Source organism: Pantoea sp. IMH (assembly GCF_000599885.1).
Classification (GTDB): domain Bacteria; phylum Pseudomonadota; class Gammaproteobacteria; order Enterobacterales; family Enterobacteriaceae; genus Erwinia.
The window spans coordinates 114446-172116 of the sequence record NZ_JFGT01000005.1; the positions used below are offsets into that span (position 1 = coordinate 114446).

General features: G+C 55.9%; 50 protein-coding genes (2 of these 50 running past the window's edge). 31 read left to right on the top strand and 19 right to left on the bottom strand.

Features of this window, described 5'->3' with window-relative positions:
* On the top strand, positions 1-1167 hold the 3' portion of the coding sequence (locus tag EA20_RS0108705) for an NAD(P)/FAD-dependent oxidoreductase (RefSeq protein WP_024966456.1). 18 nt of this gene lie to the left of the window's left edge; the window shows 1167 of its 1185 coding nt (coding positions 19-1185); its start codon lies beyond the left edge, outside the window; it ends in the stop codon at positions 1165-1167.
* Between the two features lie 125 nt (positions 1168-1292).
* On the opposite strand, the gene EA20_RS0108710 is transcribed toward EA20_RS0108705, so the two are convergent.
* From EA20_RS0108710 to uxuA, 5 genes are all read right to left on the bottom strand, one after another.
* Positions 1293-1898 (bottom strand): TetR/AcrR family transcriptional regulator, encoded by a 606-nt coding sequence (locus EA20_RS0108710; RefSeq protein WP_024966457.1) that lies wholly within the window; start codon positions 1896-1898, stop codon positions 1293-1295.
* A 256-nt stretch (positions 1899-2154) separates the two neighbouring features.
* The gene (locus EA20_RS0108715; RefSeq protein ID WP_024966458.1) at positions 2155-2835 is read right to left on the bottom strand and encodes a type 1 glutamine amidotransferase domain-containing protein; all 681 of its coding nucleotides are present in this window, start codon (positions 2833-2835) and stop codon (positions 2155-2157) included.
* Positions 2836-3218: 383 nt separating this feature from the next.
* Complete coding sequence (gene proP / locus EA20_RS0108720) at positions 3219-4724, bottom strand: glycine betaine/L-proline transporter ProP (protein WP_024966459.1); 1506 nt, start codon at positions 4722-4724, stop codon at positions 3219-3221.
* Positions 4725-5451: 727 nt separating this feature from the next.
* Positions 5452-7026, bottom strand: coding sequence for an EAL domain-containing protein (locus EA20_RS0108725; protein ID WP_024966460.1), 1575 nt, complete (start codon positions 7024-7026; stop codon positions 5452-5454).
* A 212-nt stretch (positions 7027-7238) separates the two neighbouring features.
* Positions 7239-8423 carry a mannonate dehydratase gene (uxuA, locus tag EA20_RS0108730; protein WP_024966461.1) on the bottom strand — a complete coding sequence of 395 codons (1185 nt, stop codon included), beginning with the start codon at positions 8421-8423 and terminating at the stop codon, positions 7239-7241.
* 182 nt (positions 8424-8605) lie between these two features.
* On the opposite strand from uxuA, the gene EA20_RS0108735 reads away from it, so the two are divergent.
* Positions 8606-9292 (top strand): FadR/GntR family transcriptional regulator, encoded by a 687-nt coding sequence (locus EA20_RS0108735; RefSeq protein WP_024966462.1) that lies wholly within the window; start codon positions 8606-8608, stop codon positions 9290-9292.
* Here the strand turns inward: EA20_RS0108735 and EA20_RS0108740 are convergent.
* The 4 genes from EA20_RS0108740 to EA20_RS0108755 form a co-directional block, all read right to left on the bottom strand.
* On the bottom strand, positions 9282-10358 hold the full coding sequence (locus tag EA20_RS0108740) for an AI-2E family transporter (RefSeq protein WP_024966463.1): 1077 nt from the start codon (positions 10356-10358) through the stop codon (positions 9282-9284). The genes EA20_RS0108735 and EA20_RS0108740 overlap by 11 nt on opposite strands.
* Positions 10359-10421: 63 nt before the next feature.
* Positions 10422-12089 carry an iron ABC transporter permease gene (locus EA20_RS0108745; RefSeq protein ID WP_024966464.1) on the bottom strand — a complete coding sequence of 556 codons (1668 nt, stop codon included), beginning with the start codon at positions 12087-12089 and terminating at the stop codon, positions 10422-10424.
* A gap of 39 nt (positions 12090-12128) precedes the next feature.
* Positions 12129-13103, bottom strand: a complete 975-nt coding sequence (locus EA20_RS0108750) for an ABC transporter substrate-binding protein (RefSeq protein ID WP_024966465.1) — start codon at positions 13101-13103, stop codon at positions 12129-12131.
* Entirely contained in the window at positions 13100-13801 is a 702-nt protein-coding gene (locus tag EA20_RS0108755; RefSeq protein ID WP_038381564.1) for an ABC transporter ATP-binding protein, read from the bottom strand. Before EA20_RS0108755 ends, EA20_RS0108750 begins: the two co-directional genes overlap by 4 nt.
* A 251-nt stretch (positions 13802-14052) precedes the next feature.
* Between EA20_RS0108755 and EA20_RS19620 the strand changes: the two genes are divergently transcribed.
* Entirely contained in the window at positions 14053-15243 is a 1191-nt protein-coding gene (locus EA20_RS19620) for an MFS transporter (protein WP_038381618.1), read from the top strand.
* 83 nt (positions 15244-15326) lie between these two features.
* Here the strand turns inward: EA20_RS19620 and EA20_RS0108765 are convergent, their stop codons facing one another.
* Positions 15327-15884: a DcrB family lipoprotein gene (locus tag EA20_RS0108765; protein WP_024966467.1), complete on the bottom strand. Its 558-nt coding sequence runs from the start codon at positions 15882-15884 to the stop codon at positions 15327-15329.
* A 97-nt stretch (positions 15885-15981) separates the two neighbouring features.
* The gene (locus tag EA20_RS0108770; protein ID WP_024966468.1) at positions 15982-16647 is read right to left on the bottom strand and encodes a 7-cyano-7-deazaguanine/7-aminomethyl-7-deazaguanine transporter; all 666 of its coding nucleotides are present in this window, start codon (positions 16645-16647) and stop codon (positions 15982-15984) included.
* Between the two features lie 199 nt (positions 16648-16846).
* Between EA20_RS0108770 and tusA the strand changes: the two genes are divergently transcribed.
* Entirely contained in the window at positions 16847-17092 is a 246-nt protein-coding gene (gene tusA / locus EA20_RS0108775; RefSeq protein WP_024966469.1) for a sulfurtransferase TusA, read from the top strand.
* Between the two features lie 243 nt (positions 17093-17335).
* Here the strand turns inward: tusA and EA20_RS0108780 are convergent, their stop codons facing one another.
* Both EA20_RS0108780 and EA20_RS0108785 read right to left on the bottom strand, forming a co-directional pair.
* Entirely contained in the window at positions 17336-19624 is a 2289-nt protein-coding gene (locus tag EA20_RS0108780; protein ID WP_024966470.1) for a zinc/cadmium/mercury/lead-transporting ATPase, read from the bottom strand.
* Between the two features lie 91 nt (positions 19625-19715).
* The gene (locus tag EA20_RS0108785) at positions 19716-20342 is read right to left on the bottom strand and encodes a lysoplasmalogenase (protein WP_024966471.1); all 627 of its coding nucleotides are present in this window, start codon (positions 20340-20342) and stop codon (positions 19716-19718) included.
* 153 nt (positions 20343-20495) lie between these two features.
* On the opposite strand from EA20_RS0108785, the gene EA20_RS0108790 reads away from it, so the two are divergent.
* Positions 20496-20861, top strand: a complete 366-nt coding sequence (locus EA20_RS0108790) for a DUF2500 domain-containing protein (RefSeq protein WP_024966472.1) — start codon at positions 20496-20498, stop codon at positions 20859-20861.
* Between the two features lie 39 nt (positions 20862-20900).
* Here EA20_RS0108790 and EA20_RS0108795 read toward each other — a convergent pair whose 3' ends face one another.
* Together EA20_RS0108795 and rsmD are read right to left on the bottom strand one after the other, a co-directional pair.
* The gene (locus EA20_RS0108795) at positions 20901-21170 is read right to left on the bottom strand and encodes a DUF1145 family protein (protein WP_024966473.1); all 270 of its coding nucleotides are present in this window, start codon (positions 21168-21170) and stop codon (positions 20901-20903) included.
* A complete protein-coding gene (gene rsmD, locus EA20_RS0108800) occupies positions 21160-21765 on the bottom strand; it encodes a 16S rRNA (guanine(966)-N(2))-methyltransferase (protein WP_024966474.1) in 606 nt (201 codons plus the stop codon). Before rsmD ends, EA20_RS0108795 begins: the two co-directional genes overlap by 11 nt.
* A gap of 165 nt (positions 21766-21930) precedes the next feature.
* Here rsmD and ftsY point away from each other — a divergent pair, with 165 nt between their 5' ends.
* From ftsY to rpoH, 4 genes are all read left to right on the top strand, one after another.
* Positions 21931-23568: a signal recognition particle-docking protein FtsY gene (ftsY, locus tag EA20_RS0108805; RefSeq protein WP_024966475.1), complete on the top strand. Its 1638-nt coding sequence runs from the start codon at positions 21931-21933 to the stop codon at positions 23566-23568.
* A gap of 5 nt (positions 23569-23573) precedes the next feature.
* The gene (gene ftsE, locus EA20_RS0108810; RefSeq protein WP_024966476.1) at positions 23574-24242 is read left to right on the top strand and encodes a cell division ATP-binding protein FtsE; all 669 of its coding nucleotides are present in this window, start codon (positions 23574-23576) and stop codon (positions 24240-24242) included.
* Complete coding sequence (ftsX, locus tag EA20_RS0108815) at positions 24232-25224, top strand: permease-like cell division protein FtsX (protein WP_024966477.1); 993 nt, start codon at positions 24232-24234, stop codon at positions 25222-25224. The genes ftsE and ftsX overlap by 11 nt, the downstream gene beginning before the upstream one ends.
* A gap of 261 nt (positions 25225-25485) precedes the next feature.
* The gene (rpoH, locus tag EA20_RS0108820; RefSeq protein ID WP_024966478.1) at positions 25486-26340 is read left to right on the top strand and encodes an RNA polymerase sigma factor RpoH; all 855 of its coding nucleotides are present in this window, start codon (positions 25486-25488) and stop codon (positions 26338-26340) included.
* A gap of 336 nt (positions 26341-26676) precedes the next feature.
* Here the strand turns inward: rpoH and panM are convergent, their stop codons facing one another.
* Complete coding sequence (gene panM, locus EA20_RS0108825) at positions 26677-27072, bottom strand: aspartate 1-decarboxylase autocleavage activator PanM (RefSeq protein ID WP_024966479.1); 396 nt, start codon at positions 27070-27072, stop codon at positions 26677-26679.
* A 386-nt stretch (positions 27073-27458) separates the two neighbouring features.
* On the opposite strand from panM, the gene EA20_RS0108830 reads away from it, so the two are divergent.
* The 10 genes from EA20_RS0108830 (at position 27459) to ugpQ (ending at position 37863) form a co-directional block, all read left to right on the top strand.
* The gene (locus EA20_RS0108830) at positions 27459-28574 is read left to right on the top strand and encodes a branched-chain amino acid ABC transporter substrate-binding protein (RefSeq protein ID WP_024966480.1); all 1116 of its coding nucleotides are present in this window, start codon (positions 27459-27461) and stop codon (positions 28572-28574) included.
* A 138-nt stretch (positions 28575-28712) separates the two neighbouring features.
* Positions 28713-29639 (top strand): high-affinity branched-chain amino acid ABC transporter permease LivH, encoded by a 927-nt coding sequence (gene livH, locus EA20_RS0108835; protein ID WP_024966481.1) that lies wholly within the window; start codon positions 28713-28715, stop codon positions 29637-29639.
* A complete protein-coding gene (locus EA20_RS0108840; RefSeq protein WP_024966482.1) occupies positions 29636-30907 on the top strand; it encodes a high-affinity branched-chain amino acid ABC transporter permease LivM in 1272 nt (423 codons plus the stop codon). The genes livH and EA20_RS0108840 overlap by 4 nt, the downstream gene beginning before the upstream one ends.
* Positions 30901-31668: a high-affinity branched-chain amino acid ABC transporter ATP-binding protein LivG gene (gene livG / locus EA20_RS0108845; RefSeq protein WP_024966483.1), complete on the top strand. Its 768-nt coding sequence runs from the start codon at positions 30901-30903 to the stop codon at positions 31666-31668. The genes EA20_RS0108840 and livG overlap by 7 nt, the downstream gene beginning before the upstream one ends.
* A gap of 1 nt (position 31669) precedes the next feature.
* Positions 31670-32380, top strand: coding sequence for a high-affinity branched-chain amino acid ABC transporter ATP-binding protein LivF (gene livF, locus EA20_RS0108850; protein ID WP_024966484.1), 711 nt, complete (start codon positions 31670-31672; stop codon positions 32378-32380).
* A gap of 436 nt (positions 32381-32816) precedes the next feature.
* Entirely contained in the window at positions 32817-34139 is a 1323-nt protein-coding gene (gene ugpB / locus EA20_RS0108855) for a sn-glycerol-3-phosphate ABC transporter substrate-binding protein UgpB (RefSeq protein ID WP_024966485.1), read from the top strand.
* A gap of 179 nt (positions 34140-34318) precedes the next feature.
* On the top strand, positions 34319-35206 hold the full coding sequence (gene ugpA / locus EA20_RS0108860) for a sn-glycerol-3-phosphate ABC transporter permease UgpA (RefSeq protein WP_024966486.1): 888 nt from the start codon (positions 34319-34321) through the stop codon (positions 35204-35206).
* The gene (ugpE, locus tag EA20_RS0108865) at positions 35203-36048 is read left to right on the top strand and encodes a sn-glycerol-3-phosphate ABC transporter permease UgpE (protein ID WP_024966487.1); all 846 of its coding nucleotides are present in this window, start codon (positions 35203-35205) and stop codon (positions 36046-36048) included. The genes ugpA and ugpE overlap by 4 nt, the downstream gene beginning before the upstream one ends.
* Before the next feature lies 1 nt (position 36049).
* Positions 36050-37123: a sn-glycerol-3-phosphate import ATP-binding protein UgpC gene (locus EA20_RS0108870; protein ID WP_024966488.1), complete on the top strand. Its 1074-nt coding sequence runs from the start codon at positions 36050-36052 to the stop codon at positions 37121-37123.
* Complete coding sequence (ugpQ, locus tag EA20_RS0108875; protein WP_024966489.1) at positions 37120-37863, top strand: glycerophosphodiester phosphodiesterase; 744 nt, start codon at positions 37120-37122, stop codon at positions 37861-37863. The genes EA20_RS0108870 and ugpQ overlap by 4 nt, the downstream gene beginning before the upstream one ends.
* 95 nt (positions 37864-37958) lie before the next feature.
* On the opposite strand, the gene EA20_RS0108880 is transcribed toward ugpQ, so the two are convergent.
* Positions 37959-38264, bottom strand: coding sequence for a DUF2756 domain-containing protein (locus EA20_RS0108880; protein WP_024966490.1), 306 nt, complete (start codon positions 38262-38264; stop codon positions 37959-37961).
* Between the two features lie 156 nt (positions 38265-38420).
* On the opposite strand from EA20_RS0108880, the gene ggt reads away from it, so the two are divergent.
* The 4 genes from ggt (at position 38421) to gntK (ending at position 43090) form a co-directional block, all read left to right on the top strand.
* On the top strand, positions 38421-40166 hold the full coding sequence (gene ggt / locus EA20_RS0108885; RefSeq protein WP_024966491.1) for a gamma-glutamyltransferase: 1746 nt from the start codon (positions 38421-38423) through the stop codon (positions 40164-40166).
* Between the two features lie 411 nt (positions 40167-40577).
* On the top strand, positions 40578-41273 hold the full coding sequence (locus EA20_RS0108890; RefSeq protein ID WP_024966492.1) for a pirin family protein: 696 nt from the start codon (positions 40578-40580) through the stop codon (positions 41271-41273).
* A gap of 95 nt (positions 41274-41368) precedes the next feature.
* Entirely contained in the window at positions 41369-42364 is a 996-nt protein-coding gene (gntR, locus tag EA20_RS0108895; protein ID WP_024966493.1) for a gluconate operon transcriptional repressor GntR, read from the top strand.
* A gap of 195 nt (positions 42365-42559) precedes the next feature.
* The gene (gene gntK, locus EA20_RS0108900) at positions 42560-43090 is read left to right on the top strand and encodes a gluconokinase (protein WP_024966494.1); all 531 of its coding nucleotides are present in this window, start codon (positions 42560-42562) and stop codon (positions 43088-43090) included.
* 77 nt (positions 43091-43167) lie between these two features.
* On the opposite strand, the gene EA20_RS0108905 is transcribed toward gntK, so the two are convergent.
* On the bottom strand, positions 43168-43761 hold the full coding sequence (locus EA20_RS0108905) for a YhgN family NAAT transporter (RefSeq protein ID WP_024966495.1): 594 nt from the start codon (positions 43759-43761) through the stop codon (positions 43168-43170).
* Between the two features lie 281 nt (positions 43762-44042).
* Between EA20_RS0108905 and asd the strand changes: the two genes are divergently transcribed.
* From asd to glgP, 6 genes are all read left to right on the top strand, one after another.
* Positions 44043-45152 (top strand): aspartate-semialdehyde dehydrogenase, encoded by a 1110-nt coding sequence (gene asd / locus EA20_RS0108910; RefSeq protein WP_024966496.1) that lies wholly within the window; start codon positions 44043-44045, stop codon positions 45150-45152.
* Between the two features lie 674 nt (positions 45153-45826).
* Positions 45827-48013, top strand: a complete 2187-nt coding sequence (gene glgB / locus EA20_RS0108915; protein WP_024966497.1) for a 1,4-alpha-glucan branching enzyme — start codon at positions 45827-45829, stop codon at positions 48011-48013.
* Positions 48010-49998 carry a glycogen debranching protein GlgX gene (gene glgX, locus EA20_RS0108920; protein ID WP_024966498.1) on the top strand — a complete coding sequence of 663 codons (1989 nt, stop codon included), beginning with the start codon at positions 48010-48012 and terminating at the stop codon, positions 49996-49998. The genes glgB and glgX overlap by 4 nt, the downstream gene beginning before the upstream one ends.
* A 12-nt stretch (positions 49999-50010) precedes the next feature.
* Positions 50011-51300 (top strand): glucose-1-phosphate adenylyltransferase, encoded by a 1290-nt coding sequence (gene glgC / locus EA20_RS0108925; RefSeq protein ID WP_024966499.1) that lies wholly within the window; start codon positions 50011-50013, stop codon positions 51298-51300.
* 87 nt (positions 51301-51387) lie between these two features.
* Positions 51388-52821, top strand: coding sequence for a glycogen synthase GlgA (glgA, locus tag EA20_RS0108930; RefSeq protein WP_024966500.1), 1434 nt, complete (start codon positions 51388-51390; stop codon positions 52819-52821).
* Between the two features lie 21 nt (positions 52822-52842).
* On the top strand, positions 52843-55290 hold the full coding sequence (glgP, locus tag EA20_RS0108935; protein WP_024966501.1) for a glycogen phosphorylase: 2448 nt from the start codon (positions 52843-52845) through the stop codon (positions 55288-55290).
* A 55-nt stretch (positions 55291-55345) separates the two neighbouring features.
* On the opposite strand, the gene glpD is transcribed toward glgP, so the two are convergent.
* Complete coding sequence (gene glpD, locus EA20_RS0108940) at positions 55346-56854, bottom strand: glycerol-3-phosphate dehydrogenase (protein ID WP_024966502.1); 1509 nt, start codon at positions 56852-56854, stop codon at positions 55346-55348.
* A 220-nt stretch (positions 56855-57074) separates the two neighbouring features.
* On the opposite strand from glpD, the gene glpE reads away from it, so the two are divergent.
* Complete coding sequence (gene glpE / locus EA20_RS0108945; RefSeq protein ID WP_024966503.1) at positions 57075-57401, top strand: thiosulfate sulfurtransferase GlpE; 327 nt, start codon at positions 57075-57077, stop codon at positions 57399-57401.
* A gap of 67 nt (positions 57402-57468) precedes the next feature.
* A protein-coding gene (glpG, locus tag EA20_RS0108950; RefSeq protein ID WP_024966504.1) for a rhomboid family intramembrane serine protease GlpG crosses the window boundary here: on the top strand, positions 57469-57671 show its start. Its footprint extends 619 nt past the window's final position; 203 of the gene's 822 nt are visible here — the first part of the coding sequence; its start codon is at positions 57469-57471; its stop codon lies beyond the right edge, outside the window.

Below are 57671 nucleotides of genomic sequence, written 5' to 3' on the forward strand. Positions count from 1 at the left end.
ATCATCATCGGTGCCGGTGCGGCTGGCCTGTTCTGTGCCGCCCAGGCGGGTCAGCGGGGCAAGCGTGTTCTGCTGCTGGATAATGGCAAAAAGGCGGGACGTAAAATTCTGATGTCCGGCGGCGGACGCTGCAATTTTACCAATCTTTATACCGAACCCGGCGCCTACCTCTCCCATAACCCGCATTTTTGTAAATCCGCGCTGGCGCGCTATACCCAGTGGGATTTTATCGATCTGGTCAATCGCCACGGCATTGCGTGGCATGAGAAAACGTTAGGACAGCTTTTCTGTGATGATTCGGCCCAGCAAATCGTGGATATGCTGCTGAAAGAGTGCGAGGCGGGGCGTGTTACGCTGCGGTTGCGCAGTGAAGTGCTGAGCGTGACGCATGATGAGAGCGGCTATACCCTGGCGCTGAACGGCAGCACCGTGCAGGCAGAAAAGCTGGTTATCGCCTCCGGCGGTCTGTCGATGCCGGGCCTGGGCGCCTCGCCCTTTGGCTATAAGCTCGCGGAGCAGTTTGGCCTGAACGTTTTTCCGACCCGTGCCGGACTGGTGCCGTTCACCCTGCATAAGCCGCTGCTTGAGCAACTCAGCTCGCTGTCAGGCGTGTCGGTGCCTTCGGTGCTGGCCGCAGAAACGGGTACCACGTTTAAAGAAGCGTTGCTGTTTACCCATCGCGGCCTTTCCGGTCCGGCGGTGCTGCAGCTCTCCAGCTACTGGCAGCCGGGTGAATTTGTCACCATCGACCTTTCGCCGGAGCAGGAGCTGGGGGCTTTTCTCAATGCTGAGCGTGACGCGCACCCGAACCAGAGCCTGAAAAACACGCTGGCGAAAGTGCTGCCCCGCCGCCTGGTGGAATGCCTTCAGCAGCTTGGCAACGTGCCGGAGTGCACGCTGAAACAGCTCAACGCGCGCCAGCAGAGTGATGTGGTGGCCTCGCTGCACCACTGGCGGGTTCAGCCGAACGGTACGGAAGGCTATCGTACCGCCGAGGTCACGCTGGGCGGTGTGGATACCAGCGTGCTGTCATCCAAAACGATGGAGGCCAGTGCGATGCCCGGCCTCTATTTTATCGGGGAAGTGGTGGACGTCACCGGCTGGCTTGGCGGCTATAACTTCCAGTGGGCCTGGTCTTCCGCCTGGGCTTGCGCTCAGGCGCTGTGAGCCTGAGAGATCCCGACGCTGTAAACCTTCTGAGCGGGCTGTCAGTCAGATGAGGCTGGTAAACCTTTCTCGTTCATGGCCTTAACAGCCCTGATCGCTCGGTTTATCAGCATCTGCGCTATCCGTTAAGCGGGAAGATGAATAATCTGCTTGGTCGTCTTCATGGCGGCATCAAAAGGCTCAGTATTGCGGACGATTTTGACCATCACGCTCGCGCCCAGCCAGAGCTGATAGAGGCTTTCCGCCGTTTTGCCCGGCGTGTCATCAATGCGCAGCGAACCTTCAGCCATGCCGGTAGCTAGCGCCTGCGCGAGACGCGAGATAATTCCTGCAGTGCCTGATTTCAGCGTCAGGCGCATACCGTCGGAGAGATCGGCGACTTCCGCACCCAGCTTCACGGCCAGGCACTTGCCCTGACAGTCGGAAAACGACTGCGAATCCTGCCATTGCTGCCAGTAGTTCATCAGCCGCTGTGCCATCGCAATCCCCGGCTGGCTCAGCGTATGGTCAAGTTCCACCAGATAATCATCGAAATAGCGTTGCAGCATCGCCACGCCAAACGCCTCTTTGGAAGCGAAATAGTGATAGAAAGATCCCTTAGGCACGCCAGCGGCGGTCAGGATCTCATTCAGACCGACAGCGGAGAATCCTTTGCCCGCCATAATACGCTGGCCGGTTGAAAGGATATGTTCACGCACATCATTGCTGTGGAGTTGGGATGAAGTTGTCATCGCGCGAAAATAGCACAAACCAGACCACTCCTCTATATCCGAAAGGAAGAAAGCCGTTCCCCATCTATACCTTCTGATCCCGGTTATTAAACCGGTGAATCTGGTGCGCTGGCGCTAATTTCAGGGGGCCGGCATTAGCTACAGAGCCTCTACGGGAACGCATGATAGAACGTCCCGGGATTCTGCAAATCGGCCTGACGTATAAAGCGGTGGGACAGGGGAGAAGAGTAATAAAATCCTCTCCCCGTAATCACTCTTACTCAGCCAGCTGCTTCAGTAGCTGTACCGCTGTCGCGGCTGAGGAGGTGGGGTTTTGTCCGGTGATCAGCAGGCCGTCGCTGACCACATAGGAACTCCAGTCCGCCCCTTTAGAGTAAATTCCGCCTCTGGCAATCAGTTCATCTTCCACCAGGAAAGGAACAACCTGCGTCAGGCCGACCGCGTCTTCCTCGGTATTGGTAAAGCCGGTCACTTTTCTGCCTTCAACCAGCGGCTTGCCTGCGGGAGTTTTGACGTGGCGCAGTACGCCTGGGGCATGGCAGACCAGCGCAACGTGCTTATTTGCCGCCAGGAAGGCCTCAATCAGCGCCACCGAATGTTTATCTTCCGCCAGATCCCACAGCGGACCGTGGCCGCCCGGATAGAAAACAGCATCGTAATCCGCCGGAGAAACGCTCTCCAGGCGTACCGTTGACGCAAGCTGAGCCAGGGCACCAGCATCGGCTTCAAAGCGGTGCGTCTGATCGGTCTGGAAATCGGGTTCGTTACTTTTTGGATCTAACGGCGGGTTGCCACCTTTCGGCGAGGCCAGGGTGATCTCCGCACCCGCATCCTTAAAGGCATAGTAGGGTGCTGCCAGCTCTTCCAGCCAGAAGCCGGTTTTGCGGCCCGTGTTGCCCAGTTGATCATGTGAGGTCAGTACCATCAAAATTTTCATCATCTCTCTCCCGCAACAGGGCTAACGTAAGTTAATTAGACCGGTCGTATAGTTATCTGGCGAATAAAAAGTTCAGAGGCACCTAACGTGCACAGCCTGAACTTTATTGAGTAAAACAATCACATCTGTCCGCAAAACCAGCCTGACTGAACTCTGCGGCTAAGCGTGTGGCGATACCGTTCTGAATGCTCAGCGCCTTAAGGCTTACCCGTGGCGATAGCATAAAACTAGCATCGAATAGACCAGTCGTCTAATGATTTTTTCAGGATCTTTCGGTTGGTTTTTCTGAAGATGACCTCGCTGAAGATCAGCAGTCAGCGCGCGACAGGCTTTTACGCATAAAAAAGCCCGCGACAGGGCGCGGGCTTCTGGCATCAAATTACCTATTCATTAATGCGCGGATGCTGATTGATCAGGTGCTTACGCTTCTCTTCCAGCTCGGCGATCTGTTCACTGATATCGTCGATTTTGCTCTCGATATTATCGTGATGCTCCTGTAACAGCTCTTTTGCTTCAGCCATATCAGATGCGGCGGGCGTTGCGCCACGCAGCGGCATATTCGCCGTTTCTTTCATCATGATACCGGTTATCAGACCGACGACGGCAACAATCATCAGATAATAGGCCGGCATATAGAGGTTTGAGGTAGTTTCAACCAGCCATGCGGCCAGCGTCGGCGTCAGACCGGCAACCAGGATAGAGATATTAAAGGCGCTGGCCAGCGCGCTGTAGCGGATATGCGTCGGGAACATCGCCGGCAGCGAAGAGGCCATCACGCCGGTAAAGCAGTTAAGAATAACCGCCAGCATCAACAGGCCGCCAAAGATCAGCCCGGTCACGTCACTGTTGATCAGCATAAAGCATGGGATCGCCAGCAGCAGCAGGGCAATGCTACCGATAATAACGAAGGGGCGACGGCCAAATTTGTCGCTCATCAGGCCCATAACCGGCTGAACGAAAAGCATCCCGATCATGATAGCGATGATGATCAGAACACCGTGGTTTTCTGCATAGCCCAGGTTATGCGACAGGTAGCTCGGCATATAGGTCAGCAGCATGTAATAGGTAACGTTTGTCGACAGCACCAGGCCGATACAGGCCATCAGGCTTCGCCAGTGTTTAGTGGCGATTTCCTTGAAGGAAACCTTAGGCCCTTCCGCCAGGCCCTCCCGATCGCCCTGTTCCAGTTTATCCACATGCTGCTGGAACGCCGGGGTTTCTTCCAGCGCGTTACGCAGATAGATGCCGATCAGGCCGAGCGGCAGCGCAACAAAGAACGGAATACGCCAGCCCCATTCAAGGAATTTCGCTTCGCCAATCACGGCGGAAATGAGCACGACCAGACCCGCACCCGTTACGAAGCCAATAATCGAGCCGAAGTCGAGCCAGCTGCCCATAAACCCGCGCTTGCGGTCAGGCGAATACTCGGCGACAAAAATTGAGGCGCCGGTGTATTCTCCGCCGACGGAGAATCCCTGAGCCATTTTACATAGCAGCAGCAGGATCGGTGCCCAGATACCAATAGAGGCATAGGACGGTATCAGGCCAATACAAAAGGTACTGACCGACATGATAATAATAGTAATAGAGAGGATTTTCTGGCGGCCATACTTATCGCCAAGACGACCAAAAAATAAACCGCCCAGGGGACGAATAAGGAAGGGCACCGAGAAAGTACCAAGTGCAGCAATCATCTGTACACCAGGATCGGCGCCCGGGAAAAATACCTGACCCAATGCATAGGCCACAAATCCATAAACCCCAAAGTCAAACCATTCCATGGCGTTGCCGAGCGACGCAGCGGTAATGGCTTTACGTAACCGGGCATCATCAATGATCGTTACGTCTTTTAAGCCAATCGGCTTAACACGCTTCCTACGTAGCTTCATATAAACACCCTGTAATTATCTGTTTACCCAATAAAATTTTGTGCCTGCACCGGTTATACAGAATTCTGCGAGCCGGCTGGTGGAACAAATTGTGTATGGCCTGTCGTCCATAAGACAGTGAGTTGTCGCGGGTATTCGCTCCCGTCAATGCACATCTGTCGTCTCTCAGTATATCGTTTCTTCGGCATGTAACATAATTTCTGCCGCTCGCGAAAACGGGCCAGCGTTTTTTTTAGTAAGCGGTGCGGAGATTAACTGATAAAATTTTGCACAAAAAAAACCCTGAAAAAAGATGGGGGATTTTGGGCGTGCGATTAAGTGATGACGTTGTTCATTGATTTCAGCTTCCCTTTTTTATTGTGACAATAGTCCTTGCCTGATCTGTTATGTCACATTTTTGAGACCGCTAAATTAATAAATAACGCTTTTTCACTGTTTAATTGATGAGGGTGAATAAGGGGAACAGGCGAAATCGTTTATTTGCTGATTTCTGCAATAAAAGGACACAGAAATTCACTTCTGCAAATAAAATCTGCGACTGGCCGTAATGCATTCTTCTTCATTGATTATAAGGTTTGACCTGTCTCTCGCGTTATAACCGCCGTAGTGAGGAGGTGGTTAAGCGCGACTGACGTTTTAACATCAGATCATTTCGTGACGCTGTTAAGCAACAGCCAGGACAGCAGGTGTCCAGCGCCGGAAAAGGAGATGCTCAGCGATCGTGCTGCTACCTCAGCCGGGTTCTGCCGCGCTCCTGTAGCCAGGTCTGCAGCGCTGCGCTGCTCATGGGGCGGGCATACAGATAGCCCTGGATAAAGACCACGTCGCGGGCCTGAAGCCACGCCATCTGCTCAGGCGTTTCAACGCCCTCCGCAACGACCGAGAGTTTAAGCTTATGGCTCAGACTGATAATGGCGTCGAGCACGGGGGCCTCTCGCGCAAATGACTCAATGGCGTTCACAAATCCACGATCGATCTTCAGGTAATCAAGCGGAAAGGTCTGCAGTAAGGAGAGGGCGCAATGACCGGTGCCAAAATCATCTATTGCCACAAACATGCCTTCACTTCGCAGGCGTGACAGCTTCTGGCTCACGGCCTCGCCATCTTTAATCAGACTCCGCTCCGTCAGCTCCAGAGTGATCCTTGGCTGGGGAAGGGTGATTTGTGCCGCAAAATCGCGCATGTCCTGCTCAAATTCAGGGTGCTGTAAATGCTCTGCGGCCAGATTAATGGCCAGATGAAAGCCCGGCGGCACCTTCCAGCTTTTGGTATCTTCAACAATTAATTGCAGAAGGTGCCGGGTAAGCGGCACGATCTTACCTTCATTCTCGGCGGCAGTGATAAAGGCGTCGGGTTTTACCCAGGTGCCGTCCGGCAACTGCCAGCGCAGCAGTGATTCCACGCCGCTACAGACGCCGGTTACAAGGTTATAAACCGGCTGATAGTGAACGGAGAATTCCCTTTTGCGGATGGCGCGGACGAGCCGGTCGCCCAGCGAGAGTTTTCGCTTCAGCCAGCTATGCGTCAGCGCCATCAGCAGCAGTGAGAGAATGATCGCCATAGGGACAAAAGTTAACAGCACCTGACGCCAGACCGTAATCGCCTCGCGGGATGAGGTAGTGATCCTGATCCCGACAGGATAGCGTTTCGACGCGATTTTCAGGGTGGAGGCGGCATCGGGCAGCGTCTGGCCTGGCTGCACAAGAGGACCCTTTACAATTTCATAGCCATCGCCATATTTCAGCCCGATGCTGTAGCCGTGGCTCTCGCTCAGTGCTTCCATAAAATCAAGCAGATACTGACCGTCGACGAGGGCATAACTGCTGAAGCTGGGCGAGGGAGATCGCATAAAAAGGATGGCTGGCCTGTCCCTTACGCCATACGTGGCCGCAAGGGAGATCGCCCATGATGTTGCCTCATGGCTGGGAACAGGACGCTGGATCATGGTCGCCAGATCGCCGGTTTTACCACCGTAAGCTGAGGAGCAGCTCACCCGATCATTATGCATCAGGCCAACAGAACGAAAGTAGGGGTAAAGCGAAGCATACTCCTGAAGTTCACCGCTGATATCAGCACAAGGCCGGTTGGCATATTGCTGAAGGTGGTCTGCCATTTTCCAGGCCTGATCGCTGATCGTTTCCGCCTGCTTTAGCAGCATCGTGGCCGCCGCCGTTTGCTGGCGCCTGACCTCTTTTCTGGCCTCAATAAAAGTAAATAACAGACAAAGCAGCAGCGGCAGCATGCCGGCCAGCACCAGCAGTAAACCCCGACGCTTCTGCTCTTTTTTAAAATAAGTATCCATGCGTGGTCCCGCATTACCTGCACGTTGCAACGGCTTGTGCTGATAAAATAGCATGAGCTTAGCGGCGGTTTAACATTAATTCTATCGGTGCCAGAAAGTGTTGTGCTGGCGAAAGTTTATTGCCGCTGTGGGAGAAAAAACAGGGGAAAACCGCACCATGTAAAGGTGCGGTAAAAGGCGGTAAAGGCAGTACTTTGTGCCGGAAAGCGGCGTTACTCCTGGAAGAAAATTTGCGTCAGCGCCCGCTCAACGCCGCGTAATTCCGCCAGCCCTTTGAGGCGTCCGATGGCGGAATAGCCGGGGTTGGTTTTTTTATGCAGATCGTCCAGTATCTGATGACCGTGATCGGGGCGTAGCGGGATAGCCCGGCGGCTGCCCGCTTTGCGGCGGCGCTGCTCTTCCGTCAGTAAGGCTTTTATTACGCCGACCATATCAACATCGCCCTCCAAGTGAGCCGCCTCATGAAAACTTTTGGGTTCCGCTTCCCGCCGCGTTGAGCGCAGATGGGCAAAGTGAATACGGTCCGCGAAAGCGGTCGCCATGCTAACCAGATCGTTCTCCGGGCGTACGCCATAGGAGCCGGTGCAGAAGGTAAAACCGTTATGGCGGCTGTCGACCGTTTCCTTCAGCCACTGCATATCTTCCTGGGTTGATACAATACGCGGCAGGCCGAGGATAGGGCGCGGCGGATCGTCCGGGTGAACCGCCAGTACCACGCCCGAGGCTTCGGCAACCGGAACAATCGCCTGAAGGAACTCAGCCATATGGGTGCGCAGGCGGGCTTTATCGATGCCCTCGTACTGGGAAAGCTGTGCCTGAAACTGCGCCAGCGTATAGCCTTCTTCAGCACCCGGCAGACCGGCAATGATATTACGCGTCAGGGTTTCAATGGCTTCCGGCGTCATGCTGGCAAAGTAGCGGGCGGCTTCCTGCTGCTCTTTGTCGTCATAGGTCTCTTCTGCGCCGGGGCGCTTCAGGATATGTAACTCAAAGGCGGCGAAGGCGATATGGTCAAAGCGCAGCGCTTTCCCGCCATCCGGCAGCGGCCAGGCCAGATCGGTGCGCGTCCAGTCCAGCACGGGCATAAAGTTATAGCAGACGGTATCCACGCCACAGGCGCCCAGATTGCGTAGAGACTGCTGATAGTTGGCGATGCGTGATCGGTAATCCCCACGCTGGGTTTTGATCGATTCATGCACCGGAATACTTTCCACTACCGACCACACCAGCCCTTTTTCCGCCAGCAGCGCCTGCCGGGCTTTAATCTCTTCCACCGGCCAGACTTCACCATTAGGGATATGGTGTAGTGCAGTAACAATGCCCGTGGCGCCTGCCTGGCGGGCATCATCAAGCGAAACCGGATCGTTTGGGCCATACCAGCGCCACGTATGCTCCATAGCAGACTCCTTCAGATAAACGCGTTTATTTGGCCCAGTGGTCAGGCCACTGGACCAAGCATAATTCACAATGGGGCGGAAGTATCGTGACTGGGATCGCAGGTTGCGCGCTGGCACCCAGGCAAAATTCTGGCGGTGCTGTGCTAAGCTGCCGGACAGAATTGATGGCAGGAGCAGTGAAGATGGCGTTACCCACGCTTAAACCCGAACGGCTTTACCGCCAGATTTCCGCGCTGCTGATCGACTGCATCCGTAAAAAGCAGTTCCTGCCGGGCGAAATGCTACCGCCAGAGCGCGAGCTGGCAAAGCAGCTGGGCGTCAGCCGCTCATCCGTGCGTGAGGCGCTGATCGCGCTCGAAATTACCGGCTGGGTGGAAATCCGCACCGGCAACGGCGTGAGTGTGATGGATCCGCTGCCCGGCACGGATGCGCCGGTCACGGAAGAGGCGTTCAGCCTGAAAGCGTTGATTAACGCCAGGCTGCACTATGAAGGGATGACCGCCGAACTGGCTGCGCGCAACGGCACAGACGATCAGCGCGCCGAACTCCAGGAAATCGCCGACGATCTGGTACAGCTTCAGCTCAATGACGAGAAATTTTTACAGGAAGATAAGCGCTTTCATCTGCTGATCGCCGTAATGACGGGCAATGAAGTGCTGGCTGAAATGATGGAATATCTCTGGAATAAGCGGAAAAATCCGCGATTTTTACGTCTGGAGCAACATTTTGCGGACAAGGATTTTGCCCGGGAGATGAACCAGGATCACGCCGACATTGCTCAGGCGATTATCGGACGCGATCCGGTGCAGGCGAGGCGGCATATGGAAACCCACATCCGCCATGTTTATGACCGGTTATTTACCGAGTAACGCCTTTATCCACCCGCTTCTCAATGCGCTTGATCTTCGGCCTGCCGGTGCCGAGCAGGATGGCCAGCTTGCTGCCGCCTGGTGTGGTTTCCATCAGGATCTTACAGACGCTGGTCAGCGGTACTGACAGCAGCATCCCTACCGGCCCCAGCAGCCACCCCCAGAAGATCAGTGAGAGGAAGACCACCAGCGTGGAAAGCCCCAGACCCCGGCCCATCACTCTGGGCTCCAGCATATTGCCGAATACCATATGGATAGCCGCAAAAAGGGCGCCCACCAGCGCGGCGTCATAAACGCTGTTAAGCAGCAGCGCCTGGATCAGCGGCGGAATGCCCGCGATGACCGGACCGATGTTGGGAATAAAATTCATCACAAACGCCACCACGCCCCACAATAGCGCGAACTTCACATCCAGCAGCAGCAGCGTCAGCCAGACGGAAACCCCGGTGATCAGGCTAATCAGCGTTTTCAGCGCCAGATAGTGCGTCACGCCTTTTAACGCTTTATGCAGACCGGCAATGCGGATTTTAGGGTTCACCAGCGCGAAACGCATTTTGTAAGGCAGATGATGAACTTCAAACAGCATAAAAATAACCGTCATCAGCAGCAGCAGCACGTTAGCCATTGCGCCGGAAAACTGACTGAGCACGATGCCCGCCATATTCATGAGCGCGTTAGGATCGAAATGTTCCGCCATGCTTTCCGTAGAGAGATTCAGGTTAAATGTTGCGGCGAAGTGCTGCACTACTGCCAGCTTTTGCTCCATCTGGTCGCGTATTTGCGGATAAAGGCTGGTAAATTCATTGACCGATCCGGCGATCATCGCGACCAGCAGCCCGATGAAGACCAGTACCGCAAGCATCACCAACGTTATTGCCAGGCCGCGTTTGATTTTGCGGCGCATCAGTATTGTGACCAGCGGGTTGAGGACTATTGCCAGAAAAATGGCCAGTAAAAACGGCACCAGAATATCTGATGCCGCCTTAATCCCTGCCAGAATCACCACCAGCATGGCCATTTTTAACAACATATTCTGACCAATCTTTTCCTGCTGAGGTTCGCTCATTCTCTCTCCAGTTTGAATGTTTGCCCTGCAAGTTTAGCGCTTCTGGAGAGGGTGTGGCGTTATTTAGGATTGGTCGGACCCTTTTGCCTGTTTTTGCAGCAGCGCCATCGCGGCAAGCATCAGCGTAAGGCTGAGCGTCAGCGCAATACTGGCCATTGCCATTCCCTGTCCGACGGAGCCCTGTTCAAACTGACGCCAGATAAAAACCGCCACGGTCTGCGTACCTGCAGGCGCCAGCAGCAGCGAAGTGACCAGTTCCCGCGAGGCGATGGCAAAGACCATCAGCATGGCCGCCAGCAGGCTGGGCGAGACCAGCGGGAAAATGATATAGCGCAGCGCCTGTAGCGAGCCTGCGCCATGCACCCGCGCCGCTGCCTCAAGATTGCTGCCGATCTGCTTCAGGGCGCTGCTTACGTAACGCACCGGCCAGGGCAGCAGCAGACAGCAATAGGAGAGCAGCAGGATCGCCCAGGTGTTATAGGGTGAAACGGGCCAGAAAGGCCGGTTCCAGAGTAAAATCAGCCCTACGCCAACCACCACGCCGGGTAGCGCGACAGGCAGCAGCGACAGCGCATCGATGAGTTTTGCCCCCCGGATTTTACCCTCGACCACCAGCCAGGCCGCCAGAAAACCGAGCACGCCGGTAATCAATGCTGTGGCCAGCGCGAGGCCGACGCTGGTTGAGAGTGCGGAAAGCGCCTCACCCTGCTGCGCAAACAGCGCAGAAAAATGGCTGAGCGACAGGTTGTTCAGCTGCAATCCCCCCGAGAGCGTTGAGAGAAATGCCGTCAGAAACAGTGACGTTACAGGCAGCGCCACCACGATCAAAGCGGTCAGGCTGAACAGCAGAAGAATAGGGACCCGCCAGCGGCCAGGCGGCATCAATGTTCGCCGTGCGGGCTTGCCGGTAATGCTGGTCACTTCACGGTTGCCGGTAAGCTTACGTTGAAGGAAAAAGGCGGCGAGCGCGATCAGCACCAGGATCATCGACAGCAGCGCCGATCCGGGCAGATCGATAGGCCAGTCGGCCAGCCGCTCTTCAATACCTACCGTCAGCATGACCACTCCGGCACGGGATCCCAATGCGGCTGGCACGCCATACTCCTCAATTGCCAGGGTAAAGGCCAGCAGTACGCCCGCGGCCAGGGCAGGCAGCGCCATGGGCAGTGAAATATGCCAGAACGCCCGCCACGGGGAAGCGCCATGTACCCGTGCCACCGTCGGCAGCACATCGCCACTGGCGAGCATGCTGCGTGAAACCGCAAAGTAGATCACCGGGAAGATATTCAGCGTCATCACCAGGATAATGCCGGTCTGACTGAAAAGCAGTTCGTTCAGGTTCCAGCCGGTGAGCTGCTGGAGATAGCCATTTTGCTGCAGCGCGAGCATCCAGCTCAGCGCGGCGATGTAGGGTGGCGTAAGGAAGGGAATAAGAAACATCAGATCCCAGAAACGCGCCTGCGGCACGTTAAATAATCCGCGCAGCGCGCCCAACGGCACGCCGATAAGCGAACTGCAGAGCGCCACGCCGAGGCCGGTTTTCAGCGTGCCTGCCAGCAGCGCACCAAGCGCCGGGTCCTGAAACAATTTCGCCACGGGCGTAAAGGCGCCGCTGAACGATCCTTCGCTCAGTGCGGGAAAAATAGCCTGAAGCAGAATAAAAAGAAGCGGTAGCGCCACCAGCACAATCAGTAAGGTGATTGTCATCAGCGGCATAAATCGCAGTTTCACAGGCAGAATTCCTGAAAGGGTGGGCGACCACCGGATGAGTTAGCGCTGTGAGAACAGCTTGCCGTAACGCTGTAGCACCTGGCCACGCTCGCTGCTGCCGTCGCTGCTGGTTGGCAACAGTTTCAGATCCTTGAGTTGTGGGCGTCTGGCGTCGATATCACTGCGTGCAGGCATCAGCCAGGCTTCTGCCACGAATTGCTGACCTTCTTCTGAGAGCACATAGTCGATAAACGCTTTTGCATCGGCGGCATGCTGCGTTGATTTCAGGATCATCATCGGACGCGGCGCGACAACGGTGCCGCTGGCGGGGAAAATCACCTTGATGGTTTCGCCCTTCTCTATCTGGCCATAAGAGACATAATCCACCGCGCCAAATACCGCCGCTTTCGCACCTTGTAGCACGGCGGTCAGCGCCTGCGCATTCGGACCGTTAATGACCATGCCATTCTGTTTTAGCTGCTCAAACAGCGTCCAGGCCTCATCGCCCATGCCATTTTGCAGGCCAATTAGCAGATCCACCGACGCACCGGACAGTGAAGGGTCGGGTGTCGTCACCTTATTCTTAAAAGGCGCGAGCGTCAGATCGCGCCACTCTTTTGGCTCCGGTGTGCCGCTTTTGGTATTCCAGACGATGCCCAGCGCAGAGATGCCCTGCGCAACATAGCTGTCCGTTTTTAACATGTCCGGCACCCTGGCGGCGTTGGCGCTCTGATAGGGCAACAGCCAGTCGCGCTGCTGAAGATCTTCCGCGGTATCCCAGGAGGCGGAAATCAACACATCCGCCTGGGGGCTGGCCTGTTCAGCTTCCAGCCTGGCCATCACTTTCCCGGTGGTCGCCTGGAACAGATTGACCTTCACCCCGGTCTGCTTTTCGTAGCCGGTGGCCAGCTTTTTCGCCAGCGAACCTGGTCCAGCGGTGTAGACGGTCAGTGCGCTGGCCTCGTTGAGGGTCATGGCAGTGGTGAATATCATCGCGACAATGGCTCCTGTTTTTCTGGTCAGTATCGTTTTCATGCTGTTTCCCCTGAGAGTGGCCCCACGACCTGAATGGCCGTGACTGAACCTTGTGACAAATGAACAATGCGGTCGGCGAGCACTTCTGCCTCGCTGCGATCGTGCGTAACGTAAACGGCGGTCGTGCCAAGCTGCTTCAGCAGAGCGGCCATCTCAACGCATAACGATTCACGCAGATCGCGATCGAGGTTAGAGAGCGGTTCATCAAAGAGCAGAATGGCCGGTTCGGCGATAATGGCGCGGGCCAGGGCAACGCGCTGCTGCTGGCCGCCCGACAGATCGGAGGGCCGGCGCAGGGCAAAATCCGCCAGGCCAACCCGATCGAGGGCAATCATGATCTTTTTTAACCGCTGCGCATTGGGGACGCGGCGCATAAGCAGGGGAAAGCCTACGTTCTGCGCCACGCTCATATGGGGCCAGAGGGCATAATCCTGGAAGACCATACCGATGTCGCGCTGCTCCGGCGCCAGAGAAAAGCCTGCGCTGGCGACTCGCCGCTCACCAAAGTGGATCTCGCCGCTTTGCGGCTGTAGCAGACCAGCCAGCAGCTTCAGGAGCGTGCTTTTTCCGCAGCCAGAAGGGCCTAACAGGGCGGTGGTTGTGCCGCCTTCCACGATGAGGTCGAGATGATGAAGGACTGGCTGTGCGCCGAACGCATAGCCGATACCTTTCAGGGTAACAGGGGTTGGCGTGCGCATCACAATCCGGCCTCTCTGTCTGGCAGGCAGGCGCCTGCAACCAGTTCTGGCCGACGGGACACGCACACCTGACAGTAAAACAGGCGTGCTGACATCGTTTTATCCTCTTTGGGATTTCGTTAACGCGGCAGTATAAGGAGACTATGTGACGGATTGATGGCGGCAGGAATGTCTGATTTGCCCTGGCGATGATCTTTCCGCGCAAAAATGGCTATAGTAGAGCTTCATTTTTTCCACAGGGTGTTATTCCCATGCCTGAGCAACCTGGATCGGAGCCTGCTCCAGGCGGTTTACGCTTAAACCTGCGTATTATTTCCGTCGTTATCTTCAACTTCGCCAGCTATCTGACGATCGGCTTACCGCTGGCTGTGTTACCCGGCTATGTGCATGATGTCATGGGCTACAGCGCTTTCTGGGCCGGACTGGCGATCAGCCTGCAGTACTTCGCCACGCTCCTCAGCCGTCCTTATTCCGGGCGTTTTGCCGATCAGTGGGGAGCGAAAAAAGTGGTTATTCTGGGGCTTTGCGGCTGTTTCCTGAGCGGCGTCTTTTATGCGCTGGCCGCCGCCGGGGCGGCAATGCCGGTGCTCAGCCTGATTCTGCTTTGCCTGGGCAGAATCATTCTGGGGATTGGGCAAAGTTTCGCCGGAACCGGATCGACCCTGTGGGGCGTCGGGGTCGTGGGTTCCCTGCATATCGGGCGGGTCATCTCCTGGAACGGTATCTTTACCTATGGCGCGATGGCGATCGGCGCGCCGCTGGGCGTGGCGATCTATCACTGGGGCGGTCTGTTCCTGTTGTCGGGGATAATTATTGCCATCGCACTGGTGGGCATCCTACTGGCGCTGCCGCGTCCGACGGTAAAAAGCAGCAAAGGTAAGCCGCTGCCTTTCCGGGCGGTGCTGGGCAAACTCTGGGGATACGGCATCATTCTGGCGATGGCATCGGCGGGATTTGGCGTCATCGCCACTTTCATCACCCTGTTTTATCAGGCAAAAGGCTGGGAGGGCGCCGCCTGGGCATTAACCCTTTTCAGCGGCGCTTTTGTCGGCACGCGGCTGCTGTTTCCGGGCGCCATTAACCGCTATGGCGGGCTTTCCGTGGCGCTGGTCTGCTTTGTGGTCGAAGCGGCAGGCCTTTTTCTGGTCTGGGGCGCTGCCGATCCCTGGATGGCGAAGCTGGGCGCATTGCTGACCGGCGCGGGCTTCTCTCTGGTGTTCCCCGCGATAGGCGTTGTGGCGGTCAAAGCGGTCCCGCCGCAAAACCAGGGCAGCGCGCTGGCCACCTATACCGCGTTTATGGATCTGTCGCTCGGCATCACCGGCCCGCTGGCCGGGATCATCATGAGCTATCTGGGCGTACCCGTGATCTATCTGTTCAGCGGATTGCTGGTCTGTCTGGCGATGCTGATGACGATAAGGTTGAAGCGAAAAACGGCTTAGCCTGAGGAGGAAGATAAGCGACACTGCGCAGACGTCAGCGGAGAGGAGAACTCAGCCCCTGGCCTGGCGCCAGGGGCTGAAGGTTACTTCAGCACGAGCGTATTGATAATGTTCTCGGCTTCGGTCTGAGCCTGCTGCTGGTTCTCAGCAGGCAGCGTGATTTGCAGGGTTAACAGCTTGCCATTGACCTTCGCCAGCACGACGGAGGACCAGGATGACTGATTCCTGGCGGAGATCACTGAATCAAGCTGCTGCACCGTCTGGCCTTTCAGCTCCACCGATCTGTTGGAGACGACCTGGAGCTGCGGATCGCGGTTGCGCTGCTGCTGTTCAAGGCGCTCAGACAAGACGTCGAGCCCTTCTTCCGTGCTGTCGCCCTCGATGACGATAATCGCCTTCTGGCCGGTCGAGTCGGCATAAACGTGCATATTGTTTGCCTGGGTGCCCAGCTTGCCGCTCTGATCGGACATGCCCGCTGGCAGGGTAAACTGGACTTTGCCTTCCATCAGGGAGACTTGCTGGCTGCTCTGGCTGCTGCTCACGCCATTGTCATCGGCTGCGGCTTTATCATCATTGCCGTCGCAGGCGGCCAGTCCGACCACCAGTAAGCCGATACCAGCATATTTCAGTAAGTTACGCATTATGTTCCCTTTTACGTTAGTCGTGTGCCTGTTTCAGCAACGCGTACAATTATCATCAGCTGGCAAAAGCAACCGACACTCTGTCACAGAGTGCAGCTTAGCCGAAGTTGACCTGTGCGCTAACAGATTTTTCTGCTAAGCGCTTCAGCATCGCGTTCAGTAGCAGCCCATAGGCAGGCAGAAAGAAAATCATGCAGATAAGCACTTTGAAGCTGTAGTCCACCAGGGCAATCTCCACCCAGTGCTGCGCCATAAACGGATCCGCACTTTTATAAAACGCGATAAAGAAGAACGCCAGCGTATCGCTGATGTTGCCCAGAAACATCGCTGACGCAGGGGCGATCCACCACTGAGGCAGTTTTCGCAGGCGGTTAAAGACATGCACATCCAGAATCTGACCGAGCGCATAGGCCATAAAACTGGCGCAGGCGATGCGCGCGACAAACAGGTTTACGTCCCGCAGGGCAGCAAAGCCTTGCCACTCACCCTGATAGAACAGGGCTGAAACGCCGTAGGAAATAAACAGCGCCGGGATCATCACCGCCAGGATAATGCGTCGTGCCAGCGGCGCGCCGAAAATGCGCACGGTAAGATCGGTAGCCAGGAAGATAAACGGGAAGCTGAAGGCGCCCCAGGTTGTGTGGAACCCAAAAATGGAGATGGGAAGCTGGACCAGATAGTTACTGGAGGTGATCACCAGTACATGGAACAGAGACAGCCAGATCAGCGCATGCATGCGCTGACGCGAAGAGAAAGAAATCATCGTGTGACCTTTTTATATATTGGGGTGAGGGAACCCAAAAAAATATCTCGCCGGAGCGATTGCGCGGCATCTTACCGAATCAGACTGTCAATGCAATGGTTAATTTACGCGCAAACGATTCCGCTGCGCGCGGCCTTGCACATGCCTGCGCTGAAGGTAAAATGAGCACCGTTAATTATTCCGTACAGATGAGAACCCCATGAGCGAACCGTTTGCGAACCCCGATCAAACCCTGGATGCGCTGGGCTTGCGCTGCCCCGAACCGGTGATGATGGTGCGCAAAGCCGTGCGCCATATGCAGGAGGGCGAAACCCTGCTGATTATCGCCGACGATCCGGCAACCACGCGCGATATCCCTGGATTTTGCCGTTTTATGGAACATACGCTGGTGGCTCAGGCGACCGACGAACTGCCTTACCGCTATCTGTTAAAAAAAGGCCTGTAGGTGCCAGCGAAGGATCGACATCCTTTCAGAAATCTGGCGCCGTGCTGCAACGTTCACGCCGGAACAGGCGCACGGCAGTCAGAGAAAATCCTTTCTGTTTAACGGGGGAGAGTCTCCCGCCAGCGCGGCGCTAACACCGGCTTATCCCGCCTTTTCCGCCCATCCCCAGTGCCTACAGGAAAAATATGCTCTTTTTAGCGCTTTGATCCCAGCACTGAGAAAGAGCACAGGCCTTAACCGTCGCTATTTCTTCCTGAGCAACCGCAGAGCGTTAGCAGTTACTAACGCCGTAGCGCCAGAATCCGCCAGCACGGCCAGCCAGAGACCGGTAATACCCGCCAGTGTGGTGACCAGAAAAATCCCCTTCAGCCCAAGCGCAATGGTAATGTTTTGCCGGATATTGGCATGCGTGGCCCGCGACAGGCGGATCATCGACGCCACGCCGCCGAGGCGGTTATGGGTCAGGGCCGCATCGGCCGTTTCCAGCGCCACATCACTGCCGCTTCCCATCGCGATACCCACAGTGGCGGTCTTCATGGCGGGGGCATCATTAATGCCGTCGCCGACCATCGCCACGGCGGCATGCTTACGCAGATCCGCAACGGCTGCCACTTTTTCCGCAGGCAGCAGGCCGGCGCGATAATCCATTTTCAGTTCACTGGCGATAGCCGCCGCTGCCCGGACATTATCACCCGTTAACATTACGCTCTGAATATTCATCGTCTTAAGTTCACTGATGGCTGCCAGCGCTTCGGGCCTCAGCGTATCGCGCAGGGCGATCAATCCCGCTGGCCGCTCATTTTCCAGCACCACGACCACCGTATTTCCCGCAGACTCCAGTTGTACAATCTGATCCCTCTGGCGGTCGCTGAGCAGATGCTTTTCTAGTCTGGCAGGCGCGCTGATCAGCAGTTTGTGACCACCAACTATCCCTTCGACACCGCTGCCAGCAAGGGCGCGCTGTCCGGTAACGGGGGGTATCTCAAGCTGCAGTGCCGCCGCTCTGGCCACAATGGCACGGGCGAGAGGGTGCGAAGAGCCACTCTCCGTTGCGGCAGCTTTCGCCAGCAATGTCCTTTCATCATCGTCTGCCAGAGGAATGACCGCCGTCACCTGAGGTTTGCCTTCGGTCAGCGTGCCTGTTTTATCAAAGGCGATAATGCTGATGGCGCTTAAGCTTTCAAGCGCGGCACCACCTTTGATCAGCGCACCGCGACGGGTGGCCGCCGCCAGTGCGGAGGTAATCGCCGCTGGCGTGGAGATAACCAGCGCGCAGGGGCAGCCAATCAGCAGCAGCGTCAGACTTTTGTAGATCCAGGGCTGCCACGCCGCCGCAAAGAACAGCGGCGGAATGATTGCCACAAGCAGCGCGATCGCCATAATGACGGGCGTATAAATCCGGCTGAAGCGATCCAGAAAACGCTCAACGGGCGCGCGGTGCGACTCAGCTTCCTCAATCAGATGCAGAATGCGGTCTATGGCGCTCTCTCCCGGCTGTGATATCACTTCCAGCCTCACCTGACGGTCCACGCTGAGGCTGCCCGCTGCGAGCGTTTCTCCCTGCTGGCGATCGACAGGAACAGATTCGCCCGTCAGCGCGCTTTCATCGAAACTGGCGGAAGCCGTGATCAGTTTTGCATCGGCAGGCAGCCTCGCGCCTGGCGCGACCTCAATGATATCGCCAGGGCGAAGGGTGCCGATCGGCACGGTTTCACGGACATTACCGCTTACCCGTACCGCTTCTTCCGGCTGGAGCGCCATCAGGGCCGTTACGCCGCGGCGGGCACGGCCAGCAGCAAAGGCTTCCAGCCGTTCCCCCAGCAGAAACAGCAGCAGAACCATGGCGGCTTCGCTTGTTGCGCCAATAAATAGCGCGCCGATGGCAGCAACGCTCATCAGTGTCTCAATGGCAAAAGGATTGCCAGCGCGCATCAGACGAAGGGCGGCGCGGGCGATGGGCCAGACCCCTGCCAGCGTGGTCATAACGAAGACGATCTGACCCGCGCGTTCATCAACCTGCATCAGCAGCCAGCCGGCCAGCATCATCACCGCCAGCAGAATAATAGTACGGTTTTCCTGCCAGAAGCCCGGCGCGGCGGCCGTCTCTTTTGGCGCATCGCTGCGCTTCAGCTTAAATCCTGCTGCGCTCACCGTGGCTTCCACTTCAGCGCGGATATCGTCCGGCGCACTGACCACCAGTTTTTCGGTCGCAAAGAGTACGCTGGCCTGGCTGACGGCGGGTATCTGACCCACAGCCGTTTCTATCTTGCGGGCACAGGCCGGACAATCCATGCCGCTGATAAACCAGCTGTAGCGCTGTGCAGATTCAGGTGCATCCGCCGTGTCCGCATTCTCGGCAGGCTTGCTGACGCCAGCACTGTCGCAGCCTCCCCCGCGACAGCAGCCGGGTTCAGAAGGCATAGCGCTGATGGTGGTTATCTTGCCGCTCGCCGGACGAATGACAAAGGTGTTTCTGGGAGATTTTGCTGCGGTACAGTGCCCGCAGCGACAGTCAGAAGAGTGTAAGTGCATGTCGCCTCCTGTAGCGAAAAGGGAGGGGAATGCCCGCCCTTATCGCATCATACACTCTGGAGTGGACTCCAGAGTCAAGGCGTTTTGAGGATTAAAGGTAGAGTGAACGAACAATCATAAAGTGACCGGCGAAGTAGCTGGCGGCGATAAGAGCGCTGTCGGCAGAGAATCGACGGCGATAGTGGCTTACCAGCCAGAAAATATTGGCCAGCAGCAGCAGTGCGGCACCGGTCATGATAGAAAAGCTGTAGTCGTTGGGACGGAAGAAATACTGCTCCGCTGTCAGCCAGACCATCAGCAACGTAATACCGATAAAAGTACACACCGGCCAGCGTAGCTCGTCCAGTTTCGTCCAGATAGTGGCAATCAGCGCTGCGCCTATAATCAGGACCATAAGCGGAATCGGCCAGAAAAAGGTCAGCGTCATCTGGCTGGCAAAACAGATGGTATAGAGCAGATGTGACAAAAAGAACGCCCCGGTCGCGTAGAGCATCCGCCGCTCGGGCAATAATGTCAGTGAATCGCCGACAAGGGTGGCCAGCAACCCGAAGAGGATCAGGTAATCGGTGGTATTGAGTACGGGGGCCTGCCAGGCCAGCGCAAGCAGTAACAGCATTGTGACGGGTTTGAAAACCCAGCGCTGCCACTGAGGGCCGCGGTAGGAAGCATCAACGTACAGCCAGCCGGAAAAGAGCACCGCCAGAAACGACCAAATCATAATGTGTCCCTTTATTTACCAGGTTTGAAACTCCAGAAATCTGTATTCAGTTTAGGCCAGCTCAGGAGGATGTGACAATGAGACGGCTCTGGTTGTATCCTTGCCAGCCGGGAAGCTGGCTTTACTGGCCGGGGAAAAAGAAGGAAAACGACAATGAAACTCCCCCTTATCTTTTTTATCGTACTGGCTGTTATTGCGCTGCTGGCATCGCGTCAGTTTATTAAGCAGCGCCGGGAGGAGGCGTTAAACGACGCTTCGCCCGTGCGGACGTTACAGGTTGAGGTTAAGGCGAAACGGGAATTTCCCGCTCCGAACCGTCGCTCACGCCAGCGTGAAGTCATCCCGGTCGAAGAGATGCGTTATGAAGCATGGTTTCAGCCCCTTTACGGGGCAGGGGATATTAAGCTGACGCTGCAGGCCGATGATTATCATGCGATAGATAAAGGCGCACGCGGAGAACTCACGGTAAAAGGAACGCGGTTTATCGCCTTTACACCCGACAGGCTGGAGACGCCATAAGCGGTTGCGGGCCGCCCTCAAAGGCAGCCGTTAAACAGCTCACTGTTTTGGCAAATGTTTCTTTTGCCACGCCAGCAGTTCAAACACGCCGAAGAAAAAGATTTTCGTCTGGGTCAGCGCGCTGAGTTTTGGCCCCTCTTTCGGCTGCGTTGTCCGCATCAGCACCAGCTGAAGGCCGTGCATTATCACCATAAAAAAGAGCGCAACATCAATAAAGTACTTCAGCGGTTTGGGAAAGGGGTGCACAAGGTTAAGCAGAAGAAATGCCCAGACGCACACCATCAGTACTCTGCCAAGATTAATCAGCATGACCTTCCTCCTTTATAGCGCCGGAGCGGATATAGAGACGATAAGCCACCTGCCCGGCGACCTTTTCACGATGCAATTGCCAGCTAACCGGCACCGGCGGTAATCCATTTTCGACTTCGCTTTCCACATACACCAGCGCACCATCTGTCAGCCAGCTGTTATTCTCCAGCAGCGTCAGCGTCTGCTCAAGCAGGCCTTTGCGGAACGGCGGATCGATAAAAACCAGATCGTGAGGTTCGCCTTGCTGTGCCAGCCACTGAAGCGTATTGGTATTGATTACGCGCCCGGCGGTAGCGCCCAGGGTGGCCAGATTCTTTTCCAGCTGCTGCGCCACCGGGCGCTCCAGCTCAATCAGGGTGACGGAGGCGGCATGGCGCGACAACGCCTCAAGGCCGAGGGCGCCGCTGCCAGCGAAGCAGTCAAGGCAGCGTGCGCCCTGAATATCCGGCGCCAGCCAGTTAAAAAGCGTTTCACGTACGCGATCTGTGGTGGGGCGTAGTCCGGCGCTGTCGGGCACTGGAAGTTTTCTGCCGCGCCACAAGCCACCAATAATACGGATTTGTCCGGCGCCGCCGCTGCGGGGTTTTTTATGCATGCTGCTGAACTCTTCATAATTTGTTGCATAGTTTAACGCGCGATCCGGGCGGAGGAAACGTAAAAAGGGTGCTGTGTTGCGTCAGCAGGAAAGTGTTAGACTAAGGGATTAAGATGATTTTCAGAGACCTGACAGAGTTTTCCCCGCGAGGAGTGTGGTTGCACCATGGCAAAAAATAAAAAACGTGGCTTTTTTTCCTGGCTGGGATTGGGGCGTGAGGAGAAAGCGCCTGAGGAAAAAACAGAAGATACCTCTGAACAACAGCAGCCCGCGACTGAAGACGTTTCGGATGTTGCCACTACCGCTTCCGGCGCGGAACAGCGCGCTGAAGCGGTAGTGAACGTCACGGAAACCCTGGCAAAAGAGCAGGCGGCGCATCCGGAAAATGTTGAACCTGCCGTTGTCACACCGCAGGGTGTGGCAGAGGTTAAGCCTGAGCCTGAAGCCGATCTGGTGTCAGAAGACAGTGTTGAAGTTAAGCCTGAACCTGAAACAGATCGCCTGTGGGAAGAAAAAGCAGAAATTAAGCCGGAGCCGGAAGAAGAGCTGCTGCCGGAAGAAGTTGCAGAGATTAAGCCGGAGCCGGAAGAAGAGCTGCTGCCGGAAGAAGTTGCAGAGATTAAACCGGAGCCGGAAGAAGAGCTGCTGCCGGAAGAAGTTGCAGAGGTTAAGCCGGAGCCGGAAGAAGAGCTGCTGCCGGAAGAAGTTGCAGGGATTAAACCGGAGCCGGAAGAAGAACTGCTGCCGGAAGAGCGTGAAGAATCTGTACTGGCGTCGGCGGTTTCCGATCCTGCTATCACTGAAGAAGAGTCGATCGCTGCCGCACTGGCTAAGGTTGAACAGGCCGACAAAGCAGAGCAGGCCGAGCAGGAACGTCCGACCAAAGAAGGCTTTTTTGCCCGGTTGAAACGCAGCCTGGTGAAAACCCGTCAGAACCTGGGGTCGGGCTTCATCAGTTTATTCCGGGGCAAAAAGATCGATGACGATCTGTTTGAAGAGCTGGAAGAGCAGTTGCTGATCGCCGATGTGGGCGTGGAAACCACACGCCGCATCATCAACAATCTGACGGCGCAGGCGAACCGTAAACAGCTGCGTGACGCTGAAGCGCTCTATGGCCTGTTGAAGCAGGAAATGTCAGAGATCCTGGCGAAGGTTGACGCGCCGCTGGACGTTGGCGGCAAAACGCCGTTTGTTATTTTAATGGTGGGAGTTAACGGCGTCGGTAAAACCACGACCATCGGTAAACTGGCTCGTCAGTATCAGGCCGAGGGCAAATCGGTCATGCTGGCGGCGGGGGATACTTTCCGTGCGGCCGCCGTAGAGCAGCTACAGGTCTGGGGTGAGCGCAACAGTATCCCCGTCGTGGCGCAGCATACCGGCGCAGACTCTGCCTCGGTGATTTTTGATGCCATTCAGGCGGCCAAAGCGCGCGGCGTGGACGTGCTGATCGCCGATACGGCAGGCCGCCTGCAGAACAAAGCGCACCTGATGGAAGAGCTGAAGAAAATCACCCGCGTGATGAAAAAGCTGGATGAGCAGGCACCGCATGAGGTGATGCTGACGATTGACGCCAGTACCGGACAGAACGCCATTAGTCAGACTAAGCTGTTTCATGAAGCGGTCGGCCTGACCGGCATCACGCTGACCAAGCTTGATGGCACGGCAAAAGGCGGCGTGATCTTCTCAGTCGCGGATCAGTTTGGCATTCCAATCCGCTACATCGGCGTAGGCGAAGGCATTGAAGATTTACGATCGTTTAAAGCAGACGACTTTATAGAGGCACTTTTTGCCCGAGAGGAGTAATAAGGATGATTCGCTTTGAGGAAGTCAGTAAGGCTTATCTCGGCGGTCGGCAAGCGCTTCAGGGGGTGGATTTTCGTCTGCGTCCGGGAGAAATGGCGTTTCTGACCGGACATTCGGGAGCGGGGAAAAGTACCCTGCTGAAGCTTATTTGCGGTATTGAGCGCCCCAGTGCCGGCCACATCTGGTTCAGCGGACACGATATCAGTCGGCTGAAAAGCCGCGAAGTCCCGTTTCTGCGTCGGCAGATTGGCATGATTTTTCAGGATCACCATCTGCTGATGGATCGTTCGGTCTATGACAACGTGGCTATTCCCCTGATCATTGCCGGTGCCAGCGGGGAAGACATTCGCCGCCGTGTCTCAGCAGCGCTGGATAAGGTTGGCCTGCTGGACAAAGCAAAAAGTTACCCTATTCAGCTCTCCGGAGGGGAACAGCAGCGTGTAGGCATCGCCCGCGCTGTGGTCAATAAACCCGCCGTACTGCTGGCGGATGAGCCGACCGGCAACCTGGACGATGCGCTCTCTGAAGATATTCTGCGCCTGTTTGAGGAGTTTAATCGCGTGGGCGTGACCGTGCTGATGGCCACACACGATAAAGGTCTTATCGCCCGGCGTAATTACCGTCTGATGACGCTGAATCAGGGACGCTTGCACGGAGGTCAGGATGGTCAATAAACGCAACGTGCGGGCGGCAGCGCCCAAAACGGCTAAGCCAAAATCGTCTTCAAAGAGTAAGGCGCTGAAGGGCGGTGTCCAGGAACAGTGGCGTTATGCGCTGCGCGGCACCCTGTCAGATATGTGGCGGCAGCCGCTGGCGACGATGCTGACGGTGATGGTCATTGCTATTTCGCTGACCCTGCCGGGCGTATGCTATATGGTCTGGAAAAATGTCAGCCAGGCCGCCGAACAGTGGTATCCGGCTCCGCAGCTGACTGTCTATCTCAGCAAAACGCTGGATGACGATGCAGCGGAAGGCGTCGTTGCGCAACTGAAGCAGGAAGAGGGCGTTGATAAGGTCAATTACCTCTCGCGTGAAGAAGCGATGGGCGAGTTCCGCAACTGGTCCGGCTTTGGTGGCGCGATGGATATGCTGGAGCAGAATCCGCTGCCCGCCGTGGCGATTATCACGCCGCAGCTTAACTTCCAGAACTCAGACACCATGAGCAACCTGCGTGAACGCGTGGCGAAAGTGCCGGGCGTGGACGAAGTGAAGATGGATGACAGCTGGTTTGCCCGCCTGGCGGCGCTGACCGGTCTGGTGGGACAAGTCGCGGCGATGATCGGCGTGCTGATGATCGTCGCCGTATTTCTGGTTATCGGTAACAGCGTACGGCTCAGTATCTTTGCCCGCCGCGACACCATTAACGTGCAGAAACTGATCGGCGCGACCGATGGCTTTATCCTGCGACCATTTCTCTATGGTGGCGCGCTGCTGGGCTTTTCCGGCGCGCTACTTTCGCTGCTGCTTTCTGAAGTGCTGGTGTTGCGCCTCGAAAGCGTGGTGTCTCAGGTCGCCTCGGTGTTCGGCACGACCTTTGTTCTGCATGGGCTGGGCTGGGATGAGAGCCTGCTGCTGCTGCTGATCGCCGCCATGATTGGCTGGATCGCCGCCTGGCTGGCGACGGTGCAACATTTACGCCGTTTTACGCCTCAGTAATCCCTTTACACGTTTTTTGATATAATCTTCCTCTGCTGTCGGATTAAGATCGCAGAGGAAGCCATTGTGTTGTGACTGCCTTTGGCTATACTTCTTCTGCCCGTAAAACGGTATAATGTATACACCGTTAATATGGAACTTGTGGATAACTTTGCAGTCGAAGTAGCACAGAATGCTTCCAATTCTTGCTGGCGTTCACGTAGTCTTGTGAATTGCTCAGGGAACGGCACAGCATTATTGCTTACTACAGAGAGGGTATGAATGACCAAAGAAATGCAAACTTTAGCTATTGCTCCTTTAGGCAACCTGGATTCCTATATCCGGGCGGCTAATGCCTGGCCTGTGCTGACGGCAGAAGAGGAAAAAGCGCTGGCTGAACGGCTGCATTACCAGGGCGATCTGGATGCGGCTAAGACGCTGATCCTGTCTCACCTGCGCTTTGTTGTTCATGTTGCCCGTAACTACTCCGGCTACGGCTTACCTCAGGCTGACCTGATCCAGGAAGGGAATATCGGGCTGATGAAGGCGGTTCGCCGCTTTAACCCTGAAGTGGGTGTACGTCTGGTCTCCTTCGCGGTGCACTGGATCAAAGCGGAAATCCATGAGTACGTGCTGCGCAACTGGCGTATCGTTAAAGTCGCCACCACCAAAGCCCAGCGCAAACTCTTCTTCAACCTGCGTAAGGCCAAGCAGCGTCTCGGCTGGTTTAATCAGGATGAAGTGGAAATGGTGGCGCGCGAGCTTGGCGTAACCAGCAAAGATGTGCTGGAGATGGAATCGCGTATGGCCGCGCAGGATATGACCTTCGATCCGACGCCGGATGAGGAGAGCGAGGGCCGTTCAATGGCACCGATGCTTTACCTGCAGGATAAATCCTCCGACTTTGCCGATGGCATTGAGGAAGATAACTGGGAATCCCATGCGGCCGATAAGCTGAGCGATGCAATGCAGGGCCTGGACGATCGCAGCCAGGACATTATCCGCGCCCGCTGGCTGGACGATGACAACAAAACCACGCTGCAGGAGCTGGCCGACAAATATGGCGTCTCCGCAGAGCGCGTTCGTCAGCTTGAGAAGAACGCAATGAAAAAACTGCGTGTTGCTATCGAAGCGTAACCACCGATAGTCAGCAAAAAAGGGCGGCACTTGTGCCGCCCTTTTTGTTTTCAGTAATCCCCGCTGAACTGGGCAGGGATGTGAATCAAGACGTTCCATCAGGGAGTGAAGCGACCTGAGCGGGCTTAACCTCTCTGTAGACAGCGTGCTATGCCGGATAGCGCTGTTGTTATTCGCCTGAAATTTCAAGGCAACCAGATGAAGTACAGGCACCGCGATTATGTTCTCTCCTTTTCCCTGACTGAGCTGGCCTGAACCGCACTACCGGCCTTCCCGGAAACCTTTGCAGCGAGCCGCTCTGCCGCGACCGAGCGGGCCTCTTTAACCGGGCCGCTCTCAGCGCTGCAGCAAGGCCCATCCGCCGGGCTGAGCGATAAAGCCACTTTTTTGCATGAATACCGCAATCGCCTCGCGATCGCTATTTCCCGTATCAGCAATCCACCACTGGGTAATGGCGCTGTTTTGCGCCAGCGTCTCCGCCAGCAGATAGCTTCCCACGCCACGCCGACGGGTCACTTCGCGGATCATAAAATCCTCCAGCTCGCCATAGGTGCCTTTCAGTACAACCTTTACCGCGCCCAGCAGACGATCGTTGAATTTCGCAGCGTAGAGTTGGTGATGCTCATCCAGCCTTTTTTCAAGGGCGTCCAGCTCGGTTTCTGGCCAGATCTTAGCCAGATCGCTGCGATCCTGTGACGAGAAGTGTTGCAGCCTGATGATGGTCAGTTTCATATGCACGCTCTGACGAGTAAGAAAGGCATATTGTAGCGAAAATGTCCGCTTCCCTGCGCGTAACTTTTTCTGTACGAAAACAAAGCAATCTGTTTGTGGTGTGGTGCCAGACCAGGGTTAATACTCAAATGTGCAGGATAAAGCAGCACATCAGACTGGTTGTGGTACGAAACTGCCCGCTTAAATGCCAGTGATTTATGCTGTTAAGGTCGGAGTTTTCTCAATACTTCTGTTGATTTGAAGAAGAAAATTCCTGTTTAATAACCTGAAATTAAAGGCCTTATTCATAAAAAACGGCGATAAGATGCTTAACCTCTTCTTTCTCAAAGAGATTGGTCGCTTTGCACCGCCAGAAAACAGCAATCACAACAGATGGGGTAGATCGGATGAAAATCAGTAAAGGAAATGCGTTCCTGGCCGGCTGTGTGGCCCTGGCAATGAGCCATGCAGCGATGGCAGAAGACATTAAGGTCGCGATTGTTGGCGCAATGTCTGGCCCGGTGGCCCAGTATGGGGATATGGAATTTACCGGCGCTAAACAGGCGATTGCCGACATTAATGCGAAAGGTGGCATTAATGGCGACAAACTGGTTGGCGTGGAATATGACGATGCCTGCGATCCTAAACAGGCTGTTGCTGTGGCGAACAAAGTGATTAATGACGGCATTCGCTATGTTATTGGCCATCTTTGCTCTTCCTCAACTCAGCCCGCTTCCGATATTTATGAAGACGAAGGCGTGCTGATGATTACTCCGGCGGCAACCAACGCCGATCTGACCACGCGCGGCTATAAAATGATCATGCGCACCACCGGCCTTGATTCCGACCAGGGACCGACCGCCGCGAAATATATCCTCAGCGCGATCAAACCGCAGCGCATCGCCGTCATCCACGACAAGCAGCAATATGGTGAAGGTCTGGCCCGCTCAGTGCAGGACAGCCTGAAGCAGTCCGGAGGTAACGTGGTGATGTTCGAAGGGGTTACCGCAGGCGATAAAAACTTCGCCACGCTGGTTGCCCGTCTGAAGAAAGAGAACGTCGATTTTGTCTATTTCGGTGGCTACTACCCGGAAATGGGGCAGCTGTTGCGTCAGTCGCGCGCGGCAGGCCTGAAAACCGTCTTTATGGGACCTGAGGGCGTAGGTAATGCCTCACTCTCCAACATCGCCGGTGAAGCCTCGGAGGGCATGCTGGTCACGCTACCGAAGCGTTACGATCAGGTACCAGCGAACAAGCCGGTGGTTGATGCGCTGAAGGCGAAGAACCAGGATCCGACCGGCCCGTTCGTCTGGACAACCTATGCCGCGCTGCAATCGCTGGTCAAAGGGATGGAGCGTAGCGGAAGCGATGAGCCAGAAGAGATCGTGAAAAATCTGAAAGAAGGCGCGCCAGTTCCCACAGTGATGGGCGATCTGAGCTGGGATCAGAAGGGCGATCTGAAAGGATTTGAATTCGGCATCTTCGAATGGCATGCCGATGGCTCGTCGACGCCAGCGAAATAAACGACGCGGCGGATAAACGCCGCCCGTAGCGCAATTTAGCTACAACAGTGCCGTCTCTTGCGGGCCGGATACGTCCGGCCCGTCATGACGTCGTGCACGGCCTCTCCGCCCCGGTGGTCCGAAGTAAGGGTTTAAGGTATGTCCGAGCAGTTCCTCTATTTTTTACAGCAAATGTTCAACGGCGTGACGTTGGGCAGTACCTATGCGCTTATCGCCATCGGTTACACCATGGTGTACGGCATCATAGGCATGATTAACTTCGCCCATGGCGAGGTCTATATGATCGGCAGCTACGTCTCTTTTATCGTGATTGCCGCATTGATGATGGTGGGTATTGACGTCAGCTGGATGCTGATTGGCGCCGGTTTTATCGTGGCCATCGTGATTGCCAGCGCATACGGCTGGAGCATCGAGCGCGTGGCTTACCGCCCGGTGCGCTCCTCCAAGCGCCTGATTGCGCTGATCTCCGCCATCGGGATGTCGATTTTCCTGCAAAACTACGTCAGCCTGACGCAGGGTTCCCGCGACCTCGCGCTGCCAAGCCTGGTGACCGGACGCTGGACGCTGGGCGAGAGCAATGGCTTTGAAGCGACCATCTCCACCATGCAGATCCTGATCTGGTCAGTGACCTTCCTGTCGATGCTGGCGCTGACGCTCTTTATTCGTTACTCCCGAATGGGGCGCGCCTGTCGTGCCTGCGCGGAGGATCTGAAAATGGCCAGCCTGCTGGGCATTAATACCGACCGGGTCATCTCCCTGACGTTTGTTATCGGTGCCGCGATGGCGGCGGTGGCGGGCGTGCTGCTGGGCCAGTTTTATGGCGTGATCAATCCTTATATCGGGTTTATGGCTGGCATGAAAGCCTTTACCGCCGCGGTACTGGGCGGCATCGGCAGTATTCCCGGCGCGATGCTGGGCGGCCTGATCCTGGGCATTGCTGAGGCCCTGACCTCCGCCTACCTGAGTACGGAATACAAAGATGTGGTCTCCTTCGCCCTGCTGATTGTGGTGCTGCTGGTCATGCCTACCGGCATTCTGGGCCGTCCGGAGGTTGAGAAAGTATGAAGCACCTTAATTTACTCAACGCTATCGCCTCAAGCCTGATGCTGGTCGTGCTGGCCGCCTTCTTTATGGGAGTGCGCCTGGGGCTTGATGGAACGCACCTGGTGGTACACAGTGCCGACAGCGTACGCTGGAACTGGATTGCGATCGGTGCCGCCGTAGTGTTCTTCTTTCAGTTGCTGCGTCCGCTGATGCAGCGGAGCCTGAAAAAACTCTCCGGTCCCGCCATGGTGCTGCCGGGCATTGACGGTTCAACGCCGAAGCAGAAGCTGTTCCTGCTGCTGCTGATTATTGCCGCCGCGACCTGGCCTTTCCTGGTCTCACGCGGCACCGTCGACATCGCCACGCTGACGCTGATTTATGTGATGCTCGGTCTGGGGCTAAATGTGGTGGTGGGACTTTCGGGCCTGCTGGTTCTGGGTTACGGTGGGTTTTATGCCATCGGCGCCTATACCTTCGCGCTGCTTAATCACTACTACGGCCTGGGGTTCTGGCAGTGCCTGCCGCTGGCCGGTATGATGGCGGCGATGTTCGGCCTGCTGCTGGGATTCCCTGTCCTGCGCCTGCGCGGCGACTATCTGGCGATAGTGACGCTTGGCTTTGGCGAAATTGTCCGTATTTTGCTGCTTAATAATACGGAAATTACCGGCGGGCCAAACGGCATCAGCCAGATCCCTAAACCTTCGCTGTTTGGTCTGGAGTTCAGCCGCAGCGTACGCGACGGCGGCTGGGACACATTCCATAACTTCTTTGGCCTGAAATACGATCCCAGCGACCGCATTATCTTCCTCTATCTGGTTGCGCTGCTGCTGGTCGTCATCACGCTGTTTGTCATTAATCGCCTGCTGCGGATGCCGCTCGGACGCGCCTGGGAAGCGCTGCGCGAAGATGAAATCGCCTGCCGTTCGTTAGGCCTCAGCCCAAGGCGCATCAAGCTCACGGCCTTTACCATCAGCGCCGCGTTTGCGGGCTTTGCGGGCAGCCTCTTTGCCGCCCGTCAGGGATTCGTCAGCCCCGAGTCCTTTACCTTCGCCGAATCCGCCTTTGTGCTGGCGATAGTGGTGCTGGGCGGCATGGGATCGCAGTTTGCCGTTATCCTCGCGGCGGTGCTGCTGGTGGTGTCGCGTGAGCTGATGCGTGATTTGAATGAGTACAGCATGCTGGTGCTGGGCGGCCTGATGGTGCTGATGATGATCTGGCGTCCTCAGGGACTGTTGCCCATGAAGCGTCCTCATCTGAAGCTGAATGTGAAAAAAGGAGAGTCATCATGACGCCGGTGTTAGCGGTAAATGGCCTGATGATGCGCTTCGGCGGCCTGCTTGCCGTCAATAATGTCAGTCTTAATCTGCACGCGCAGGAAATTGTGTCCCTGATCGGCCCCAATGGCGCGGGTAAAACCACGGTTTTTAACTGCCTGACGGGTTTTTATCGTCCGACCGGCGGCAGTATTAAGCTGGGCGATCGTGAGCTTGCCGGTCTGCCGGGCCAGAAAATTGCCCGGATGGGCGTAGTAAGGACTTTTCAGCATGTCCGCCTGTTTCGTGAAATGACGGTCATCGAAAATTTGCTGGTTGCTCAGCATCAGCACCTGAAAAGCGGCGTTTTTGCCGGGCTGCTGAAAACGCCCGCCTTCCGTAAGGCGGAGAGCGAAGCGCTGGATCGCGCGGCGACCTGGCTGGAGCGCGTCGGTCTGCTGGAGATGGCAAATCGTCAGGCGGGCAATCTGGCCTATGGCCAGCAGCGACGTTTGGAAATCGCCCGCTGCATGGTTACCCGTCCGGATATCCTGATGCTGGATGAACCCGCTGCCGGGCTGAACCCGAAAGAGACGCTGGAGCTGGATGAGCTGATTGCTGAGCTGAGAGGCGAGCACAAAGTATCGGTCCTGCTTATTGAACATGATATGAAGCTGGTGATGGGAATTTCAGACCGCATCTATGTGGTCAATCAGGGGACGCCGCTGGCCAGCGGCACGCCGGATGAGATCCGCAATAATCCCGACGTGATCCGCGCCTATTTAGGAGAGGCATAATATGAATCCGATGCTTTCTCTGGAAAATGTCAGCGCCCACTACGGCAAGATTCAGGCGCTGCATAACATCAGCCTGCACATCAATCAGGGCGAAATTGTGACGCTGATTGGGGCGAACGGTGCCGGTAAAACCACCATCCTGGGTACGCTCTGCGGTGAGCCTCGTGCGGCTGAAGGCACCATCACTTTTGACGGTAAGGCGATCACCGAGTGGCAAACTGCGCGGATTATGCGTGAGGCCATCGCTATCGTGCCGGAAGGCCGTCGCGTCTTCTCGCGCATGACGGTGGAGGAAAATCTGGCGATGGGCGGTTTCTTTGCCGCCCGCCAGCAGTACCAGACGTTGATTGCGCGCGTATATGAGCTGTTTCCGCGTTTATATGAGCGCCGCGTACAGCGGGCGGGCACCATGTCCGGCGGCGAGCAGCAGATGCTGGCAATTGGCCGCGCGCTGATGAGCCAGCCGCGCCTGCTGCTGCTGGACGAGCCATCGCTGGGGCTGGCACCCATTATCATTCAGCAGATCTTCGACACTATTGAGCAACTTCGCCAGGAAGGGATGACGATCTTCCTTGTGGAGCAGAACGCAAACCAGGCGTTAAAGCTCGCGGATCGCGGCTACGTGCTGGAAAACGGGCATGTGGTACTGGAGGATACGGGCGAAGCGTTGCTGGTTAACGAAGCGGTACGCAGCGCCTACCTTGGCGGTTGATCGGTGGCTTCAGGGGACGGCAACAGCCGTTCCCTGAAGCCATAAACAACGGGCTGGTTTGTGAAAGGGCCTGCCCGTAAAACGTCAAAAGCCCGGTCTTGTTAGCCTGATCCGAATCCCCCTGACTAAGAGCGTTTTACGCTCTCTTCCCTGGATCTTCTCGCGTTACGTTTGTCAGCAGTCTTAAGAGCAGCACCCGCTATGCTGGTTTTTCTGAAAGACCTTCGTTTCCTCTTGCGTAATCCGGCCTTTATAGCGTTAAAACAAGGTTGCTGGAGCCATCAGGCCTGTCATATTTCAGGACTATCCAGGTAACCTGCCTGTCATTTTTCCGTCACCTGATTGTTATCGCTCCGTCATTTTTGCATGTCATGTTACTTCCCGGACAGAGAAATGCGCGAATTCGCGCGACTTACACCGGGCACAGGAAACCGATATGTCATTGTTCTCATTTCGTCATACCGCACTTAGCGTCGTACTGGGACTGACCTTCAGCGGGCATGCGCTGGCCGCCACCGAGATCCCCTTCTGGCACTCAATGGAAGGCGAGCTGGGCGTGGAAGTGAACTCGCTGGCTAAACGCTTCAATGAAGCGCATCCCGACTATCAAGTCGTGCCAACTTACAAAGGGAACTACGAACAGAACCTGGCCGCCGGCATCGCCGCCGTGCGTTCAGGGAAAGCGCCTGCCATCCTTCAGGTTTATGAAGTAGGCACCGCGACCATGATGGCCTCGCAGGCCATTGTCCCTGTCCATCAGGTTTTTCAGGACGCAGGGATTAGCATGGATGAGAAGCAGTTTGTTCCTACCGTCTCCGGCTACTACAGCGATGCCAAAACCGGCCACCTGATCTCTCAGCCGTTTAACAGCTCCACGCCGGTCCTTTATTACAATAAAGACGCCTTTAAAAAAGCGGGACTTGACCCGGAGAAGCCACCTGCTACCTGGCAGGAGCTGGAGCAGGATGCCGCGGCCTTGCGTAAAGCCGGTATGAAGTGCGGCTACGCCAGCGGCTGGCAGGGCTGGATCCAGATTGAAAACTTCAGCGCCTGGCACGGGCTGCCGGTCGCCACCAAAAATAACGGCTTTGATGGTACCGATGCGGAATTCATCTTTAATAAAGCCGTTCAGGTGCGCCATATCCAGATGCTGCAGGATATGAATAAGAAAGGCGACTTCACCTACTTTGGCCGCAAGGATGAGTCCACGGCTAAGTTTTACAACGGCGATTGCGGCATCACCACGGCCTCTTCAGGCTCGCTGGCGGATATCCGTCACTATGCCAAATTCAACTACGGTGTGGGCATGATGCCTTACGACAAAACCGTCCCGGATGCGCCACAGAACGCCATGATTGGCGGCGCAAGCCTGTGGGTGATGAAGGGGAAAGACGCGGAGACTTATAAGGGTGTCGCGGAGTTTATGAAATTCCTGGCGCAGCCGGAAATCGCCGCCGAATGGCATCAGAAAACGGGCTATCTGCCAATTACCACCGCGGCCTACGAACTGACGCGCAAACAGGGCTTCTATGAGAAGAATCCGGGGGCCGATATCGCCACGCGCCAGATGCTGAACAAACCACCATTGCCGTTCACCAAAGGTATGCGCCTTGGCAATATGCCGCAGATCCGCACCATCATTGATGAAGAGCTGGAAGGCGTCTGGACAGGATCAACGACGCCGCAGGCGGCGCTTGATAGCGCGGTCAGCCGTGGCAACCAGCTTCTGCGCCGTTTTGAACAGTCAACCAGCAAGTAATCCTGTTTAAGCCAGCCGCACGCTAGCCGCTGGCACAGCGATCAGGGATGGCAGTGAGACCCTCAGGGAAGAGACTGGCCGCAAGGAAGCGGCGTACTCGTCCGGGAGGCGGACGCTTCTATTCACCGGGTTACCCACTTCACTGTTAACCGCTATTTTTCTTCTTTCAGAGCAAGCCTATGTCATCTTCTCGTCCCGTTTTTCGTTCGCGATGGCTGCCTTATCTGCTGCTGCTGCCCCAGCTGGCGATAACCGTTATTTTCTTTATCTGGCCCGCAGGCGAAGCGCTCTGGTATTCGGTGCAGAGCGTCGATCCCTTCGGCTTTTCCAGCACCTTTGTCGGCCTTGAGAACTTCAGCCGGCTGCTTGACGATAAGTATTACCTTGCCTCCTTCTGGACCACGCTGATATTCAGCGGGCTGGTGACGGTTATCGGGCTGACTATTTCGCTGTTTTTCGCCGCGCTGGTCGATTATGTCATGCGTATGAAGCGCTTCTACCAGACGCTTTTCCTGCTGCCTTATGCCGTGGCGCCCGCCGTGGCGGCGGTACTCTGGATGTTTCTGTTCAGTCCGGGGCTGGGTTTAATCACCCATTTTCTGGGGGAAATGGGCTACAGCTGGAACCATGCGCAAAACAGCGGCCAGGCGATGTTCCTGGTGGTGCTGGCGTCCGTCTGGCAGCAGATGAGCTATAACTTTTTGTTCTTCTTCGCGGCGTTGCAGTCCATCCCAAAATCGCTGACCGAAGCCGCTGCCATTGATGGCGCGGGGCCAGTGCGCCGCTTTTTCCAGCTCTCTCTGCCGCTGATTACGCCGGTGGGCTTTTTTCTGATGGTGGTCAATCTGGTTTACGCCTTCTTCGATACTTTCCCGGTCATTGACGCCGCCACGGGTGGCGGGCCAGTCCAGTCCACTACCACGCTGATATATAAAATTTACCGTGAAGGCTTCGCTGGCCTGGATCTTTCCTCCTCCTCCGCCCAGTCGGTGGTACTGATGGTGCTGGTGATCGTTCTGACGGTGATTCAGTTCCGCTACGTCGAAAAGAAGGTGCGCTACCAATGATTGAGAACCGACGCGGACTGGCTCTATTCAGCCATATCATGCTGGCCCTTGGCGTACTGACGGTGCTGTTTCCGCTCTATGTCGCTTTTGTCGCCGCCACGCTGAACAACGAAGAGGTGTTTCAGGTGCCGATGACCCTTATTCCGGGGCCGCACCTTCTGGATAACATTGCGCATATCTGGCACCACGGCGTGGCGCAGAACAGCGCGCCTTTCGGGATGATGCTGTTAAACAGCGCCATCATGGCGCTGAGCATTACGTTTGGGAAAATCACCGTTTCGGTTATCTCCGCCTTCGCGCTGGTCTGGTTTCGCTTTCCGCTGCGCGGCCTCTGCTTCTGGATGATTTTCATCACCTTAATGCTGCCAGTGGAAGTGCGCATTTTTCCGACCGTTGAAGTGATCTCCCATCTGAACATGATCGACAGCTACAGCGGGCTGACGCTGCCGCTGATGGCGTCGGCGACAGCCACTTTCCTGTTTCGCCAGTTTTTTATGACGCTCCCCGATGAGCTGGTGGAGGCAGCCAGAATTGACGGCGCCAGCCCGATGCGCTTTTTCTGGGATATCGTTCTGCCGCTGTCGAAAACCAATCTGGCGGCGCTGTTTGTAATTATTTTTATCTACGGCTGGAACCAGTACCTCTGGCCGCTGCTGATTATCACGGACGTTCAGCTCGGCACCGCCGTGGCGGGCATCCGCAGCATGATCTCCAGCGGAGATGGATCCACGCAATGGAACCTGGTGATGGCGGCGATGCTGCTGACCATGCTACCGCCGGTAGCCGTCGTTTTAGTGATGCAGCGCGCGTTTGTTCGCGGGCTGGTTGAGAGCGAGAAATAATATGGCAGGCGTTAAATTTCAGGCCGTCAGCAAATCGTATGATGGCAAAAACCAGATCATCGCGCCTATGGATGTCGATATCCACGACGGCGAGTTTATGGTGATGGTCGGGCCTTCCGGCTGCGGGAAATCGACGCTGCTGAGGATGGTGGCCGGGCTGGAGCAGGTGAGCAGCGGCGATATCTATATCGACAGCCGGCGCGTAACCCAGCTGGAACCGAAAGATCGCGGGATTGCGATGGTATTTCAGAACTACGCGCTCTATCCCCATATGAGCGTTGAGCAGAATATGGCTTACGGACTGAAAATTCGCGGCATGGGCAAGGCGCATATCCGTCAGCGCGTGCTGGAGGCGGCCCGCAGCCTGGAGCTGGAAGCGCTGCTGCATCGCCGTCCCCGCGAACTCTCCGGCGGCCAGCGGCAGCGTGTGGCGATGGGAAGGGCGATAGTGCGCGAACCGGCGGTTTTCCTGTTCGATGAACCCTTATCCAACCTGGATGCGCGCCTGCGCGTCCAGATGCGGCTGGAACTGCAACAGCTTCATCGTCGCCTGAAAACAACCAGCCTCTACGTCACCCACGATCAGGTGGAGGCGATGACGCTGGCGCAGCGAGTTATGGTGATGAACAAAGGTATACTGGAGCAGTTGGGGACGCCTGTTGATGTCTATGAACGTCCGGCAACACGCTTCGTCGCCAGTTTTATCGGTGCGCCTTCCATGAACCTGCTGGATGGCAACGTGAGTGAGGATGGATCGAGACTGATTCTGTCAGAGGGATTCACTCTTCCTCTGCCGCATGCCAGACCGCAAACAGCCGGTCGCGCGATAACCTTGGGAATTCGTCCGGAACATATTAAGCTTTCGTCACAACAGGCGGGCGGCGTGCCGCTGGTAGTGGAAACGCTTGAAATGCTGGGGGCGGATAATCTGGCGCACGGCAGGCTGGGCGGGTGCGGTATGGTGGTGCGGCTGCTGCACATAGAACGTCCGGCTATCGGCAGCACGCTATGGCTGCATCTGCCGCCGGAATCGCTTCATTTCTTTGATACCCAAAACGGACAACGGCTCGAATGACAAACAGAAACTGGCCTTATCCCGCTATCGTCGCCCATCGCGGCGGCGGCAAGCTGGCGCCTGAGAATACCTTAGCCGCCATTGACGTTGGCGGTAAGCTGGGCCATAAGATGATCGAATTTGATGCCAAGCTCTCAAAGGATGGTGAAATTTTTCTGCTGCACGACGACACGCTGGACAGGACCAGCAATGGCTGGGGCGTGGCGGGGAAACTCCCGTGGGAAAAGCTGGTACAGCTTGATGCGGGAGGCTGGTATGGCAACGATTTCGCCGGTGAGCGGCTGCCGTTGCTGGCGGAGGTCGCCGCACGTTGTGCGCACTGGCAGATGATGGCCAATATCGAGATAAAACCGACCACCGGACTGGAAAAAGAAACCGGCCATGCGGTAGCGCTGGCAGCGAGAGATCTCTGGCATACCCAGTCGGCACCGCTGCTCTCTTCGTTCTCGCCTGAGGCGCTGGAAGCGGCGAAGCGGGCGGCACCAGAACTGCCCCGTGGTCTTTTGCTGCACGAATGGGATGATGAGTGGCAACAGATGGCGGAGGCGCTGGAATGCGTCTCTCTCCACCTGAACCATCAGCTCTTAACCATGGCGCGGGTTGCTCAGCTTAAGGCGGCAGGCTTCCGTCTGATGGCCTATACGGTGAATCAGCCAGCGCGGGCAAAAACGCTGTTAAGCTGGGGAGTTGATGCGATTTGCACCGATCGTATTGATCTGCTGGGGCCAGACTTCAGCTGAATGGCCTGGCGAACAGAAGGCGGCGTTGTGCTGTTTTACCGGCCGACGCCGAGCGCCTGTAGCCACAGGCGATCGACATCATGGTCGGTTAACTATCATGGCGTCGTGGCGTTATTATTCTGCTGGATCTGCGGCTGTTGCGGCTGCGTACCGGGTTGAGATTGCTGTAAACGCTGGGTGGCGCTGTTGCGCTGTTCCTGCATTCTCTGCTGCAGATCCTGACTCTGGCGCTGTTGATCCTGCTGCATTTTATATTTCTGACGCGACTGCTGATTCTGCATTTCCGTCTGCATACGCTGGGTGCTGGGGTTATAGCCCTGCTGGCCCGGCTGATTATTGTTGACCGTGTTCGCGATGCCGCTAAGCGGCAGCAATGCGGCAAAAATGATTAACCATTTCATACATTCTCCTCCTGTTGTCTTCCCTGAAGTTTATGCCAGTGCGGCGATACCAGCGTGATGCATCTGCCGTTTGCGCAGAAAATGTCACCTTTTTTCTTATTTCGTACACACTTAGAAGCGGTAAATAAACGTAAATAATACTAACAAGAGGTAAGCATGGGCGGACAGATAAGAGGACGTTTGGCAGCACCGTTAATCATCGGGCTGTTTCTGTGGCAGGGCATCGGGGCGGTCACCGCCGCGCCAGCGGTTTCCTACGGCGTGGAAGCCGATACCTTCCATCCGGTGAAAGAGCAGCAGGGCATGGTGGCGTCAGTTGATGCGCTGGCTACCCGCGTGGGCGTCGATATTCTCAGGCAGGGCGGCAACGCAGTTGATGCGGCGGTGGCGGTGGGCTACGCGCTGGCCGTGACGCATCCGCAGGCCGGGAATCTGGGCGGCGGCGGCTTTATGATGATCCGTACCGCTTCTGGCCGGACGACCGCCATCGACTTCCGGGAGATGGCACCCGTGAACGCCAGCCGCAATATGTTTCTTGATGCGCAGGGCAATGCGGACAGTAAAAAGTCGCTGACGTCGCATCTGGCCTCGGGTGTGCCTGGCACCGTTGCGGGTCTGGCACTGGCCAACAGAGAATACGGTACCCTGCCGCTCAGCCGGTTAATCGAACCCGCCATTAAGCTCGCCGCAGATGGCATTGAGGTTAATCAGGCGCTGGCTGACGATCTTAACGTCTACGGCAAAGAAGTGCTGTTAACCCATGCCAACAGTAAAGCGATTTTCTACAAGCAGGATGGCACGCCCTGGCAGAAAGGCGAAAAGCTGGTTCAGCGGAATCTCGCCCACAGCCTGACGCTCATAGCCAGAGAGGGGCCGGATGCGTTTTATAAAGGGGAAATTGCGGATGAAATTGATAAAGAGATGGCCACGCACGGCGGGCTGATCCGCAAAGCGGATCTGGCAAACTACAAGGCGGTAGAACGCAAACCAATCTCCGGAACCTACCGTGGCTATGAGGTCTTTTCGATGCCACCTCCCTCCTCGGGCGGCATCCATATCGTCCAGATCCTGAATATTCTGGAGAACTTCGATCTGGCGAAGATGGGCTTTGGCAGCGCGGACGCCATTCAGGTTATGGCAGAAGCGGAGAAGTACGCTTACGCCGATCGGTCGGAATATCTGGGCGATCCTGATTTTGTCAAAGTGCCGTGGCAGGCGCTGACCAGTAAAGCCTATGCCAAAACCCTGGCGCAAAATATTGACGTCAATAAAGCCCGGCCTTCTTCGGAGATCAAACCAGGCAATCTTGCACCTTATGAAAGCGACCAGACCACCCACTTTTCCGTCGTCGACAAGCAGGGTAACGCCGTTGCGGTGACCTACACGCTGAACACCTATTTCGGCAGCGGTATTGTGGCGGGCAACAGCGGAATCCTGATGAATAATGAGATGGATGACTTCTCCGCCAAACCCGGTACGCCTAACGTGTATGGGTTGATTGGCGGCGAAGCGAACGCCGTTGCGCCTTATAAGCGTCCGCTTTCCTCTATGTCACCCACTATTGTGGCGAAGGAGGGCAAAACCTGGCTGGTGACCGGCAGTCCGGGCGGAAGCCGTATTATCACGACCGTGCTGCAAATGGTGGTGAACAGCATCGATTTCGGGATGAATGTGGCAGAAGCGACCAATGCGCCACGCTTTCACCATCAGTGGCTGCCCGATCAGCTGCGCGTGGAAAAAGGCTTCAGCCCGGACACGCTGAAGCTGCTGGAGGCGAAAGGGCAGCATGTAAAAGTCCTGCCCGCGATGGGCAGTACGCAAAGCATTATGATTGGGCCGGACAGCACGCTGTATGGCGCGTCCGATCCCCGTTCCGTCAATGACTTATCTGCGGGTTATTAACACAACCCGGGAGTAACCCCAGCGCAGGCATCCTCTCTCCCCACGGAAGGAGGCCTGCTTATCGTTTACTCTTATCAGCCATTTACCCCTTAAATATCAGGGGCTTTAATAAAAGAAGCAAAATAAAAAAAACGCTTTACAGGTGCGAATGATAATGATTATTATTGTCATGCGTTTTCAGGAAGGGCTTCACGGACCGGCCTGGAAAGCACGACATTGCTCACATTGCTTCCAGAATGACTTAGCCAGCCCGGGTGCTGGCTTTTTTTTTGCGTCTGAACGGCTCTCCGGATTTTCTGAACGGCACTCTTTCGTTTCATCAAATATTTTGAACAGAGAAGACAGTTTTCTCCGCTTTTTTCCTTAATGTAACTCGTCCAGACTACGTCTAAACATTGAGGAGAACTGAATATGATTTACTTACGCAACGCACAAGAACGCGGTCACGCTAATCACGGCTGGCTCGACAGCTGGCACACTTTCTCTTTCGCTAACTACTATGATGCCAACTTTATGGGCTTTTCCGCCCTGCGGGTCATTAACGAAGATGTTATCGATGGTGGTCAGGGTTTTGGTAAGCATCCTCATAAAGATATGGAGATTCTGACCTATGTACTGTCTGGTACGGTGGAACATGAAGACAGCATGGGCAACAAAGAGCAAATCCCGGCGGGTGAGTTCCAGATTATGAGTGCGGGGACCGGCGTTCGTCACTCCGAATATAACGCCAGCCAGGATGTGCCGCTGCACCTTTACCAGATCTGGATCATTCCGGATAAAGAGGGAATTGAACCACGCTACGCCCAGCGTCGCTTTGATGATGTGACCGGGCCGCAGCTTATCCTGTCGCCGGATGCGCGCGAGGGTTCCCTTAAAGTATTCCAGGATATGACCCTTTCCCGCTGGGCACTGAAGCAGGGCGAAGAAGGCGTACTGGATGTGGCGCCGCAACGCAAAATCTGGATTCAGGTAGTGAAGGGCGACATCACGGTTAACGGTACCGCCGCCTCAACCAGCGATGGCTTCGCCATCTGGGATGAAGCTACGCTAGCCGTAACTGCCACAAGTGATGCTGAGATCCTGCTGTTCGATCTGCCCGCTGTCTGATCCTTGTTCTTCAGGGTGCGTAACCACGCACCCTTCACCGTCTCCCTGCATTTTTGTTACACTCGCCCTATCTCTCCCTCCTGGCTTTCACGACAATGAAGAAGAAAAGACCGGTTTTACAGGACGTTGCCGATCGTGTGGGCATCACTAAAATGACCGTCAGCCGCTATCTGCGGAATCCTGATCAGGTTTCGGTTGCCCTGCAAAGTCGTATTGCCGACGCGCTGGATGAGTTGGGCTATATTCCCAACCGGGCTCCCGATATTCTTTCCAACGCCACCAGCCGTGCGATAGGCGTCCTGCTGCCTTCCCTCACCAATCAGGTCTTCGCCGACGTGCTGCGCGGCATTGAAGCGGTGACCGACGCGGCGGGTTACCAGACCATGCTGGGCCATTTCGGCTACAGCGCAGAGAAAGAAGAGTTTCAGATGCGCTCGCTGCTGGGATGGAATATTGACGGATTAATTCTCACCGAGCGCCTTCACACGCCCGCCAGCCTCAGGATGATCGATACGGCAGGCATTCCGGTGCTGGAAATGATGGACTGCGTTTCTCCTTGTCTGGATATGGCGGTGGGGTTTGATAACGTGGCGGCAGCCCGCCAGATGACCCAGGCTATCCTGCGCAAAGGCTATCGCCATACGGTTTATCTGGGTGCGCGACTGGATGAGCGAACCTTGCTAAAGCAGGAGGGCTATGAACAGGCGATGCGTGAAGCGGGTCTGACGCCGCGCAGCGTGATGATGGAAGAGGCATCGTCGTTTTCGATGGGCGGCCTGCTGCTGATTGAGGCGCAAAAACGCTATCCTGGTACGGACAGCCTGTTTTGCACCAACGATGATCTGGCGGTCGGCGCCATGTTTGAGTGCCAGCGTCAGGGGCTACGTGTGCCACAGGATATGGCAATTGCCGGCTTCCATGGCCATGATATTACCCAGGTGGTCACGCCGACGCTGGCCACCGTAATGACGCCGCGCGAGCAGATGGGGCGGAAGTCTGCCGAGTTGTTGCTGGCCCGCATTCGCGGTGAGCAGAGCGGCGTGAAGCAGATTGATGTGGGTTTCACTATTTCTGAAGGTGGCAGCATCTGATATGTCGCGGGAGTGCGGACTTTTTGTGCCCTCCGACTCTGAATGTGCCATTTCTTTGAACTGCTTCACACTTACCAGCTTTTTCCGCCGTAGCTGTTGCCTAAGAGGCCAGCCATCCAGACAATGTTACCGATAACATTGTGGGGCTACCACCGTCACGGCCATGCGCCGGACTACTCTGCCGGAGCGAATAAAATGAAAACACCTGCCTCGTCTAACCATGTCTTTGTCCTGATGGGCGTATCGGGCAGCGGCAAATCCGCCGTTGCCAACGCGGTGGCTCACCAGCTGAAAGCGGCGTTTATGGATGGCGATTTCCTGCACCCCCGCGAGAATATTGCAAAGATGGCCGAAGGCCATCCGCTTAATGATGATGATCGTAAGCCCTGGCTGCGTGCCATTAACGATGCGGCCTTCGCGATGCAGCGCACGAATACCGTTTCGCTGATCGTCTGCTCGGCGCTGAAAAAGTGCTATCGCGACATTCTGCGGGAAGGAAACGAGAACCTTTCCTTTATCTACCTTAAGGGTGATTACGCCACCATTGAAACGCGCCTGCGCGCGCGTAAAGCGCACTTCTTTAAGCCGCAGATGCTGGTTACCCAGTTTGAAACACTGGAAGAGCCAGGCAGCGATGAAGGGGATGTGCTGGTTGTCGATATTAATCAGACCCTGGATGAGGTTGTCAGAGATACCGTCACCACGATTGAAGGGGCGATAAAATAATGGGCTGAGCAGGCCGGACCAGGCTGCGTAACGTCCGGCCTGCTCAGCCAGCGCAAAAAAGGGGGCTTCCCCCTTTTTCAGATCTTCAGGTAGGCCCGGATGCCATCCAGGAACATCTGCGTCGCCAGCATAATCAGAATCAGCCCCATCAGCCTTTCTAACGCATTTACCCCTTTCTCGCCGAGCAGTTTCAGGAACAGTCCCGACAGCAGCAGGATCACCACCGTAACACCCCAGGCAATCAGCAGCGCGCCGGTCAGATGCAGCATTTGATCGGGATACTGATGCGAAAGCAGCATCAGGGTCGCCAGCAGCGACGGGCCAGCCACCAGGGGGATTGCCAGCGGGACCAGAAACGGCTCTTCACCAGCGGACAGCCCGCTGCCGCTGCTCTCCTGAGAGGGAAAAATCATTTTAATGGCGATAAGAAACAGGATGATGCCGCCGGAAATGGAGACGGTTTCCGTGCGCAAATTCAGAAAGGCGAGAATTTTCTCTCCCGCAAACAAAAACAGCAGCATGATCGCCAGCGCAATCAGCATTTCGCGAATAAGCACTATCCGTCGACGCTTTGGCTCCAGGTGCTTCAGAACCGACATAAAAATTGGCAAATTGCCCAGCGGATCCATAATAAGCAACAATAATATTGTTGCGGAGATCATCTCTGTCATCGTTATTGTTCTCTTATCTGCGCATTTTGCTTCGGGTTATAAGTAGCACTGCTAAAAAATCGCCTGCAATCGATTTAATTCACTTGCCACTTTTTCAACATTTTGTAAGGTAAACAGCAGTTGGCTTTCTTATTCATTTACTCTAACAGGTCAGACGTTACTCTCGTAGTCAGTTTGCTTTTCTCCCGCATGCCGAACCGCCGCGTATCACAGATATGCCGCCAGACTGGTCATTAACGGAAAACAAAAGGGCGGATCGGGTAGCCTCAGCAGGTAGCAATATGAAAACAGTTGGTTTGGTAGGTTGGCGCGGCATGGTGGGCTCCGTACTGATGCAGCGGATGAGCGAAGAGCGTGATTTTGACGTGATTCGCCCGGTGTTTTTTTCCACGTCCCAGTTTGGACAGCCCGCCCCGGAAGTTGGCGGTCAGTCCACTGGCGTGTTACAGGATGCCTTTAACATCGACGCGCTGAGCGCGCTGGATATTATTATCACCTGTCAGGGCGGCGACTATACGACGGAAATCTATCCGAAACTGCGGGCGGCGGGCTGGCAGGGATACTGGATCGATGCCGCATCAACGCTGCGTATGAATGATGATGCGCTGATTATTCTCGATCCTGTTAATCACAGCGTCATTCAGCAGGGGCTGGAGAAAGGCGTTAAAACTTTTGCTGGCGGCAACTGTACCGTCAGCCTGATGCTGATGTCGCTGGGCGGGCTGTTCGCCAACAACCTGGTGGAATGGGCGTCCGTTGCCACCTATCAGGCCGCGTCGGGCGGCGGAGCACGCCATATGCGTGAGCTGCTGACCCAGATGGGCATGCTGCATGATCATGTGGCGAAAGCGTTGCAGAATCCGGCGTCGGCCATTCTTGATATTGAGCGTAACGTGACGGAAATGAGCCGCAGCGGTACGCTACCGACCGATAATTTTGGCGTACCGCTGGCGGGCAGCCTGATCCCCTGGATCGACAAGCAACTCGACAACGGCCAGAGCCGTGAAGAGTGGAAAGGGCAGGCGGAAACCAACAAAATCCTGCAGCCGGCCAGCCTCATTCCGGTTGATGGCCTATGCGTGCGGGTCGGCGCGCTGCGCTGCCACAGCCAGGCCTTTACGCTGAAGCTGAAAAAAGATGTGCCGCTGCGTGACGTGGAGCAGATGCTGGCTTCCCATAACGACTGGGTTAAGGTGGTGCCAAATGACCGTGAACTGACCCTGCGCGAACTGACGCCGGCGGCGGTCACCGGCACGCTGAAAACCCCGGTTGGGCGTCTGCGTAAGCTGAATATGGGGCCGGAATACCTTTCCGCCTTTACCGTCGGCGATCAGCTTCTCTGGGGCGCTGCCGAGCCGCTGCGTCGTATGCTACGGCTGCTGGTGGACTAATCCCGTTCTGGCTACCTGCCGCTCCGTTCCGGGGCGGCAGTTTTCTCACCGCTGATGTTAATCCTGCCGGTTTACCGTATACAGAAGTACGCACGGCGCAGAGCAGGCATCGGCCATCAATTAACCTCCTGCCTGCCGCCGATCTGCTCACATTTTCCTTTCCCTGTGTGCAATTTTATCGCCTCTCTTGCCGGCAAACAGGTTTCGCCCTCCGGATGGCAAGAGCGTCTGCGTCAGGTTTGACACCCACTTTAATCGCCGCATCGCGATAGCGGTCGCTCTGTGAGGCAATCCGCCATCTGGTCGAACCTCCGGGCAAAATTCACGCTATTTTGCGGGTTCTGCCATTTATGTTCGTCAGTGGCGAAATCTGGGGACCGCTTTTACGCCGTTAATCTCTGAAAGTTTGATCTGAAAGCCAAATTTTTTTGCGTTTGGTGCAGGCTTTAGTGGCGGCTTAGCTATGCTTACCAATATCGCTGAGTCCTTGCCGCCGGGATCACCCGCCAGCCCTGGCCAGAAGCGTTTTGTCTCCAACTGAAGTTGTCGCACGCTGCGGCGGTTTTTTGCAATGGAAGGCTTTCTCCCCATCAGCGTGCTTTTGGCTCAATGAAGAGCAGTACATCCCCGGTTCCGGGTGGGGATCGTCTGCCATACATCACGGGAAGACAGTCATGTCCGAGCTTACGGATCGTCAGCTTATTAACGATTTACTTTCTGGTCACTATGCTGACCCCTTTTCGCTACTTGGGATGCATCAGACCGCAAACGGTCTGGAAGTCAGGGCGCTGCTGCCGGACGCCACCGAAGTATGGGTGATTGAAACCAATACCGGACGTAAAGTGGCCCAGCTGGAATGCCTCGATTCCCGCGGCTTTTTTAACGGCGTGGTACCGCGCCGCAAAAACCTTTTTCGCTATCAGTTGGCCGTCACCTGGCATGGCCAGCAGAACCTGCTTGATGATGCCTACCGCTTTGGTCCCCTGCTGGCCGAAATGGACAGCTGGCTGCTCGCCGAGGGCACGCACCTGCGTCCCTATGAGACGATGGGCGCCCATGCCGATGTGATTGATGGCGTAATCGGTACGCGTTTCTCCGTCTGGGCACCGAATGCCCGGCGCGTGTCGGTGGTGGGCGATTTCAACTTCTGGGACGGCCGGCGTCATCCGATGCGATTCCGCCGCGAAATTGGCGTGTGGGAACTGTTTGTACCCGGTGCGGTACAGGGGCAGCTCTATAAGTTTGAAATCATCGATGCCCAGGGCCAGCTGCGGCTGAAAGCGGACCCCTATGCCTATGAAGCGCAAATGCGACCGGCCAGCGCCTCCATGATCTGCGGTATTCCACCCAAAACAGAGATGACCGAAGCACGGAAACGCGCTAACGATTTTGATGCGCCTGTTTCCATTTATGAAGTGCACCTTGGCTCCTGGCGGCGGCATACGGACAATAACTTCTGGCTCAGCTACAAAGACCTGGCTGAGCAGCTGGTGCCTTACGCGAAGGAGATGGGCTTCACCCACCTCGAACTGATGCCGATCCATGAGCACCCTTTTGATGGCAGCTGGGGCTATCAGCCGACGGGCATGTATGCGCCAACGCGCCGTTTCGGGACGCGCGATGAATTCCGCAACTTTATCGCCGTGGCGCATGAAGCCGGGCTGAACGTGCTGCTCGACTGGGTTCCCGGCCATTTCCCTTCCGATGATTTTGCCCTGGCGAATTTTGACGGTACCCAGCTTTATGAGCATGGCGATCCCCGGGAAGGCTACCATCAGGACTGGAACACGCTGATTTATAATTTTGGCCGCCGCGAAGTCAGTAATTTTCTGGCGGGTAACGCGCTCTACTGGATGGAGCGGTTCGGCATTGACGGCCTGCGCGTGGATGCAGTGGCGTCGATGATCTACCGCGATTACAGCCGTGCAGAAGGGGAATGGGTGCCAAACCACCTGGGCGGGCGGGAAAACCTCGAAGCGATTGCATTCCTGCGCTACACCAACCGCACGCTCGGGAACGCCGCACCGGGCACCGTCACCATCGCGGAAGAATCGACGGACTTTCCTGGCGTATCGCGGCCACCGGAAATGGGGGGGCTGGGCTTCTGGTACAAATGGAATCTGGGCTGGATGCACGACACGCTGGATTACATGAAGCAGGACCCGATCTACCGGAAATACCATCACAGCAACATGACGTTCGGGATGGTCTATAACAATACCGAGAATTTTGTGCTGCCGCTGTCGCATGATGAGGTGGTTCACGGTAAACGCTCTATTCTTGACAGGATGCCCGGCGATGCCTGGCAGAAATTCGCTAATCTGCGCGCCTATTACGGCTGGATGTTTGGTTTTCCCGGCAAGAAGCTGCTGTTTATGGGCAATGAATTTGCCCAGGGCAGAGAGTGGAACCATGACGCGAGTCTGGACTGGCATCTGCTTGAAGGCGAGGACAACTGGCACAATGGTGTACAGCGTCTGGTCAAAGATCTTAACCACACCTACCGCGCGATGCCGCCTCTTTACCAACTCGATTTCGATGAGATGGGCTTTGAGTGGCTGGTTGTGGACGATTTTGATAATTCCGTATTCGTCTTTGTGCGCCGCGACCGCGAAGGGAACGAGCTGATCGTTGCCAGTAACTTTACCCCGGTGACGCATCAAAGTTATCGCTTCGGCGTGCCGCAGGCGGGTCGCTGGCGCGAAGTGCTGAATACGGATTCCTGCCATTATCACGGCAGCAATACGGGTAATCATGGCGCGATCGACAGCGAAGCCATACCCAGCCATAACCGTGAACACTCACTCAGTATGACGCTGCCGCCACTTGCAACGGTCTGGTTACTGAGGGAAGCATCATGAGTCCCATACAGCCGGGAAAACCGACACCTTCCGGTGCGACCTATGACGGAAAAGGCGTTAATTTTTCCCTCTTTTCCCGGCATGCGGAACGGGTAGAGCTCTGCCTGTTCGATCGGCACGGACAAGAAACCCGCATCGATCTCCCTGAGCGCAGCGGTGACATCTGGCACGGTTATCTGCGGGCGGCCAGGCCCGGGCAGCGCTACGGCTATCGGCTGCATGGTCCATGGCAGCCGGAACAGGGCCACCGCTTTAATCCCTATAAGCTGCTTCTCGATCCCTGCGCGCAGGAGATTGACGGCGAGGTGGCTGACGATCCCCGCTTTCAGTGCGGCGAAAAGGCGATGAATACCGACGATAGCGCGGATGTGGCACCTAAAAGCGTCGTGCTGGCTGACGATTTTGACTGGGAGGAGGATGAACCGCCGTGCGTCCCCTGGGGCGAGACGGTGATTTATGAGGCGCACGTGCGCGGGCTGACCCTGAATCATCCGGAAATCCCTGAAGCGATAAGAGGCACTTACGCTGCACTGGGCCATCCGGTAATGATCGCCTATTTCAAACAGCTCGGCATTACCAGCCTGGAACTGCTGCCTGTGGCTTACTTTGCGCACGAACCCCGGCTGCAACGGCTGGGCCTGGTGAACTACTGGGGCTATAACCCGCTGGCGCCTTATGCGCTCAGTAACCGTTATGCATCAGGCACCAGCGGCAATTCGCCACGCGCTGAATTTCAGCAGGCCGTAAAGGCGCTTCACGCCGCAGGCATTGAAGTGATCCTTGACGTGGTGTTTAACCACACGGCGGAGCTTGAAGAGAACAGCGGTCCAACCCTTTGCCAGCGCGGCGTGGATAACAAGAGTTATTACTGGCTGACTGAACAGGGGGATTATCAGAACTGGACCGGTTGTGGCAACACGCTGAACATCAGCGATCCCTGGGTGATGAACTGGACGCAGGAGTGCCTGCGCTACTGGGTCGAGGTGTGCCACGTTGACGGCTTCCGCTTCGATCTGGCAACAGTGCTGGGCCGATCGCCGGAGTACCGGCGTGACGCCGCACTCTTTCAGGCCATCAGTGCCGATCCCGTTCTGTCGCAGTGCAAAATGATTGCGGAACCCTGGGATATCGGCCCTGGCGGTTATCAGGTCGGCAATTTTCCATCGCCGTTCGCCGAATGGAACGATCACTTCCGTGACGTTATGCGGCGGTACTGGCTGCATGGCGATGTAAGCAACGGCGAGTTTGCCCGCCGCTTTGCCGCCTCCAGCGATCTGTTCCAGCCTTCAGAACGGCCACCATCCAGCACGATCAATCTGATCACGGCTCACGATGGCTTCACTTTACGCGACGTGGTCAGTTTCAGTCAGAAACATAATGAAGCGAACGGTGAAGATAACCGGGACGGCAGCAACAGCAACTTCAGCCATAACCACGGCGTGGAAGGGCTGAACGCACCGCTGCTCGTGGCGGAACTGCGCCGTCGCAGCATGCACGCTTTGCTGACGACGCTACTGCTGGCGCAGGGAACGCCGATGCTGCTGGCGGGTGATGAGCACGGCCACAGCCAGCACGGTAATAACAACGCTTACTGTCAGGATAACGCGCTGACCTGGCTTGACTGGACGCATGGCGACAGTGGGCTTTTTACCTTTACGGCTGCCCTGATCCACCTGCGTAAGCAAATTCCGGCGCTACGGTCGGACTGCTGGTGGCAGGAAGGGGACGGGAATGTCGAATGGCTTGGCCAGAACGGCGAGCCGCTTAATGAGGAAGCGTGGCGACAGGGAGTGCACTGTCTGCAAATCCGGTTGTCCCGCCACTGGCTCCTTACCCTTAACGCCACCGAAGAAGTGCGCGATTTTGTGTTGCCTCAGGGGGAATGGCACGCCATCCCACCCTTCGCCGGGGATAACAACCCGATTCTGTTAGCTGTCTGGCATGGGCCCGCCCACGGTGTGTGCGTGTTCCAGGAACAATCGTAACAGGAGTCAGTCATGGTCAAACAAGATAAGAACGACCCCCTGATGCTGGCAAGACAATTGCCTTCACAAACGGTAGCCCTGATCCTGGCGGGCGGACGCGGCACGCGGTTACGGGATTTGACAGCCAAACGCGCCAAGCCTGCCGTCCATTTCGGCGGGAAATTTCGCATCATCGACTTTGCCCTGTCGAACTGTCTCAACTCCGGCATCCGCCGGATCGCGGTGATCACCCAGTATCAGTCCCATACGCTGGTACAGCATATCCAGCGCGGCTGGTCCTTCCTGAATGAGGAGATGAACGAATTTGTCGATCTTCTGCCCGCTCAGCAACGGCTCTCCACGGAACACTGGTATCGGGGAACCGCAGATGCCGTCACTCAGAACCTCGACATCATCCGCCGCTATCAGGCGAAATATGTCGTCATTCTGGCCGGGGATCATATCTATAAAATGGATTACTCGCGAATGCTGCTGGATCACGTTGAAAACGGGGCAAAATGCACCATCGCCTGCCTGCCGGTTCCGGTGGGGGAAGCAACCGCCTTTGGCGTTATGGCGGTCAATGACGAGAACAAGGTGATCGATTTTCTCGAAAAACCCGCAGAGCCGCCGCATATGCCGGGTGATGAATCTCAGGCGCTGGCGAGTATGGGGATCTATGCGTTTGACGCAGAATATCTCTACCAGTTGCTGGAAGATGATTTGAAAAACCCCGAGTCGAACCACGATTTTGGCAAAGACATTCTTCCCCAAATCGTCGCTTCCCGGGAAGCGCTCGCACATTCGTTCAGTGATTCCTGCGTGCAGAGCGATGAGACGGCACCGCCATACTGGCGCGACGTTGGTACGCTGGAAGCTTACTGGAAAGCCAATCTGGATCTCGCCTCGGTAACGCCAGAGCTGGATATGTACGATCGTGAATGGCCGATACGGACCCATATGGAGCCGCTTCCACCGGCGAAGTTTGTGCAGGACCGTTCGGGCAGCCACGGCATGACCATGAACTCACTGGTTTCCGGCGGCTGCATTATTTCCGGTTCGGTGGTGGTCAACTCTGTGCTTTTTTCCCGCGTGCGGATTAATTCTTTCTGCAATATCGAATCCTCCGTTCTCTCGCCGGATGTGGTGGTGGGGCGCTCCTGTCGTCTGCGCCGCTGCGTGATTGACCGCGCCTGCGTGCTGCCGGAGGGCACGGTTATTGGAGAGAACCCCGATGATGACGCACGTCGGTTTTACCGTTCTGAGGAAGGAATTGTGCTGGCGACGCGAAGCATGCTGGCAAAGCTGGGCTGGCGAAGTTAAGCACGTTTCATTTAAAAATTGTGGCAAGAAAAGGCAAAGGTATTTGATGCGGAGGAACGCGTCAGAACACAGTAAAAGGAGCCGATAATGCAGGTTTTACATGTCTGTTCAGAAATTTTCCCGCTGCTTAAAACGGGCGGGCTTGCTGATGTTGTTGGAGCATTACCGGCCGCGCAGATTGCAGAGGGCATCGACACCCGAGTCCTGCTTCCAGGTTTTCCCGACCTGAAGAAAGGCGTTGCGGATACCCGGGTTGTGGCGAAATTACAAACGTTCGCGGGCCCTGTAGAACTGCTTTATGGTGAGTATGACGGGGTGGGTATTTATCTGATTGACGCACCGGAACTGTATGACAGGCCGGGAAGTCCTTATCACGATGAATCGCAGTACGCTTATACGGATAACTACCTGCGGTTTGCGCTGCTGGGCTGGATGGGATGTGAGATGGCCTGCGGAGCCGATCCGCACTGGCGGGCCGAAATTGTTCATGCGCATGACTGGCATGCCGGACTGGCGTGCGCCTATCTGGCGGCGAAAGGAAGACCGGCAAAATCCGTCTTTACCGTGCACAATCTGGCCTATCAGGGGCTGTTCTATGCGCATCACCTTGATGAGATTGAGCTGCCCTGGTCGTTCTTCGATATGCACGGTCTGGAGTTTTACAATCAGATCTCCTATCTCAAAGCGGGGCTGTTCTTCGCCGACCATATTACGGCGGTCAGCCCTACCTATGCGCGGGAGATCACTCAGCCTGAATATGGCAACGGTATGGAGGAACTGCTCAAGCAGCGGCAGCTGGAAGGGCGGCTGACCGGCATCCTCAACGGCGTCGATCCCGCCATCTGGGATCCCGCCCACGACCTGCTTCTGACGGCGCGCTACAACCGTGATGTGCTGGATGCCAAGCTGGAAAACAAGCGACAGCTGCAGATTGCGATGGGCCTGAAAATTGATGATAAGGTCCCGGTGTTTGCCGTGGTCAGCCGCCTGACGAAGCAGAAAGGGCTGGACCTGGTGCTGGAAGCGCTGCCAGGCCTGCTGGAACAGGGCGGACAGCTGGTGCTGCTCGGAGCGGGAGACGCGGTGCTTCAGCAGGGCTTCCTGGCCGCTGCGGCTGAATATCCGGGTCAGGTGGGTGTGCAGATCGGCTATCACGAAGCCTTTTCGCATCGCATCATGGGAGGCGCCGATGTCATTATGGTGCCAAGCCGTTTTGAACCCTGCGGCCTGACGCAGCTCTATGGGCTGAAATATGGCACGTTGCCGCTGGTGCGGCGCACGGGCGGCCTGGCCGATACGGTCAATGACAGTTCGCTGGAGAACCTCGCCGACGGCATCGCCAGCGGATTTGTTTTTGAGGACAGTAACGCCTGGTCGCTGCTACGCGCGATTCGGCGTACTTTCGTACTCTGGTCCCGACCTTCACTGTGGCGCTATGTTCAGCGTCAGGCGATGGGGATGGATTTCAGCTGGAAGGTGGCCGCCGTCGCTTACCGCGATCTCTATCAACGTCTGTTGTAATCAGGAAATGGGAAACTCATTATGAAAGCGCCATTCACCTATACCGCCCCGACGCTGAGCGTTGAGGCGTTAAAGCACTCCATCGCCTATAAGCTGATGTTTACAATTGGCAAGGATCCTTCCATTGCCAATAAACATGAGTGGCTGAACGCAACGCTGCTGGCGGTACGCGATCGTATGGTCGAGCGCTGGCTGCGCTCCAGCCGCGCTCAGCTTTCACAAGATGTCCGGCAGGTCTATTACCTGTCGATGGAGTTTCTGGTAGGACGCACGCTCTCAAACGCCCTTCTCGCGATGGGCATCTACGATGATGCTCAGGCCGCGCTGGAAGAAATGGGCTTCGATCTGGAAGAGCTGATTGAGGAAGAGAACGATCCCGGTCTGGGCAACGGCGGGTTGGGGCGTCTGGCCGCCTGTTTCCTGGATTCTCTGGCGACGCTGGGCCTGCCGGGACGGGGCTATGGCATCCGCTACGATTACGGCATGTTCAAGCAGAATATTGTGGATGGTCGTCAGGCGGAATCCCCCGATTACTGGCTGGAATATGGCAACCCGTGGGAATTCCAGCGCCATAACACGCGTTATAAAGTCCGCTTCGGTGGCCGTATTCAGCTCGAAGGCAGCCGCGCCCGCTGGGTGGAAACGGAAGAAGTGCTGGCGATGGCCTACGATCAGATCATTCCCGGCTTTGATACCGATGCGACCAATACGCTGCGGCTGTGGGGCGCGCAGGCCAGTAATGAAATCAACCTGGGGAAATTTAATCAGGGCGATTACTTTGCGGCGGTTGAGGATAAAAACCACTCTGAAAACGTCTCCCGCGTGCTCTATCCGGATGATTCCACCTACTCGGGACGTGAGCTGCGCCTGCGTCAGGAATATTTCCTCGTTTCGGCAACCGTGCAGGATATCCTGCATCGCCACTGGGTTATGCACCAGACGTATGACAATCTGGCCGATAAAATTGCCATTCACCTGAATGATACTCACCCGGTGCTGGCCATTCCGGAACTGATGCGTCTGTTAATCGATGAACATAAGTATGGCTGGGATGACGCGTTCGAGGTGACCTGTCAGGTTTTTTCCTACACCAATCATACGCTGATGCAGGAAGCGCTGGAAACCTGGCCGGTGGATATGATCGGTAAGATCCTGCCACGTCATTTGCAGATCATCTTTGATATTAACGATTATTTCCTGAAAACAATCCAGGATTATTATCCCGATGACTGGGATCTCCAGTCGCGTATTTCAATCATCGATGAGACGGATGGTCGCCGGATACGGATGGCCTGGCTGGCCGTGGTGGTCAGTCATAAAGTGAATGGCGTTTCTGAACTGCACTCCAATTTAATGGTGCAGTCGCTGTTTGCTGATTTCGCCGCACTTTTTCCGGGACGTTTTTGCAATAAAACCAACGGAGTGACGCCGCGCCGCTGGCTGGCGTTGGCCAATCCGTCGCTCTCCGGCGTGCTGGATGAGGCGATTGGCCGTAACTGGCGCACCGAGCTGAGTCAGCTTGATGAGCTGAAGCAGCACATTGATTATCCGAGTTTTTTGACAAAAATCCGCGATGCCAAGCTGCATAATAAAAAGCGGCTGGCCGAGCATATTGCTAAAAATATGGATATCGTTATCGATCCCAACGCCCTGTTTGACGTGCAGATTAAGCGTATCCATGAATACAAGCGGCAGCTGCTGAATGTGCTGCACATTATTACCCGTTACAACCGCATTAAAGCCGATCCCGAAGCGAACTGGGTGCCAAGAGTCAATATTTTTGCCGGTAAAGCGGCATCGGCGTACTACATGGCGAAACACATCATTCACCTGATCAACGATGTGGCGAAGATCATTAACAACGATCCTCAGGTCAAAAATAAACTCAAAGTGGTGTTTATCCCGAACTATGGCGTCAGCCTGGCGCAGATCATCATCCCTGCCGCCGATCTGTCCGAACAGATTTCGCTGGCCGGAACGGAAGCGTCAGGCACCAGCAACATGAAGTTTGCGCTCAACGGGGCGCTAACGATCGGGACGCTTGACGGCGCGAATGTGGAAATGCGGGAACACGTGGGTGAGGAGAATATCTTTATCTTCGGTAATACCACGCCGGAAGTGGAGGCGCTGCGCGCCAGCGGCTACAGCCCTCATACCCTTTATCAGCAGGATGCTGAACTCCATCAGGCGCTGACCCAAATCGCAACCGGCGTGTTCAGCCCCGAGGAACCGGGTCGCTACCGGAATATCTTCGACTCGCTGGTACACCTGGGCGACCATTATCAGTTGCTGGCTGACTACCGTAGCTATGTGGACACGCAGGATAAGGTTGACCAACTTTACCGCCGTCCGGAAGAGTGGACGCGCAAAGCGCTGCTCAATATCGCCAACATGGGGTATTTCTCCTCCGACCGTACCATTCAGGAGTACGCGGATGAGATATGGGGAATCAAGCCCGTCCGGCTGTAGCGGCAGGCAATAAAAAAGGGCGGTTATCCGCCCTTTTTACTGTTCGCTCAACGGCTCAGGATGCCAGTGACAGTGCCGGTTTCTTCGCATGGTGCGCCAGCCACTCGCCGACGCGTGCACGCTGCTCCTCGTTGAGGAACATGCCCATCTTCGTCCGGCGCCACAGCGCGTCATCCGTCTGACGAACCCATTCATGGGCCACCAGATAGCGCAGCTCCGCCTCATAGAAATGGTGACCAAACAGCTCACCCAGATCCTCAAGGCTTTTCGCTTCGCTCAGAATCAGCTCTGTATTGCTGCCGTAGGTGCGGGCATAGTGACGCGCCATCGGCTCGGTGATAAACGGATAGCGGCGACGCAAGCTGGCGGCGTAATCTTCACGCGTACCGGCGATATCCCCCCCCGGCAACACGCAGGATTTGGTCCATGCCGGGCCGATGTTGGAATAGTAAGTCGACATTTTTTCCATCGCATGTTCCGCCAGCTTACGGTAAGTCGTCAGCTTGCCGCCAAACACCGACAGCAGAGGCGCCTGGCCGTTATCATCACGCACGTCCAGCGTGTAGTCGCGGGTGATTGCCTGTGGTGAATCGGATTCATCATCACATAGCGGACGCACGCCGGAATAAGTCCAGACGATATCTTGCTTGCTCAGCGTTTTCTTAAAGTGTGCGTTGAACACCTTCAGCAGATATTCCGTCTCATTGTCATCAATGTGGACGTTTTTAGGATCGCCTTTGTACTCAACGTCGGTGGTGCCGATAATTGAAAATTCATCCATCCACGGAATAACGAAAACGATACGGTTATCTTCGTTTTGCAGGATATAAGCCTGCTTTTCCGTATGAACGCGCGGCACAACAATATGGCTGCCTTTGATCAACCGGATGCCGTATGGCGATTTCAGTTCAAGCCCTTCATCAAAAAGCTGTTTGACCCAGGGACCTGCCGCATTCACCAGACCTTTGGCACGCCAGGTGAAGGTTTTACCGGTATCGATATCTTCCGCTTCAACGGTCCACAGATTATTTTCACGCCAGGCGCGGGTAACTTTGGTGCGGGTACGGACTTCGCCGCCGCGCTTTTCCACTTCCTGAGCGTTTAGCACCACCAGGCGGGCATCATCCACCCAGCAGTCTGAATATTCGAAACCGCGCGTAATTTCAGGCTTCAGCACGGAATCAGCGCCGAAATTCACCCCTTTGCTGCCCGGCAGGCTGGTACGTTTACCCAGGTGATCGTACATAAACAGACCGATGCGGATCATCCAGGCCGGACGCAGGTGGGGGCGATGCGGCAGGCGGAATCGCATCGGAAAAGCGATATGCGGGGCCATTTTCAGCAGCACTTCGCGCTCCGCCAGGGCTTCACTCACCAGGCGAAATTCGTAATGCTCCAGGTAGCGCAGGCCACCGTGAATCAGTTTTGAACTGGCAGAAGAGGTCGCGCAGGCCAAATCTTGCGCTTCCAGCATCAGCACAGACAGGCCGCGTCCAGCAGCATCTGCCGCAATCCCGGCGCCGTTGATGCCGCCACCGATCACGATCAAGTCTTTGGTTTCCACGTTATCTCCTCCGATGTTCGGAATAGTTCTTTAATGTTCGTTTTCGAGCATAATAATAATCGGAAACCAACATTGATGCCAGCGTTAACGGAATAAAAACATTTATGCGTGATATAGGTAACATTATTAGGGGCGTAAAAGCGGCTTAACCCTGCTTATTTCCGGGTTATTGTGGTCAGTTAACGCGTTACAATAGACTTTATTTACCCGGAGAGCGGTTATGGAACAATTTGAGTGCATCAGCGTGCAGCAGGCGCAGGAAGAACTGGCGCAAAACGGCGCGCTGATGGTGGATATACGCGATCCGCAGAGCTATGCGGCCGCCCATGCCAGCGGGGCTTTTCATCTGACGAATGATTCGCTGAAAGCCTTTATTGAACGCGCTGCGCCGGATGCGCCTGTTCTGGTGATGTGCTATCACGGCATCAGCAGTAAAAGTGCAGCTCAGTATCTGCTGACGCAAGGTTTTGGGCGCGTCTGTAGCGTGGACGGCGGGTTTGAAGCCTGGCAGTCAGCATTTCCACAGCAGGTTGAATCACTGGCGTAGCAGGCTGTCTTATTGATGGTGTAAAGCTGCCTTTCGGTAGCGTAAACAGGGAGTGCCAACGGCGATTATGCGTATTACTGAATTTTCTAACCCCCGTATGGCGCAGGCCTTCGTGGACTACATGGCCACGCGCGGCATCATGCTCAGAATCGAACATGATGAAGGCTACGTTCTCTGGCTGGATGATGATTCGAACGTCAATCTGGTCGAAAACGAACTTAACCAGTTTATCCGCGATCCTAACCATCCCCGCTATCTGGCGGCAAGCTG

Coding starts and splice junctions, on each gene's coding strand:
- ugpE (WP_024966487.1), top strand. CDS start 35,203: ATGATTGAGAACCGACGCGGACTGGCTCTATTCAGCCATATCATGCTG.
- EA20_RS0108715 (WP_024966458.1), bottom strand. CDS start 2,835: ATGAAAATTTTGATGGTACTGACCTCACATGATCAACTGGGCAACACG.
- EA20_RS0108840 (WP_024966482.1), top strand. CDS start 29,636: ATGAAGCACCTTAATTTACTCAACGCTATCGCCTCAAGCCTGATGCTG.
- tusA (WP_024966469.1), top strand. CDS start 16,847: ATGAGCGAACCGTTTGCGAACCCCGATCAAACCCTGGATGCGCTGGGC.
- EA20_RS0108890 (WP_024966492.1), top strand. CDS start 40,578: ATGATTTACTTACGCAACGCACAAGAACGCGGTCACGCTAATCACGGC.
- rpoH (WP_024966478.1), top strand. CDS start 25,486: ATGACCAAAGAAATGCAAACTTTAGCTATTGCTCCTTTAGGCAACCTG.
- asd (WP_024966496.1), top strand. CDS start 44,043: ATGAAAACAGTTGGTTTGGTAGGTTGGCGCGGCATGGTGGGCTCCGTA.
- ggt (WP_024966491.1), top strand. CDS start 38,421: ATGGGCGGACAGATAAGAGGACGTTTGGCAGCACCGTTAATCATCGGG.
- EA20_RS0108755 (WP_038381564.1), bottom strand. CDS start 13,801: ATGCGCACGCCAACCCCTGTTACCCTGAAAGGTATCGGCTATGCGTTC.
- livF (WP_024966484.1), top strand. CDS start 31,670: ATGAATCCGATGCTTTCTCTGGAAAATGTCAGCGCCCACTACGGCAAG.
- livH (WP_024966481.1), top strand. CDS start 28,713: ATGTCCGAGCAGTTCCTCTATTTTTTACAGCAAATGTTCAACGGCGTG.
- EA20_RS0108880 (WP_024966490.1), bottom strand. CDS start 38,264: ATGAAATGGTTAATCATTTTTGCCGCATTGCTGCCGCTTAGCGGCATC.
- uxuA (WP_024966461.1), bottom strand. CDS start 8,423: ATGGAGCATACGTGGCGCTGGTATGGCCCAAACGATCCGGTTTCGCTT.
- EA20_RS0108735 (WP_024966462.1), top strand. CDS start 8,606: ATGGCGTTACCCACGCTTAAACCCGAACGGCTTTACCGCCAGATTTCC.
- EA20_RS0108790 (WP_024966472.1), top strand. CDS start 20,496: ATGAAACTCCCCCTTATCTTTTTTATCGTACTGGCTGTTATTGCGCTG.
- glgB (WP_024966497.1), top strand. CDS start 45,827: ATGTCCGAGCTTACGGATCGTCAGCTTATTAACGATTTACTTTCTGGT.
- EA20_RS0108905 (WP_024966495.1), bottom strand. CDS start 43,761: ATGACAGAGATGATCTCCGCAACAATATTATTGTTGCTTATTATGGAT.
- glgP (WP_024966501.1), top strand. CDS start 52,843: ATGAAAGCGCCATTCACCTATACCGCCCCGACGCTGAGCGTTGAGGCG.
- EA20_RS0108785 (WP_024966471.1), bottom strand. CDS start 20,342: ATGATTTGGTCGTTTCTGGCGGTGCTCTTTTCCGGCTGGCTGTACGTT.
- EA20_RS0108795 (WP_024966473.1), bottom strand. CDS start 21,170: ATGCTGATTAATCTTGGCAGAGTACTGATGGTGTGCGTCTGGGCATTT.
- EA20_RS0108870 (WP_024966488.1), top strand. CDS start 36,050: ATGGCAGGCGTTAAATTTCAGGCCGTCAGCAAATCGTATGATGGCAAA.
- EA20_RS0108750 (WP_024966465.1), bottom strand. CDS start 13,103: ATGAAAACGATACTGACCAGAAAAACAGGAGCCATTGTCGCGATGATA.
- glgA (WP_024966500.1), top strand. CDS start 51,388: ATGCAGGTTTTACATGTCTGTTCAGAAATTTTCCCGCTGCTTAAAACG.
- ftsX (WP_024966477.1), top strand. CDS start 24,232: ATGGTCAATAAACGCAACGTGCGGGCGGCAGCGCCCAAAACGGCTAAG.
- panM (WP_024966479.1), bottom strand. CDS start 27,072: ATGAAACTGACCATCATCAGGCTGCAACACTTCTCGTCACAGGATCGC.
- gntK (WP_024966494.1), top strand. CDS start 42,560: ATGAAAACACCTGCCTCGTCTAACCATGTCTTTGTCCTGATGGGCGTA.
- EA20_RS0108770 (WP_024966468.1), bottom strand. CDS start 16,647: ATGATTTCTTTCTCTTCGCGTCAGCGCATGCATGCGCTGATCTGGCTG.
- ugpA (WP_024966486.1), top strand. CDS start 34,319: ATGTCATCTTCTCGTCCCGTTTTTCGTTCGCGATGGCTGCCTTATCTG.
- glpE (WP_024966503.1), top strand. CDS start 57,075: ATGGAACAATTTGAGTGCATCAGCGTGCAGCAGGCGCAGGAAGAACTG.
- proP (WP_024966459.1), bottom strand. CDS start 4,724: ATGAAGCTACGTAGGAAGCGTGTTAAGCCGATTGGCTTAAAAGACGTA.
- ftsE (WP_024966476.1), top strand. CDS start 23,574: ATGATTCGCTTTGAGGAAGTCAGTAAGGCTTATCTCGGCGGTCGGCAA.
- EA20_RS0108710 (WP_024966457.1), bottom strand. CDS start 1,898: ATGACAACTTCATCCCAACTCCACAGCAATGATGTGCGTGAACATATC.
- ugpB (WP_024966485.1), top strand. CDS start 32,817: ATGTCATTGTTCTCATTTCGTCATACCGCACTTAGCGTCGTACTGGGA.
- EA20_RS0108780 (WP_024966470.1), bottom strand. CDS start 19,624: ATGCACTTACACTCTTCTGACTGTCGCTGCGGGCACTGTACCGCAGCA.
- glgC (WP_024966499.1), top strand. CDS start 50,011: ATGGTCAAACAAGATAAGAACGACCCCCTGATGCTGGCAAGACAATTG.
- rsmD (WP_024966474.1), bottom strand. CDS start 21,765: ATGCATAAAAAACCCCGCAGCGGCGGCGCCGGACAAATCCGTATTATT.
- EA20_RS0108740 (WP_024966463.1), bottom strand. CDS start 10,358: ATGAGCGAACCTCAGCAGGAAAAGATTGGTCAGAATATGTTGTTAAAA.
- EA20_RS0108765 (WP_024966467.1), bottom strand. CDS start 15,884: ATGCGTAACTTACTGAAATATGCTGGTATCGGCTTACTGGTGGTCGGA.
- ftsY (WP_024966475.1), top strand. CDS start 21,931: ATGGCAAAAAATAAAAAACGTGGCTTTTTTTCCTGGCTGGGATTGGGG.
- EA20_RS0108725 (WP_024966460.1), bottom strand. CDS start 7,026: ATGGATACTTATTTTAAAAAAGAGCAGAAGCGTCGGGGTTTACTGCTG.
- ugpQ (WP_024966489.1), top strand. CDS start 37,120: ATGACAAACAGAAACTGGCCTTATCCCGCTATCGTCGCCCATCGCGGC.
- EA20_RS0108830 (WP_024966480.1), top strand. CDS start 27,459: ATGAAAATCAGTAAAGGAAATGCGTTCCTGGCCGGCTGTGTGGCCCTG.
- glgX (WP_024966498.1), top strand. CDS start 48,010: ATGAGTCCCATACAGCCGGGAAAACCGACACCTTCCGGTGCGACCTAT.
- EA20_RS19620 (WP_038381618.1), top strand. CDS start 14,053: ATGCCTGAGCAACCTGGATCGGAGCCTGCTCCAGGCGGTTTACGCTTA.
- gntR (WP_024966493.1), top strand. CDS start 41,369: ATGAAGAAGAAAAGACCGGTTTTACAGGACGTTGCCGATCGTGTGGGC.